At 68.0% G+C, this 57,671-nt stretch carries 52 protein-coding genes and 5 pseudogenes (1 of these 57 running past the window's edge); 47 read left to right on the top strand and 10 right to left on the bottom strand.

Going from position 1 to position 57,671, the window contains the following annotated elements:
• The 14 genes from ACIBJB_RS03190 to ACIBJB_RS03125 all read left to right on the top strand — a co-directional run.
• Window positions 1-181, top strand: the 3' portion of a protein-coding gene (locus ACIBJB_RS03190) for a hypothetical protein (RefSeq protein WP_398925933.1). Its footprint begins 164 nt before the window's first position; only the last 181 of its 345 coding nucleotides appear in the window; the start codon falls outside the window, past its left edge; it ends in the stop codon at window positions 179-181.
• 4 nt (window positions 182-185) lie between these two features.
• A complete protein-coding gene (locus ACIBJB_RS03185; RefSeq protein WP_398925931.1) occupies window positions 186-623 on the top strand; it encodes an HK97 gp10 family phage protein in 438 nt (145 codons plus the stop codon).
• Window positions 624-680: 57 nt separating this feature from the next.
• Window positions 681-1,115, top strand: a complete 435-nt coding sequence (locus ACIBJB_RS03180; protein WP_334556187.1) for a hypothetical protein — start codon at window positions 681-683, stop codon at window positions 1,113-1,115.
• 131 nt (window positions 1,116-1,246) lie between these two features.
• The gene (locus ACIBJB_RS03175) at window positions 1,247-1,741 is read left to right on the top strand and encodes a hypothetical protein (RefSeq protein ID WP_190197184.1); all 495 of its coding nucleotides are present in this window, start codon (window positions 1,247-1,249) and stop codon (window positions 1,739-1,741) included.
• Between the two features lie 17 nt (window positions 1,742-1,758).
• A complete protein-coding gene (locus ACIBJB_RS03170) occupies window positions 1,759-2,340 on the top strand; it encodes a hypothetical protein (RefSeq protein ID WP_398925928.1) in 582 nt (193 codons plus the stop codon).
• Between the two features lie 26 nt (window positions 2,341-2,366).
• Window positions 2,367-2,672 (top strand): hypothetical protein, encoded by a 306-nt coding sequence (locus ACIBJB_RS03165; protein ID WP_229864150.1) that lies wholly within the window; start codon window positions 2,367-2,369, stop codon window positions 2,670-2,672.
• A 106-nt stretch (window positions 2,673-2,778) separates the two neighbouring features.
• Window positions 2,779-7,497, top strand: a complete 4,719-nt coding sequence (locus tag ACIBJB_RS03160) for a phage tail tape measure protein (RefSeq protein ID WP_398925925.1) — start codon at window positions 2,779-2,781, stop codon at window positions 7,495-7,497.
• Window positions 7,497-8,393 carry a phage distal tail protein gene (locus tag ACIBJB_RS03155; RefSeq protein WP_398925923.1) on the top strand — a complete coding sequence of 299 codons (897 nt, stop codon included), beginning with the start codon at window positions 7,497-7,499 and terminating at the stop codon, window positions 8,391-8,393. Before ACIBJB_RS03160 ends, ACIBJB_RS03155 begins: the two co-directional genes overlap by 1 nt.
• Before the next feature lie 15 nt (window positions 8,394-8,408).
• Entirely contained in the window at window positions 8,409-9,338 is a 930-nt protein-coding gene (locus ACIBJB_RS03150; protein ID WP_398925920.1) for a hypothetical protein, read from the top strand.
• A 57-nt stretch (window positions 9,339-9,395) separates the two neighbouring features.
• On the top strand, window positions 9,396-10,499 hold the full coding sequence (locus ACIBJB_RS03145; RefSeq protein ID WP_398925918.1) for a hypothetical protein: 1,104 nt from the start codon (window positions 9,396-9,398) through the stop codon (window positions 10,497-10,499).
• Window positions 10,496-13,654 carry a hypothetical protein gene (locus ACIBJB_RS03140; protein ID WP_398925916.1) on the top strand — a complete coding sequence of 1,053 codons (3,159 nt, stop codon included), beginning with the start codon at window positions 10,496-10,498 and terminating at the stop codon, window positions 13,652-13,654. Before ACIBJB_RS03145 ends, ACIBJB_RS03140 begins: the two co-directional genes overlap by 4 nt.
• 82 nt (window positions 13,655-13,736) lie before the next feature.
• The gene (locus tag ACIBJB_RS03135; RefSeq protein WP_398765657.1) at window positions 13,737-14,060 is read left to right on the top strand and encodes a hypothetical protein; all 324 of its coding nucleotides are present in this window, start codon (window positions 13,737-13,739) and stop codon (window positions 14,058-14,060) included.
• A gap of 40 nt (window positions 14,061-14,100) precedes the next feature.
• Window positions 14,101-14,946, top strand: coding sequence for a peptidoglycan-binding protein (locus ACIBJB_RS03130; protein ID WP_398925914.1), 846 nt, complete (start codon window positions 14,101-14,103; stop codon window positions 14,944-14,946).
• 30 nt (window positions 14,947-14,976) lie between these two features.
• Window positions 14,977-15,231, top strand: a complete 255-nt coding sequence (locus ACIBJB_RS03125) for a hypothetical protein (protein WP_398925912.1) — start codon at window positions 14,977-14,979, stop codon at window positions 15,229-15,231.
• A 1,039-nt stretch (window positions 15,232-16,270) separates the two neighbouring features.
• Here ACIBJB_RS03125 and ACIBJB_RS03120 read toward each other — a convergent pair.
• The gene (locus tag ACIBJB_RS03120; RefSeq protein ID WP_398925910.1) at window positions 16,271-19,999 is read right to left on the bottom strand and encodes a CHAT domain-containing protein; all 3,729 of its coding nucleotides are present in this window, start codon (window positions 19,997-19,999) and stop codon (window positions 16,271-16,273) included.
• A gap of 341 nt (window positions 20,000-20,340) precedes the next feature.
• Between ACIBJB_RS03120 and ACIBJB_RS03115 the strand changes: the two genes are divergently transcribed.
• The 14 genes from ACIBJB_RS03115 (at window position 20,341) to ACIBJB_RS03050 (ending at window position 30,040) form a co-directional block, all read left to right on the top strand.
• Window positions 20,341-20,526 (top strand): hypothetical protein, encoded by a 186-nt coding sequence (locus ACIBJB_RS03115; RefSeq protein ID WP_398925908.1) that lies wholly within the window; start codon window positions 20,341-20,343, stop codon window positions 20,524-20,526.
• 97 nt (window positions 20,527-20,623) lie between these two features.
• Entirely contained in the window at window positions 20,624-21,187 is a 564-nt protein-coding gene (locus ACIBJB_RS03110; protein ID WP_398925906.1) for a hypothetical protein, read from the top strand.
• A 216-nt stretch (window positions 21,188-21,403) separates the two neighbouring features.
• A complete protein-coding gene (locus tag ACIBJB_RS03105; protein WP_398925904.1) occupies window positions 21,404-21,748 on the top strand; it encodes a hypothetical protein in 345 nt (114 codons plus the stop codon).
• Window positions 21,749-21,771: 23 nt separating this feature from the next.
• The gene (locus ACIBJB_RS03100; protein ID WP_398925902.1) at window positions 21,772-22,863 is read left to right on the top strand and encodes an AAA family ATPase; all 1,092 of its coding nucleotides are present in this window, start codon (window positions 21,772-21,774) and stop codon (window positions 22,861-22,863) included.
• Between the two features lie 30 nt (window positions 22,864-22,893).
• Window positions 22,894-24,024 (top strand): PD-(D/E)XK nuclease family protein, encoded by a 1,131-nt coding sequence (locus ACIBJB_RS03095; protein WP_398925900.1) that lies wholly within the window; start codon window positions 22,894-22,896, stop codon window positions 24,022-24,024.
• Between the two features lie 103 nt (window positions 24,025-24,127).
• Entirely contained in the window at window positions 24,128-25,096 is a 969-nt protein-coding gene (locus ACIBJB_RS03090; protein ID WP_398926821.1) for a helix-turn-helix domain-containing protein, read from the top strand.
• Between the two features lie 106 nt (window positions 25,097-25,202).
• Entirely contained in the window at window positions 25,203-25,670 is a 468-nt protein-coding gene (locus tag ACIBJB_RS03085) for a hypothetical protein (protein ID WP_398925898.1), read from the top strand.
• Window positions 25,671-25,720: 50 nt separating this feature from the next.
• Entirely contained in the window at window positions 25,721-26,374 is a 654-nt protein-coding gene (locus ACIBJB_RS03080) for a hypothetical protein (RefSeq protein ID WP_398925896.1), read from the top strand.
• Complete coding sequence (locus ACIBJB_RS03075; protein ID WP_055713174.1) at window positions 26,374-26,586, top strand: hypothetical protein; 213 nt, start codon at window positions 26,374-26,376, stop codon at window positions 26,584-26,586. The genes ACIBJB_RS03080 and ACIBJB_RS03075 overlap by 1 nt, the downstream gene beginning before the upstream one ends.
• On the top strand, window positions 26,583-26,747 hold the full coding sequence (locus ACIBJB_RS03070; RefSeq protein ID WP_398925894.1) for a hypothetical protein: 165 nt from the start codon (window positions 26,583-26,585) through the stop codon (window positions 26,745-26,747). Before ACIBJB_RS03075 ends, ACIBJB_RS03070 begins: the two co-directional genes overlap by 4 nt.
• A gap of 58 nt (window positions 26,748-26,805) precedes the next feature.
• Window positions 26,806-27,288, top strand: a complete 483-nt coding sequence (locus tag ACIBJB_RS03065) for a hypothetical protein (protein WP_398925892.1) — start codon at window positions 26,806-26,808, stop codon at window positions 27,286-27,288.
• Between the two features lie 69 nt (window positions 27,289-27,357).
• Window positions 27,358-28,860, top strand: coding sequence for a DNA cytosine methyltransferase (locus ACIBJB_RS03060; RefSeq protein WP_398925890.1), 1,503 nt, complete (start codon window positions 27,358-27,360; stop codon window positions 28,858-28,860).
• A complete protein-coding gene (locus ACIBJB_RS03055; RefSeq protein WP_055713177.1) occupies window positions 28,857-29,315 on the top strand; it encodes a hypothetical protein in 459 nt (152 codons plus the stop codon). Before ACIBJB_RS03060 ends, ACIBJB_RS03055 begins: the two co-directional genes overlap by 4 nt.
• A 20-nt stretch (window positions 29,316-29,335) precedes the next feature.
• On the top strand, window positions 29,336-30,040 hold the full coding sequence (locus ACIBJB_RS03050) for a hypothetical protein (protein WP_398925887.1): 705 nt from the start codon (window positions 29,336-29,338) through the stop codon (window positions 30,038-30,040).
• Window positions 30,041-30,635: 595 nt separating this feature from the next.
• Here ACIBJB_RS03050 and ACIBJB_RS03045 read toward each other — a convergent pair.
• Window positions 30,636-30,803: a hypothetical protein gene (locus ACIBJB_RS03045; protein WP_157878044.1), complete on the bottom strand. Its 168-nt coding sequence runs from the start codon at window positions 30,801-30,803 to the stop codon at window positions 30,636-30,638.
• A gap of 120 nt (window positions 30,804-30,923) precedes the next feature.
• Here ACIBJB_RS03045 and ACIBJB_RS03040 point away from each other — a divergent pair, with 120 nt between their 5' ends.
• The 12 genes and pseudogenes from ACIBJB_RS03040 to ACIBJB_RS02985 all read left to right on the top strand — a co-directional run bounded on the left by ACIBJB_RS03040 (window position 30,924) and on the right by ACIBJB_RS02985 (window position 39,907).
• Window positions 30,924-31,226, top strand: coding sequence for a hypothetical protein (locus ACIBJB_RS03040; protein WP_398925885.1), 303 nt, complete (start codon window positions 30,924-30,926; stop codon window positions 31,224-31,226).
• Window positions 31,227-31,391: 165 nt separating this feature from the next.
• Window positions 31,392-31,751 carry a hypothetical protein gene (locus ACIBJB_RS03035; protein WP_398925883.1) on the top strand — a complete coding sequence of 120 codons (360 nt, stop codon included), beginning with the start codon at window positions 31,392-31,394 and terminating at the stop codon, window positions 31,749-31,751.
• 37 nt (window positions 31,752-31,788) lie between these two features.
• Window positions 31,789-32,376: a hypothetical protein gene (locus tag ACIBJB_RS03030; RefSeq protein ID WP_398925881.1), complete on the top strand. Its 588-nt coding sequence runs from the start codon at window positions 31,789-31,791 to the stop codon at window positions 32,374-32,376.
• Between the two features lie 79 nt (window positions 32,377-32,455).
• The gene (locus ACIBJB_RS03025) at window positions 32,456-33,514 is read left to right on the top strand and encodes a hypothetical protein (RefSeq protein ID WP_398925879.1); all 1,059 of its coding nucleotides are present in this window, start codon (window positions 32,456-32,458) and stop codon (window positions 33,512-33,514) included.
• A 70-nt stretch (window positions 33,515-33,584) separates the two neighbouring features.
• On the top strand, window positions 33,585-33,743 hold the full coding sequence (locus tag ACIBJB_RS03020) for a hypothetical protein (RefSeq protein ID WP_398925877.1): 159 nt from the start codon (window positions 33,585-33,587) through the stop codon (window positions 33,741-33,743).
• 62 nt (window positions 33,744-33,805) lie between these two features.
• Window positions 33,806-33,994, top strand: coding sequence for a DUF4314 domain-containing protein (locus ACIBJB_RS03015; protein WP_055717851.1), 189 nt, complete (start codon window positions 33,806-33,808; stop codon window positions 33,992-33,994).
• A 69-nt stretch (window positions 33,995-34,063) separates the two neighbouring features.
• A complete protein-coding gene (locus ACIBJB_RS03010) occupies window positions 34,064-34,744 on the top strand; it encodes a hypothetical protein (RefSeq protein WP_398925875.1) in 681 nt (226 codons plus the stop codon).
• 137 nt (window positions 34,745-34,881) lie between these two features.
• Window positions 34,882-35,070 (top strand): hypothetical protein, encoded by a 189-nt coding sequence (locus tag ACIBJB_RS03005; protein WP_398925873.1) that lies wholly within the window; start codon window positions 34,882-34,884, stop codon window positions 35,068-35,070.
• Between the two features lie 755 nt (window positions 35,071-35,825).
• Window positions 35,826-35,996 (top strand): annotated as a pseudogene (locus ACIBJB_RS03000) (ABC transporter ATP-binding protein); the annotation flags it as partial.
• Between the two features lie 277 nt (window positions 35,997-36,273).
• Window positions 36,274-37,623 (top strand): flavin-containing monooxygenase, encoded by a 1,350-nt coding sequence (locus ACIBJB_RS02995; RefSeq protein WP_398925871.1) that lies wholly within the window; start codon window positions 36,274-36,276, stop codon window positions 37,621-37,623.
• Window positions 37,620-38,498, top strand: a complete 879-nt coding sequence (locus ACIBJB_RS02990; protein WP_398925869.1) for an SDR family NAD(P)-dependent oxidoreductase — start codon at window positions 37,620-37,622, stop codon at window positions 38,496-38,498. Before ACIBJB_RS02995 ends, ACIBJB_RS02990 begins: the two co-directional genes overlap by 4 nt.
• A complete protein-coding gene (locus tag ACIBJB_RS02985; protein WP_398925867.1) occupies window positions 38,495-39,907 on the top strand; it encodes an aldehyde dehydrogenase family protein in 1,413 nt (470 codons plus the stop codon). Before ACIBJB_RS02990 ends, ACIBJB_RS02985 begins: the two co-directional genes overlap by 4 nt.
• An 8-nt stretch (window positions 39,908-39,915) precedes the next feature.
• Here ACIBJB_RS02985 and ACIBJB_RS02980 read toward each other — a convergent pair.
• Window positions 39,916-40,988, bottom strand: a pseudogene (locus ACIBJB_RS02980) (AraC family transcriptional regulator).
• A 206-nt stretch (window positions 40,989-41,194) separates the two neighbouring features.
• On the opposite strand from ACIBJB_RS02980, the gene ACIBJB_RS02975 reads away from it, so the two are divergent.
• Complete coding sequence (locus ACIBJB_RS02975; RefSeq protein WP_398925865.1) at window positions 41,195-42,445, top strand: MFS transporter; 1,251 nt, start codon at window positions 41,195-41,197, stop codon at window positions 42,443-42,445.
• A 1,041-nt stretch (window positions 42,446-43,486) separates the two neighbouring features.
• Here ACIBJB_RS02975 and ACIBJB_RS02970 read toward each other — a convergent pair.
• Window positions 43,487-43,789: an ester cyclase gene (locus ACIBJB_RS02970; RefSeq protein WP_398926819.1), complete on the bottom strand. Its 303-nt coding sequence runs from the start codon at window positions 43,787-43,789 to the stop codon at window positions 43,487-43,489.
• Between ACIBJB_RS02970 and ACIBJB_RS02965 the strand changes: the two genes are divergently transcribed.
• From ACIBJB_RS02965 to ACIBJB_RS02955, 3 genes are all read left to right on the top strand, one after another.
• The gene (locus ACIBJB_RS02965) at window positions 43,734-44,210 is read left to right on the top strand and encodes a TetR family transcriptional regulator C-terminal domain-containing protein (protein WP_398925863.1); all 477 of its coding nucleotides are present in this window, start codon (window positions 43,734-43,736) and stop codon (window positions 44,208-44,210) included. The genes ACIBJB_RS02970 and ACIBJB_RS02965 overlap by 56 nt on opposite strands.
• A 144-nt stretch (window positions 44,211-44,354) precedes the next feature.
• A complete protein-coding gene (locus ACIBJB_RS02960; protein WP_398925861.1) occupies window positions 44,355-44,588 on the top strand; it encodes a type II toxin-antitoxin system VapB family antitoxin in 234 nt (77 codons plus the stop codon).
• Window positions 44,585-44,992 carry a PIN domain nuclease gene (locus tag ACIBJB_RS02955; protein WP_398925859.1) on the top strand — a complete coding sequence of 136 codons (408 nt, stop codon included), beginning with the start codon at window positions 44,585-44,587 and terminating at the stop codon, window positions 44,990-44,992. Before ACIBJB_RS02960 ends, ACIBJB_RS02955 begins: the two co-directional genes overlap by 4 nt.
• Before the next feature lie 276 nt (window positions 44,993-45,268).
• Here ACIBJB_RS02955 and ACIBJB_RS02950 read toward each other — a convergent pair whose 3' ends face one another.
• The 3 genes from ACIBJB_RS02950 to ACIBJB_RS02940 all read right to left on the bottom strand — a co-directional run bounded on the left by ACIBJB_RS02950 (window position 45,269) and on the right by ACIBJB_RS02940 (window position 52,204).
• On the bottom strand, window positions 45,269-45,919 hold the full coding sequence (locus tag ACIBJB_RS02950; protein WP_398925857.1) for a TetR/AcrR family transcriptional regulator: 651 nt from the start codon (window positions 45,917-45,919) through the stop codon (window positions 45,269-45,271).
• A 472-nt stretch (window positions 45,920-46,391) separates the two neighbouring features.
• Window positions 46,392-49,604: an NPCBM/NEW2 domain-containing protein gene (locus ACIBJB_RS02945; protein WP_398925855.1), complete on the bottom strand. Its 3,213-nt coding sequence runs from the start codon at window positions 49,602-49,604 to the stop codon at window positions 46,392-46,394.
• Between the two features lie 158 nt (window positions 49,605-49,762).
• Complete coding sequence (locus tag ACIBJB_RS02940) at window positions 49,763-52,204, bottom strand: SpoIIE family protein phosphatase (protein ID WP_398925853.1); 2,442 nt, start codon at window positions 52,202-52,204, stop codon at window positions 49,763-49,765.
• Between the two features lie 136 nt (window positions 52,205-52,340).
• Between ACIBJB_RS02940 and ACIBJB_RS02935 the strand changes: the two genes are divergently transcribed.
• Window positions 52,341-53,804: an aldehyde dehydrogenase family protein gene (locus ACIBJB_RS02935; RefSeq protein WP_398925851.1), complete on the top strand. Its 1,464-nt coding sequence runs from the start codon at window positions 52,341-52,343 to the stop codon at window positions 53,802-53,804.
• A 278-nt stretch (window positions 53,805-54,082) separates the two neighbouring features.
• On the opposite strand, the pseudogene ACIBJB_RS02930 reads toward ACIBJB_RS02935, so the two are convergent.
• Together ACIBJB_RS02930 and ACIBJB_RS02925 are read right to left on the bottom strand one after the other, a co-directional pair.
• Window positions 54,083-54,358: pseudogene (locus tag ACIBJB_RS02930) on the bottom strand (cupin domain-containing protein); the annotation flags it as partial.
• 170 nt (window positions 54,359-54,528) lie between these two features.
• Window positions 54,529-55,014, bottom strand: a pseudogene (locus ACIBJB_RS02925) (NmrA family NAD(P)-binding protein); the annotation flags it as partial.
• 392 nt (window positions 55,015-55,406) lie between these two features.
• On the opposite strand from ACIBJB_RS02925, the gene ACIBJB_RS02920 reads away from it, so the two are divergent.
• Window positions 55,407-55,901: a hypothetical protein gene (locus ACIBJB_RS02920; RefSeq protein WP_398925849.1), complete on the top strand. Its 495-nt coding sequence runs from the start codon at window positions 55,407-55,409 to the stop codon at window positions 55,899-55,901.
• Window positions 55,902-55,950: 49 nt separating this feature from the next.
• Here the strand turns inward: ACIBJB_RS02920 and ACIBJB_RS02915 are convergent.
• Window positions 55,951-56,570 (bottom strand): annotated as a pseudogene (locus tag ACIBJB_RS02915) (response regulator).
• 415 nt (window positions 56,571-56,985) lie between these two features.
• On the opposite strand from ACIBJB_RS02915, the gene ACIBJB_RS02910 reads away from it, so the two are divergent.
• Window positions 56,986-57,471, top strand: coding sequence for a class I SAM-dependent methyltransferase (locus tag ACIBJB_RS02910; RefSeq protein WP_398925847.1), 486 nt, complete (start codon window positions 56,986-56,988; stop codon window positions 57,469-57,471).
• The last annotated feature ends 200 nt before the right edge of the window (window positions 57,472-57,671 follow it).

Below are 57,671 nucleotides of genomic sequence, written 5' to 3'. Positions count from 1 at the left end.
TGGCCCGGCAGCGGCTGCCTTCCTGTCCGCGATCAGTCCCGCCGAGCTGGAGAAGGCTGCGCTCGACCGTCACGACCTCATGGACGGCCGACCGCACGAGCTGACCCGCGCCATGCTCGCCCTGCTGCGGGAATGGGCCCTCGGCCAGTGGGGTGAGCCGGAACCGGAAGACGGGCAGTGAGTCAGTGGCGTCCTCGCTGAATCCGCACCCCAACGTCCACCCTCTTGCGGGCGCCTACTCCAACGCGTTCCAGATCGCCGCGCAGCTCGACGCCAGGGCGGCGCGCACTCTGCCCGAGGTCACCGCCACCGTCCAGCACTACGCGATGCTGCTGGAGACGAGGATCAAGGCCAAGGCCAGCGGCAGGCCGGGCCCCAACGCGCCCACGGGGGACTACCGGCGCTCCTGGACGCACGAGGTGTCCACGGACGGGTTCACCGTCACGGCGGTCGTCGGCACGAACAAGCCCCAGGCACGACGCCTGGAGTACGGCTTCGTCGGCGCAGACAGTCTGGGGCGCATCTACAATCAGCCGCCCTACCCGCACGTCGGGCCAGCTGTCGAGGAGATCCGGCCGCTGTTCATCGCCGCGCTCGGCGACACGATCGATGACGACCTGTGAGTGACCGCCACGCCACCGGGCGACAGATCACCACCCCGCAGAAGAAGAGGAGGAGTAGTGCCCGTCTCCGGCAGAGAAGTGTCGCTCGCGATCCAGAAGACACTGGCCACAGCAACCGCCCGAAGCTGCGGGTACGGGACTGCCCCCACGGCATCAAGTACGCCCACCGGCGCCACGATCCCCTACAGCGTCCTCTACCCGCTGGGCGTGACGACGAGCGGCCCGCCCTACGGTGACGGCGACGCTGACGCCCGCGTGCTCGTCCAGGTCACCTCGGTCGCCTCAACCGCCGAACAGGTCGAGTGGATGGCCGACAAGGTCCGCACCGCGCTCCTCGCGCGCCTGAGCGGGGCCTACGTCAACACCATCACCATCACCGGCTACGTCGTGATCGACCGTGAGCTGGACAAGGAGGAAGGGATGTCCGTCAGTGGTGGCGTATACAGTTATGTGCAGCGGTACGTCCTCACTGTGACCACTCTCGGGTCCTGACGTTCCAGCTACCTCACCGCGGAGGCCTCCTCGCGGACGCCCGGCCACCCGGCACGGGCCGATTCCCCCCTTCATGGGGACCGGCCCGGCGTGTGCGCTCCGGAACACCGGTTCCCGGAGAGCGAGAATCAGTGTCACAGCAGCGGTTCACCCGTCGCGGCACCACGAAGTTCTACTTCCTGAAGGACATCGCCGCGAAGGACCTGATACCGACCCGATCGGAGCTCGGCGGCACCAACGGAACCGACCTCTCACCGGCGATCAGCGACATCGAGGGCTTCGCCGTCGAGAACACCCCGATCGACACCCCCGACCTGGCGACCGAGTTCACCGGCAACATCCCCGGCGAGGACAAGGCGGACAACTCCAGCCTCACGTTCTACGAGGACAAGGTCAGCAACGACCTGGAGGTGCTCCTGGCCAAGGGCACCGAGGGCTACGTGGTGATCCTCCGCAAGGGCGACACCCCGGGGTCGAAGTCCATGGACATCTTCCCGGTGCGCGTGGGCTCCCGGTCGAGCACCTACACGACGGCCGCCGAACCGGCCAAGTTCAAGGTCAGCTTCAACGTAACCGACAAGCCCATCCAGGACGCGCCCGTCCCGGCCGCGGCGACGAGCGTCTGATCGGGCGGGGTTGCCGTATGACCACGTCGTTTGTTGAGCCGCCCGCCGAGGCCGTTGCCCGCGATCCGCACTGGGCCGCCAAGATGGCTCGGCTGCGGGCGCGTCGCCTTCCCGAACGTACCGTCTCCTTCCTCGACGACCAGGACCTGAAGCAGCGAGTGACCGATGCGGCGCTCGACCTCGCCAAGGCCCGTACCAGCGCACTGGGCCGAGCCTCTGAGTTGGAGGTGCCGGCCGACCAGCGGGAGACATGGGCGGACGCTCAGCCGGATGTGCTGGCCGCTCAGTCCACGCTGGACGACGCGCGGCGGGCTCTGGTGTCCGGAACCCTCACGCTCACTTTCCGGGCCTTGCCGCGTCCCGTCTGGGAGCAACTGCTGCGCGAGCACGCGCCCACCGAGGATCAGGCCGACCTCGGGCACGAGTACAACGTCGAGACGTTCCCGGCCGCGCTCATCGCCGCGTCCTCGGTGGACGGCATGAGCGAGGCAGAGGCCCAGGAACTCCTGGACAGCTGGAGCGATGCGGACGCCAAGGCCCTGTTCACGGCGGCACTGCTGGTCAACCAGACCATGAGGGCCGACCTGGGAAAAGGCTGATCGCCGACGACCAATTCCGGGCCGAGATGGAGCTGTGCCACGCCTACGGGATCCCGCACTCGCAGTTCACGGGTGCGGGAGACGGCAGGTGGACGGCCCTGGATCGGGCGAAGGCGATCGCCTACCTGGCGTACCGGCGCAGCGTGTGCGAGACCTGCGGGACACGGGCGGCGGAGTGGGACGAGGACCAGGGCGGCGACCGCTTCGCGTACGTGGCCGAGCCCTACCGCTGCGTGGGCTGCGAGGTCATCGAGATGGAGCGCGAACACATTCCTGATGGACCAGAGGGGCGGGGGCTCAAGATCGGGCTGAGACCCAGAGAGGCGTCCTGACGTGGCCGGTGCCTACACCCTGTACGTCAACCTGCTCGCGTCGACCGGTGGGCTGTCTACCGGACTCCGACAGGGAGCAGCCCAACTGCGCGCATTCGATGGTCAGTTGGACGGGACAGCCACACGGCTGAACCAGGTACGCGTCGCCAGCGACAACCTGGCCCGTGCTCAGGCCGCCGCGTCGGCGCAGATGGTGCGCTCCCAAGCCCAAGTGGCCCAGGCGGTCCAGCGGACGACCGCAGCACAGGAGCGCGCTCGGCGCGCCCAAGCGGTGGTGGCGGCGACAGCACGCCGTGCCGCGGCCGAACAGGCTGCGGTGACGGCCGCCGCAGAGCGCGCAGCGCGCGCCCAGGCGCTGGCGCAGACGATGACCGCCCGCGCCCAGGCCACGGTCGGCGCCGGAGCGGCGGCCGCCGCTCGCACAGCCGCAGCAGCCCAGACGGCCGCCGCTCGCGCCACCCAGGAGCACGCGAACGCTCAGCGGCGGGCGACGGCCGCGCAGACCACAGCCACGCGTGCCGCGACTGTCGCCGCGTCGGCCGAGGCCCGCGCGACCTCAGCGGTGCGGATGCGTGACGAGGCACAGGCCGCCGCAGCCCGCAGTGCGCAACGGCAGGCGCAGCAAGTCGCGCGGGCGGAAGCCCAATTGGCGGCAGCACGCAACGCCCAAGCCGCGCGAGCTGCTCAGAACGGACTGCTGATCGGGGCGGCGCTCGGCGTCGGCGTGGCGCAGGCCATCGCACTGGAGCGGGCGATGGCCAACGTACTGACGATCTCCCGGCAGATCACGTCCGAGAACGTCGGTGCCTTCACCGACCAGATCGTCGAGCTGTCCACCCGTCTGCCGCAGACCGCCGAACAACTCGCCGAGGGCCTCTACCAGGTGGTCTCGTCCGGCTTCGACGGCGCGGACGCCATGAAGATCCTGGAAGTCGCAGCCCAGGGCGCCGCAGCGGGCCTGACCACGTCGGAGACGTCCGCACGAGCCCTGCTTGGCGTGCTCAACGCGTACGGGATGACCGCGGCCGACGCCAGCGACGTCATGGACGTGATGTTCCAGACCGTCAACTACGGCGTCATCTCCTTCGAAGAGCTCGCGCAGCAGCTCGGCGACGTCGTACCTATGGCCGCGGCGGCCGGCGTGGAGTTCGACGACATGAGCGCCGCGCTCGCCGCGATCACCCTCACTGGCATCCCTGCGGCCGAGGCCGTGACCGCCCTGAACATGCTCCTCACCCGGGTGATGAAGCCGACGCAGGACCTCAAGCAGGCGATCAAGGACCTCGGATACGAGTCGGCAGCCTCCGCCGTCGAACAAGACGGCCTGTACGTGGTCGTGAACAAGCTCAACGGTGCGGCGGGCAACACCGCCGAGGGCATCGCGAACATGTGGAAGGACATCCGCGCCACTCGCGCGGCTCTCGCCCTGGCCACCGCTGGCGGACAGAACTACGCCAACACCTACGCGGGCATCGCCAGCGAAGTGGCGCGCGCTGAAGCCACGCAGAAGGCGTATGCCCTTCAGACCGACACCGTCACAGGCCAATGGCAGCTGGCTGCCAACCAAGCCCGTGCCCTCGCCATCGACCTCGGCCGCGCCCTGCTGCCTGTGCTCAAGACGATCGGGACCGCAGTCCACACCTTCGTCGGCACCATCGAGGACCTGCCCGGTCCGATGAAGTCCGTCCTCGCGATCGTTGCTGCGTCCGTTGCGGGACTGCTGCTGCTTCGCGGCGCTTACCTGAAGGTCACCGCGCAAGTTGCCGCGTTCCGGTCGGCCCTGGCCGCCGCCCAGACGGGAGGCGCTGTAATGCCTGCCGTGCTGGCCGGCACGAGTCTCGCCGTCACCGGCCTCGCCACCGTCCTCACCCTCGGCATCGCCGGCTACGCCGCCTACACCGCCTCCAAGCAGAAAGCGAAGGACGCCACCAACGAACTGGTCCAGGCGCTGCAGCAGGAACGCGAGGAGGCGGCGACCGGCGTCAGCATCAACAAGCTGTACGACCAGCTCACCTCCGACGGCGCGTTGAAAGACCTCGAGAAGGTCGGAATCGGCACCACTGAGGCCATCGACGCGATCACATCCGGCGGAGCGAAGCTGGCCGCACTCCAAGACCGGCTCCAGCAGGACTCCTACGAGTACGCCCGGAAGGCCAGGGCAGGAGAGGAGCCCGGCGACTACGAGAGCATCACCCAGTTCTCGCGGGCGAAGAAGGTGCTCGAAGAGCGCCACAAGATGTGGTCCAACGCGGTAAAGAAGGAAGCCGAGATCGCGGAACAGAAGGCGATCGTAGAAGCGAAGATCAAGCAGCAGGCCAAGTCCAGCGGCGGCATCTTCGACCTGTTCTCCCTCGCGGACATCGACCGCACAGGCGCCCCGCAGATCACCGACGAGATGAAGGCACTCGCCGAGGCCGTCGGCGATGCCGTCGACCCGTCCCGCGCCTTCAAGGACGCCCAGAACGACGCAGCCGAGGCGATGCGGAAGGCGGGCAAGGACGCCGACACCGCGAAGGTGAAGCTGTCCGACTACGTGAAGGAGCTGCGCGAGCAGCTCCAGGCCCAGCGGGACTTCCAGAGCAACCTGTCTGAACTGGCCGTATTCGGCTACGACGACCTCGCGGACCACTTCGCTGAACTCGGGGTGGACGCCGCGCCCATGCTCGACGAACTCGTCGGTCAGCTGAAGAAGGGCAAGACGAGGGTCGCCGACGAGCTGCGCGACATCGTCACCGAGGACGCCGAGCGATCCACAGAGGCATACCGGCTCGGCCTGCAGAAGACCGCCGAGATCACTGAGAAGTACGGCAAGGAGATCGGCCGCGCTTGGGCCGAAGCATCAGAGCGGAACGACCCTGCCGCATTCCAGAAGGTCACCGAGCAGATGGCCATGATCGATCTGCGGAAGGCCGTGAAGAAGTCCGTCGGCGACGCACGCGGTGAGTTCGACCGCGGCATGGACCTTCTCGCTGAAGTCGCCAAGCGGAAGGGGAAGGACGCCGCCGGTGCCTTCCAGGACGCCCTTCTGTCGGGTGACACCGAGCGTGCCATGGACTCCCTGAAGAGCATCTGGGGAGCGGACGTACCGATCGATGCCCCCGACTTGTCGAAGGTGGTGGCCGCGTTCTCCAAGGCCGGGAAAGATGCGAACGCCGAATGGTCCGGCGCTCTCGATCTCATCCGGCAGGTCGCTGCCACGAAGGGCACCGAGGCCGCCGCCGCGCTGACGTCAGCTCTGCTGTCCGGCGACATGGCTGCGGTACAGGCACAGCTCGAGGCCATCGGTCTGTCGGTCCAGAACATCCCGGGCACCAAGTCAGTCACGGTCAACGTGACCGCGAATCAACCGCCGCCCGTGGTGGTCCCCCTGTTGATCAAGCGGCAGGCCACGTCTTGGGACCGTGATGCCAACGGTGTTCCCGACTCGATCCAGGCGCCGAGCCAACAGGCCAACGGCTCCATCCTGGAGTTCTATGCCGGCGGAGGCCTCCGCGAGAACCACGTCGCGCAGATCGCCCGGCAAGGGACGTGGCGAGTGTGGGCCGAAGAGGCGGCAGGGCCCGAGGCGTACATACCTCTCGCCCACAACAAGCGCCGTCGATCACGCGCGATCACTGAAGAGGTCGTACGGCGCCTCGGCGGCAAGGGCGTCGAGTGGTACGCCGACGGGGGCCTGACCGGCTTCTCCTACAGCCCTTCCGGCTCCACAGAACTGGTCTCCATCTCGTCGATCCGCTCGGACTCCATGCGCACCGTGAAGAAGGGCAAGAAGGAGACCGAGGTCTTCGACCTGAAGCTGTTCGAGAAGAACCTCGACAAGGCGGTGAAGCGAGCCCAGCGGTGGCGCAAGGACCTCGCCACCGTCGCACGGCGCGCCGGACAGGACGTCGCCGACGCCTTGGAGGCCATGGGCGAGGACGGAGTCGAGCTGACCCACAAGATGGCCACCGGCAGCTCCAAATACGTGAAGGAGATGACCAAGGACCTGGAGAAGCTGGGCGTTGTCGTACGAGCCACCCTGTCCGACTACACGGCCCAGCTCAAGCAGGCCGTCAAGGACCAGGCTGCCTTCGAGAAGAACCTGTCCAAGCTCACGGCCATGGGCTACGGCGACCTGGCGAAGATGCTCGCCGGACAGGGCGACGAGGACGCGGAAGACATCGCCGCAGAAGCCGCCAAGTCCCCGAGCAAGGCCAAGAAGGCCAACACCCAGGCCAAGGCCGCCTCCAAGGCTGTACCTGACGAGGACCTGCCTGACCTCGTGGCGATCATCTCCGCCGTCACCTCCAGCAAGAGCGGGATCCACGACGTCGCCGAGAAGACGCAGCTGGACGAGGACCGCATCATCGAGGTCGCCACCCTCGGCCGGACTCGCATCAAGGATGCCCTGGGGAAGAAGGCCACCCGCTTCCTGGCCGATCTGGACAAGGCCAACAAGCAGATGGCATACGAGAACGGCGGCATCCGTGCCGGCCTGTACGCCACCAGCAACGGGATCATCCGCTTCGCTGAGCCTTCCACGGGCGGAGAGGCCTATCTGCCGCTGGGCCTGAACAAGCGGCGCTCGGCGACCGCCGTCCTCAAAGAGGTGGCCGACAGATTCGGCTACCGGCTCAGCCCGAATGGCGACAGCGGCTTGGTGCGGCTTGTCGACGCTCGTCCGGCCCCGGTCCAAGTCGTCATCGTCCGCGAGGAGCGGCCCGCTGCGCTCGTCGGCTCCATGCCGGTCACCGTCAACGGCGGGGGCGACGCCAAGTCAGCGGACCGTGTCGGCACCGAGATCATGCGGCGACTGCGAAACGCCCAGCGAGGAGGCCGTATCTGATGGCGACGATCACTCAGGCGTGGCAGGTCGACTTCGCGGGCGTCCTCATGGGCCCCGGAACGCCCTATCCGATCAGCGAGATCACTGGTCTAGGCACGCCTGAAGTCCGCTCTCAGGACGTCGACTTGCCTACGGAGGATGGCTCGTTCCCTGGCGTGGACTACTACAACGCCCGCACGGTGACGATAGAGGCCGGCATCCGTACTCCGGGCGACCCAGAGGCTGCCGCCGACGCGCTCGCCGCACTCGACCAGGCAGCCGCCGACCCAGCCGCACGGAAATCTGCGGGCGCCTTGCAGACTCTGCGGCTCTGGTGGCCCGGCCGCGACAGCACCAAGCGGCTCTACGGTCGCGTCCGCCGAGTCGAAGCCGTGTCCATGGCCCGAGCGATCTTCGGCTGGATTCCCGTAAGCCTCGAATTCGTGGCTACCGACCCGCGCTGGCACGGGGAGCCCGAAGAACAGGTCACGCTGCCGCTTGCTCTGACAGGAGGGTCCGGCTTCAAGGCTCCGGTCACCGCGCCGGTCACCACCGGTGTGGCGGACCCAACCGAACGCAAGGGCTGGGTCAGGAACGACGGTGACCTGCCCGCCTGGCCGTCCCTGAAGATCAAGGGCCCCGTCGTGAACCCCCGCATCTGGATAACCGAGACCGGGCGGGTCCTCGACCTCTCGCTGACTCTCGGTGAGAGCGACACCCTCCAAATCGGCACCCGCCCCGGCACTCGCTGGGTGCTGCGCAACGGCAGCAACGCCGCGTACGCCCTGTCCGCCGCATCCCGTCTGGACCTGTTCCAGATCCCGCCGGGAACCAGCGAAGTCCGGTGGACCGGCGCGGACTACACCAACTCCACCCGCCTCACGGTGTCTTGGCGTGACGCCTACACCGCCCTGTAAGGAGAGCACCCCCAGATGGCACTGATCCAGCCACCCATGCTGACCCACGGCGGTACTCATCCCGCCCGGGCCTTCCGGATGATGGTCCGCGACCTGGCGCGTGGGAACCAGGGCGTGACCGAAGGGAACGACCTGAAGGTCAGAGAGTTGTCCACGCCCGGTGCCGGCGTCCGTGTCGGCGACGGCTCCGCCGTGGTGCGAGGAGCAGCCTGGGGACAGGGCTCCTACACCCAGTACAACGTGGGCGACGCCAGCGTGCCGATCGCACCCACCGGCTCTGCTGGCCGATCCGACCTCATCTGCCTGCGCGTCGAGGACCCCGAGTACGAAGGCAACCGTGACCCGGCTGCCGATGACATCGGCTACCTCCACGTCATCTCGGGCGTCTCCGCCTCGACGAAGACGGTCCCCTCCGGCATGACGGCGATCCCCCTGGCCCGCCTCGACATTCCGGCGAACACCGCCACCATCACCAATGCCATGATCACGGATCTACGGCAGATCGCGAACCCACGCCGCGAACGGACTCTGTACACGGCCTATCCCGGCTCCCTGAGCCGACTCACCGCACAGAACGGCCAGTGGTACAACTGGCCAGCTGCGGCCCGCTGGAAGGTGCCGATCCCCACGTGGGCGACCACGGCGAAGGTCGTGGTGACCCTCGCAGGCCTGCGGCTGTCGGAATCCGACGTGTTCGCCTACATGCAGACCGTCCTGGGCACCGACTATGGCCAGACAACCTCCATCGACGACGACCAGGGCAACAACATCCGCCGCAACACAGTCGTCCTTGCCGACACCATCACCCTGACTGCGGCGCTGCGCGGCACCACCCAGGATCTGTACGTACGCACCCAGCCCTCCAAGAGCGAGTGGGGCAACCTCGGCGTCGATGCGGCCACCTCGCTGATCGCCGACGTCGAGTTCACTGAAGGCGTTCTCTGACACGACACCGGCAGCACCACCACACCATGGCGCGGGGGAGAAGCAGGAACGCGCCCGATGGCGTCGCCGTCGTACCGCTATCTCACCACCGACGCACTTACCAACAAGGTCCTCGCTTGGGATCTCCCCCTTACTGGCGTCGAGTTCGGCCCCGCACTCTCCGCGACCGGCAGTCTGACCGGAGCTGTCGAACCCCGCCTCGCCCACCTGGTCCGCTCCCAGCTCGACCCCGGCAACACCAAGATCTACGCCGAGCGTGACGGACGACTGCTGTGGGGCGGTCTCATCTGGAGAGCCGACCCCGAAGGCCAGCAGTTGAACATCGAGGCCTCTGGCTGGGGCTCCTACCCCTACCGGCGCTACGACCTCCATGGCCAGCTCAACGGCCGAGGGCCCTACACCTACGCCGACCCCTGCAAGGTCATCCGCGACGTGTGGGCGTACTGCCAGGAACAGCCGGACGGTCAGCTCGGTATCCAGGTCGACGACACCACCTCCAAGGCCACCATCGGCACGCCGGAGGACCCCTACCGAATCGACTGGTGGGACACCCCCTCTCTCGGCGCCGTCATCGAGGACATGGTCGCTGTCGAAGGCGGCCCCGAGTGGACCGAGGAAGTCACCTGGAAGAACGGCACCCCGCAGGGCCGCGTACGTATCGGCTGGCCCCGGCTCGGCCGCCGCCGCACGGACATCCACTTCGAGTCCGGCGTCAACATCATCAAGGCCGTCCCAGTCGAGTACGACGCCGACAACCTCGCCCAGGTCGTCATTGCCCTCGGCGCTGGTGAAGGCCGCAACCGGCGCCGCGCCGTGGACGCCGTGCGCGACGGACGGCTGCGACTGGAGCACCTCCTCGAGGTGCCGGCGGAGAAGGCCAATGACCGGTTGGCCGCCCGCGCCCGCAAGGAACGCATCTCCCGCCAGGTCATCGGCGAGGTCACCGAGATCACCATCCGGGACCACCCCTCCGCCCGCTTCGGCGCCTGGCAGATCGGCGACGACGTGCGGGCACGGGTCCACGACCAGTGGACCGACTTCGACGCCTGGTGTCGGATCGTCGGCTGGCAGATCCGGCCAGCCTCTGGCGAGGATCCTGAGCAGGCCGTCATCCAGCTGCAGAGAGCGGACCGCTTCACCTACGGGGGAGGCACCGCGTGAGCAGCGAAATCGCCCGCCTGGCCGCCCGCGTCGCCGCTCTGGAGCGGCAGCTTGCCCGCACCACCCGCACTGCGCGCATGGCGTACTCGTCGATCGAGGACGGTGCGATCGAGGTCTACGACCAGGACGGCAACCTGCGCGGCAGCATCGGCATGCAGGACGACGGCAGCGTCGGCTTGATCGCTCATAACGGCCCACCGCCTCCCACGCCCACAGCGCCGACGGTCGAGGCAGCCCTGTCCGGGTTCACCATCACCTGGCCAGGAACCTGGACGGACGCGGCGACGGCACCTCTGGACCTGGCCGAAGTCCAGATCCACATTTCAGCGACCGCAGACGCCGAGCCGGACACGAGTCGCCCAGTGGCCGCCTTCTACACGGCGGTCGGCGGCACCGTCACCATCGCCACCGACACCTACGACACGGTGTGGGTGCGCCTGATCGCGGTCAACACTTCTGGCGCGGCCGGAGAACCCTCGAACGCCGTACAGGGACAGGCCCGCAAGGCAGTACCGGACGATCTCGGCAACGCGATCATCGACGAGACCAAGCTCGCGCGAGGCGCGGTGACTGACGCCGCGCTCGCGCTGGGGGCCGTCAACTCAACTGCTCTCGCTGACGGCGCGGTGCTCGCCGAAAAACTCGCCGCCAATTCCGTCACGCTGGGGAAGCTCGCCAACGGCGCGGTCACCCTTGGCGCGTTGGGTGGCGCACTGGCAGACACCGCCAGTCAGCGCCTCGTCGACGGGATGGGCGAGGCTGCGGCCTGGCAGACCACTGACCAGAGCACCGGAGCAGCCTGGACGCATCTCTCTGGCGTCCCAGACGCACCCACCGGCCAGACCGTCGGCGAGGCCCGCGGGTTCATCCGGCTGCGCGGCACGACTCTCGTGCCGTACGAACCCGGTGTCCTGTACCGGATCAGCGCCCGCATTCGCGCCACCGCCCAACCCGCCTCCGGCCCTGACTCGGTGTACGTCGGCGTGCTCGGCATCGGCGCGGACAAGACCACCCTCGTCAACCGCACTGGCGCCGACTCCTCCAACAGCCACTACTACGTGGGGGCCTCCGCACGTTCGCTTCCAACGGCGGACGGCTGGGTGACGATCGTCGGCTACCTCAAGGATCGGGCGGCGTCCGGCGCCAGCGGATCAGCCGGCCCCAACAACGACCCCCGCTCACCTGGAAACGTCCACGAAGCCGTCCGCTACATCACGCCCTACCTGTGGCTGAACTACAGCTCGATGAATGTCTCCGGCTCGGCGGCCGTGATGCAGGTCGACGCCGTCGCCATCGAGGCGCTCAAGACCGGCGTAGTCGATGCCACCAACCTGGTGAGCGGCTCAGTCACCGCCGCTGCTCTCGCCGCTGATTCAGTGATCGCTGGAAAGGTCGCGGCCGACGCCATCACAGGCCGCGAGATAGCGGCGAACTCGGTTACGGCCTCCGAAATTGCGGCCGCATCGATCTCCACAGACAAGCTGGTCGTCGCAGGTGGCACAAACACGTTGAGCGACCCGTCGTTCGAAGGCGCTTACACCGCGGCGATCGCCAAGAACGAATGGTCTGTCGTCTCCGGCGGCAACGGCTCCGCGAAAGCCCTCCGGGTCGACGCGACCGCCGCTACTGCCATCACACGGTCCCTCTGTCTCACCACCCTGCCGATCTTGAGCGGAGAGCAGCTCTACCTCGCTATCGACGTCAACGCGTCCGCCGACTGGGCTGGAGCGGCGCTCAAGTTCTACGCCCGGTGGTTGGACGGCACGGGTGCCACAGTCGGCTTCGGCGTCGCGCAGGTCGACGTTCCAACCCGCGGTTCATGGCAGCGACTTTCCGCGATGGTCACTGCGCCGGCGAACACCACCGCGGCCACCGTCTGGGTGGAGTCGTACCAGTCGACAGCTGGCACAGTGCTATGGGACAACGCGGTCGTTCGCCCGGTCGTACCGGGAGTACAGATCGCCGACGGTGCGATCAGCACGCCCAAGCTCCTCGCCGGAGCGGTGACAGCAGAGAAGATCACGGCCTTGGCTGTCACGGCCGAGAAGATCGCGGCCCTTGCCGTCACCACCGACAAGCTGAACGCGCTGGCCGTGACCGCAGACAAGATCGCGGTCAACGCTGTCACGGCAACGAAGATTGCCGCAGGGGCGATCGAGGCCACCCACATCAAGGCTGGGGCGATCACAGCGGACAAGCTCGATGCCGACGCAATCAACGGCAAGAGGATCAGCGGCGCTGTCATCACCGGCAGTACCCTGCAAACCGCAGCAAGCGGACAGCGCGTTGTCATCAGTCCGGGAAACACCAACCCGGAGACTGGATCTGTCGAGTTCTATTCGGGCAGCGCGAATGAAGCAGCTCCGGCTGAGCTCAACACGGCCATTGCCTACGGCTCAGAAGGCTCCGTTTCGTACGAAATTCCCAGCGTCTCCCTCAGTGCCCCCAGGGTGAGCGGCACCAGCCAGGAGACGGGACTGTTCCTGCAAGGGCTCGTACCGGGCTATTCGGGGTCCGTCTTCAACCTCTACGCCAACGAGCTGAGTGGCAACGGAGTTGCGTACATCAATGGCTACGGAGCCGACACGTCCGCTGTCGGGTCATCCATCGAGCTGTATGTCCGCGACGCACCACCGGACTCGGCCCGGTCCTCCGCCAGGCTCACATCCAGCGGATTCGCCGTCGACCGCGATCTCAGCGTCTACGGAAGAGCGCAGGGCCGAGGGTTTGTCACCCAGCGGACCCTGACCACGAACGTCACCTTCTCCAGCGCGGAGACGGCCGTCATCACCACCGGCAGCATCACATTCAAGGCTGGCCGCGCATACCGGATATCGATTTGGGCTTTGCACAGTGCGGCGAGTACCAGCTATGCGCTGTACCGGATCCGGAAGAACACCGTGTCGGGAACGATCTACAAGGACCAGATACGGGTCAACAATCTGCAAGGGTCCTCAGCGAATACCGCTATTTCCATCCAGACCATTCTGACCAACACCACCGGCGGCGATGTCACAGCCGCTCTGTGCTGGACGGGAGTTCAGGGAGGAGTCGCGCAGACGTGGACGGTTGCCGCCAGCAGCAGCAACACGGCCTACCTCCTGGTGGAGGACTGCGGCTCAGCCGACGACTACACCGGCCAGGCCATTACCTGACCGGCCCGAGCACGGCGATCCGGGTCTGCCCCGCGTCTCATAGACTGATCTCCAGCGGCGCGGGGCTGCCGAAGGGAGCACCGTGTCCGAGCCGCAAGGGCAGGACCCCACGCCGTGGGAACTGCTGCGGGCCATGCAGCAGATGCGCGACGACTTGCGCTCTGACTTCGCTGCCCTCGGTGCGCGGCTCGCCGAGATGGTGACGAAGATCCAGTACGAGGCCGATCGCAGGACAGATGAGCTGCGGATCAAGGCCGTTGAGGATGACATCGCTCAGATTCAGCGCGAGCGGGATGCCGAGCGCCAAGACGCCCGCGGGGTACGCCGGTTGGCACTGACCGCTCTGATCGCCCCTGTCGTGGTGGGGGTGATCGTCGCGGCCGTGACCGGCAAGCTCGGACTGTAGGCTCAGCACAGCAGGCGCGGGGGAGAACTAGGAACGCGCCATGCCTGATCTGTGGCTGCCGGGAGCCGAACGGCACCCGCTCAGCGACACCGCACCCACCGACACCCAGTACGACCCCCGCGTGATCTGGCACATCACGTGGGACAAGAACGCCTCCGCCTCCAAGCCCGCCGCCCTCGTACCGTTCGACAAGCTGGTTGCGTATTTCACTGGCGGGGGCAAGGGAGTCGCCCCGCACCTCCTGTGGGATCCGTTCACGGGGCGGATCGCCCAGTTCTATCCGGCGAACAGTCGGGCCAAGGCACTCGTCGACGCCGCTGGCGGTACTCGCACCAACCGGACCGGGCGGGTCTGCCTGCAAGTCGAGACGCTCTTCTTCCCCTACTGCCGGGTGAACTCGAAGACGTACGCCACTGTCCGGGACACCCCTGCCAAGGGGCTCGACAAGATCCTCACCTGGGCACGGAGCTGGGGTGTGCCCGACGTCTGGCCGATGGGCACACCGACTTGGAAGGCGAACCGCAACGAGCACATCTGGGAGACACAGGGCGGGCACTACGGCCACGGCCAGACTCCCGAGAACCGGCACACCGACCCCGGTCCGATGCCGAAGTGGCCCGGTACCACGTCGACGCCCAAGCCGGGGCCGCCGGCATTCCCCGGCCGGAGCGCGTTCGGCCCCGGCAAGTCGAACGCCTCGATCCTCCTGCTGGGCCAGCAGCTAATCCGACGAGGCTTCGGCAAGCACTACCGCGTCGGCCCGTCCCGCGACTGGGGCGAGGCAGACCGCCTCAACGTCGCCGACTTCCAGCGCGCCCAGGGCTGGACCGGCACCGACACCGACGGCTACCCCGGACCCCAGACCTGGCGCCGACTGTTCTCCTGACTCTGCCCTCAGCCCAAGGAGCAAGACTCCATGAACTTCTACACCTCGCTGGTGCGCACCGGCGTCCCTGCCGCAGTCGGCTGGCTCGTCGCTGTGGCACTGCGCTACGGTCTCGACCTCAACGCCACCGCAGTCACGGGCGTTCTGACGCCGGTCGCCACCTTCGCGTACTACGGTGTGTTCCGACTCGCCGAGGAGCACCTGTCGCCGCGCTTCGGCTGGCTGCTCGGCTACGCCCGCCCGCCGAAGTACGAGCGGACGCCGCTCACACTGCCGCGCGCCTGACCCACAATGCGGGGCCGTCGAGCGGCCCAAGAGTCAGTAAGGAAGAAGGCCCTCGCCCGCGGGGGCCTTCGACTTCTTGGAACCTCACATTGACGCGCTCCCGAGCCGTAGCACGCGTGTCTGACTACCGTCGAGACCTTCAGCGTCGGCGGATAGACCATGCGCCAGTGATTCTCGCCAGACACCCAGGGTGACATCTTGAGCGATCCGACGGCCGGGTACCTGCCTCTCGTCGATCCCACCGGAGGCGTGTCGCCTCCCCACTCCGATCTCCACGGCCGAACCCTGACTTGAGGCCGACACCCCCCAGCACGCATGCGGACGGGCCCGCGGAATGCCATGGCCTAGGAGCTGATGAGTGGTATGACGCTGAGGGGTGGGGTAAGTCGCGCTCGGTATCGGCGGATCCCGAAGCGGCGGTAACGGATCTCGGCGGCGAGAAGGACTTCGGCTGTGTTGTCTAGGCTATGGCTTGTTTCCACCAGGGCGTGTAGGGGGTGGTCTCCGATGAGCGGGTATCGCGAAGTCCCGCGGAAATTCCAGGAGGGTGTGGACTGGGATTCTCCGTGGCCTTGGACGATCCATGGATCTGAGTCCTGTGGCAACTGACCGGTGTATCCCAGCTCGGCAAGTCCCCCTGGAAGGCGAGCCGTCAGATTGATGGTGCTGGTACTGGGACCGTTGTGCAGTGGTCGCATGCGCCTGCCGGGGTCGATTTTACGGGCCTTCGGAGGAGTCTCCGAGGCGTTGGCGGCCTTGAGGGACAAACCGAGTGACGCTGAGGTGATCACGCCTGGGCTGCTCTCTGTTTCCGGGTGGAACGTGCAGACCAAGATGAGGTGCCGGTATGTCCGTTCAGGCGCGCTCGCGGTGGCATAGCTGTACCAACTGTCGGGCACCAGGCTCTCAGTGACGGGCAATACGTCCCATCCAAAGGAGAGCCGACCCTCCACGTGTCCGGTCGCGGGAGGGCTGCCGAGAGTGCGGTCGGGAAGCAACGCGACATCGTGGAGAGGGATGGGGCGCAGAGGTGACTCGGTCATGAAGATCCTCCGTGCGGGGGGCGAGAGCGTCCCTGAATGAAGGTGAAGGCGCCCCAATCGCGGTAGTGGGGGTAAACGGACCTGCAATTTGCTTGAGCCCGGTGAAATGCCTGCTCAAGCTCATTGCCTTCAGCTATAAGGCTGTGCAACGTGCTGAAGAAGTGCGTCGCTGGCTCTGGATGAACAGGCCAGAGACAAGCGACGATGGCTTCGGCTCCCGCGAGCAGAAAGCCGGCTGTGAGACCGCGTGGGTTGTCGTTGACGTCGAAGCTGCCCAGGGCGGACTCGCAAGCGGCGAGGGTGACCAGGCGCACCCCGCGCAGATCAGCAGTGAGAATGTCATGGGCAAAAACTCGACCGTCATCTTCGTCGTCGGCAGAGAGATACAAGCAGCCGAACCAGGGCGCGGCCACGTCCTGGACTCCGTGGGCGGCAATATGGATCACATCCGCAGTTGCCAGCTCGGCAAGCAGACGTTCGCGTGTGGCGGCGGGTCCCGTGATAGCAGTCGTGCCGGTTGCTGATGCGACGTCAGCGGCATGTTCATTCAGAATTTCCTCGCGAGGGAGGCCGAAGGGTTCTCCGCCTTCGGCGGAGGCCAGCACAGCAAATCGGGGAGGCCGGAGTGCTGCGTCAGAGGGACGGAGAGCGGCCAGTGTCGGGATGGTGGTGACGATGAAATCGTCCGCGATAAGGCGTCCACCGATGCTGTAAAGGTGGAAAGGCAGGTGATGCAGCGGCCCGTGCGGCCACAGGACCAGGCGGGTCTTGCCCGTGGCGCGCCACTGCGGTAGCTGCTCTGCGAGGTTGGCGAAGACCGCATTGCGGGCCAGCAGTTGCGCTCCTTCGGGGGTTACGTCGTGAAAGAGAGGGTCGTCTGTGACTGCCTGCCGCACCTGGGTGACCGTATTGGTGAGATAGTGGCGCAGGCCCTCAGGTGGCACTGCGCTGGCGACGTGGTCGTCCACGAGTACGAGCGCCGAGGTGAACTGCTCCCGGGTGATGGCCATTACGGTGTAGGTTTGCTCCGCCCCGGGCGTGGCCGGCATGAACCAGCTGATCAAGATGGTTTGGTCGTCAACTCGGTTCTGGATTTCGTCCCACACCATCTCGGTGGAACTGGTGTCCAGTTCGGGCGATGCCAATGAATTGTTGATCATTTGGTCGATGTGGCGGCGCAGATTCTGTTCTATGGCCGTAGCCATGCTGGCCGTTGACGTCTCGCCTGGCATGGTGAAGCTCATGGAGCCATCGGGGTCGCCAGCCGATGGCCACGACTCGTCTTCGGCAGTGAACGGGTTGGTGTCCTGGCCGGATGAGTCGGAGATGTTTCTCAGCAAGGTCATCTCATGGGCCACGGCGGCCGGGAAGGCGAGTTGGCCGCGTTCAGCGTAGGAGTAGAAGTCAGCTCCCTTGGCGGCGTGATGCAGGGCTAGTTCGATGTCGGGGTGAGTCAGGGGGTAGTCGGCGATGCGAAGCAGCGCCGTGTGCGTAAGGTCACGGGCTGCCACCGTCAGCCCCAAGTCACGCATGGTGTGAAGGCTCGGCATCCCGATCGCGATCGCGCCGACGATATGCATCAGAATCTCATGGTCGCAGGCTGCCAAGCGAACCCTGAGCTCGTCCAGACACAGGCGGGACACACTGAACTGTCCAATGGTGGCGTAACTGACGGCGGCCTGCAGCAGATGAAAGGGGGCTGCCGGATAAGGAGGAACGACGATGCCGGTTTCTCCGGCCTGGTAGTGCAGATCCGCACTGAGCAGGGTCCAGCAGCCCACGCGCTCCTCGGTGAGCTGCGTCTGTGTGAGGAGAATGATGCCGAGGTCTGGTCGTCCCTCGGCGAGGGCATGCGCAGCAAGATGAAGTTGAGCTTCCTCCAACTGAGAGTCGGTCCACCGCTCATTCCGAGCCTGCTTGCCATACTGCACGACCAGAGCGTCGAGTGAAGCATCCCGGCCGGGACATGAGGTGCGGTCGTCAGGCAGACAATGCAGGCTCGCCTCCAATGCCTGACGGGCGTGGGCATCGGCTACTGGTTCGGGCATCTCGTTGGACCAGGCCAATACGCGCTTCAGAAGTGGGCGATCGCCCAACAACTTGGCTGCTTCAATGCCTTGAGAAATCACGGCACGTGTAGTTGCCTCGCCGAAAGCGTCGAGGGTTTCCTGGCAGGACCGTTCGAAAGGCAGCTGGACGATGTCGGATGGCAGCGGCTGTCGGAGGTGAATGAGGCGGAGTAGATGGAGCCAGGCCGGCAGGTCCGACTCCAGGTCGATGTGCTCGTAGGCGTCTCTCAGCATGTCCCAGATGCTGTCCGGGGGCAGGGCCGCATCGATGTTGTTAAGCCAGTACTGGGTCTGGGTCCGACTTGCCAAGGCGCGCCCGCGGAGGCCACTCTCTCCCAAGTCAGCAGCCTCCGCGAGCCAGCCATCAGCTTCCGAGATAAGGGATGGCCACGCACGAAGGGGTGACGAGTGCTCGGACTGTGCTTCACAGTAATACTCCGCCAAGCACTCAGCCTGTCGACAGCTCATCAGGCTGGGGTTCAAGGCGGCGTACATGTCGCCGGCTAGTTCCAGATGCCCCAGCAGCGCCAGTCGCAACCGGGCCGCGTCGATGAGTGCGGAGGCGAGTTGTTCGGGTCGGCCGTGTCGGCGCTGATAATCCACTACATGAACAGCAAGTTCGTCCGCATCGCGGAAGATGTCCGAATCGTGGCGAGCGGACAACACCGCGGTGGCGGCAAGGACGTTCTGGCTGGCCGCGGGCAACCACAGAGCGGAGTGTTCCGGCCCGCCCCGTGAGTCTCCGACAGCGGTCACCAGCCTCGTGTACCAGTAGATGTGCTCTGCCGCATTCTCCAAGTCGAGAGGATTCCTGCCGCCGAAGAGCTGCACCAACAAGGCCTCGTCGCTGAGCCACTCACCCAGCTCCGGCACATCCCTCAGAGCATTCATGTTCCCGCACACACGATCACTGGCCTGGGCGAAGGTGAGCACACCGTCCTTCACGAGCATCGCCAGCTCGGAGAATCCACTCACGGGATCATGGAAGACGGTGAATCGGCCGCGGGTCTCACTTGCCTCGCGTGGCGCCGCGTCCCGGCTTGCACTCCGCCGCGGAGCGGTACCCGCTTGAACGAACTGAATCATCCCTCCGGCCAGCCGACCATGCGCTGCCCTTGCCGCCGTCGTCTCTTCGAAGTCACTGGTCAGCCGATCATCGAAGACATCGGTCACTAGAAGGAGAACGCGACCGGTGCTCTCAAGGGCGGCGAACCATCCCGGGGGCGCGTCAAGCTTGAGCCCGTAGACCCACGCTGGGTCTGCGGGCGAGGCGATGCGAACTGTCAGCGGTTCGCGCTCATCCAGCTCTGCCACCCAGCCATCCAGCGTGTCCTGCTCCCATACCTCCTCCGAGAAAGTCGACACAGACGGCAATCCCGCCCTCATCGCCTTGGCGAGCAGGCTAGGAGAGTGACCGGTGAGCCACCCCATCGGCCACAGCACCGTTGTGCCCAAGATGATGCCGGCCTGGATGACTCCGTCCCACTGCTCTGTGAAAGCAGCCCACTTAACCTCATCTACGTCCCGCACGATCCCCCCGGTTCGTATGACGGGCAGCCAGAGGACGACTCCCCAGCTGTGCACGAAGAGTACGCCGGACGGGGAAGCATGGGGGTCGAAATACACCCTTTCGGGGAGGAAATCCGAGTTCCTCATGCAACCGCAGGCTTTGCTGTGTCAGTCGTCACCGCCCACTTCGGAGAGAAGCGCGTCTGTGCGACATGATCGCGCAGCCGGGATCCGCAGGCCGTGGCGATCAACGGGCCGTTGGATTCCGGCAAGCTCGGGCGACCCGCAAGGGCAGCCCGTCGAACCGCTACACGCTGGGCGGGACATTACCCGCCATTGGAGGGCGGTCGGTCAGGCGCGCAGCTAGGGCAGACTGGACGACCAGACCAGGTGAATACCGTGGTGGGAGGTGCTCGACATGCTTGCGTGGAGGCTGCGCCTGGACGCGTTCAAGCGTGCACCATAACTGCCCCAAAAGATAACCGCCCATGCCTCTCGCAGAGTTGCTTGCTGGGTCACGGTTGGCTGAGACGGTCGCCGGTGCCGTCGGCCGCCTGAGCGACGCGGACGATCTTTCTGATCGCTTCTTTGAGCTGGTGGAAAAGGAAGAAGGCCCTCGCCTCGCGGCGGGGGCCTTCGACCTCTTGGAAACACCCACCCTACCAACCTTGTGAAGGCGTGCGAATCGCCCGGCACCCCTCCGGTTACAATCTATATGCACATGGGTTCTGATGGGGAGGCGATGGGGTGGCAAGCGAGGAGAGGCCCACCATGAGGAAGCCGTATCTGGTCGGCGGGGCCGAGTTTGCGGCACTGTATGACGTGAGGCGGCTCCAGGTCAGCCAGTGGATCAGTCGTGACCACACCCTCGACTACCGGTACGCGAAGATCATCAGTGGTTCGCCGTACTGGCTTCTCCAGTTCGCCAAACGATTTGGGGAGACGACGCCGCGTCCACGGCAGCTCAACGAGTCCGAGCTTGCGCGCATCGTCAAAGAGCAGTCGCCCGGGTATTGGGTGGGGGAGATCGAGCAGCTGCCCCCGCTCGTGGGGCAAGCCGAGCTGGTGGCCCTGTTCCAGCTGACATCCGGCGCACTGCTGCGCAAGGCGATGGGTACGGGCCGGTTCCGGCCTGCCGACTACACGCTGTCCGGATCCCCGATCTGGCTCTTGGAGTCGGTCATTGAGGATGCCCCCGCGCTTCAGGCCGGTGCGCGTGGGGTGGACTGGGCGATCGACGAGAAGGTCCTCGCCGCCCTGCGGGAGGGCACCTACGACGGGCCTGGCTCCAAGATCATTCCGCGCGGTCGGGCGGCCAATCAGCAGGCTACATAGCCCCAGGCCGAGGTGCGGGATCTTGATCCGCACCCTGTTTGCATATAGAATAGAAGCGCACTCAAGGGGGTGCGCTTCTATCTGCTTGAGGGGGTGTTGTGGGGCGTTCCAGGGGGCCGCCGTGGATGGCTCGGTGGTGTTGTCGATCGACATTCTCTCCGGGCAAAGATAGATTCCAACACTCCAGGGTGTCCGTACTATCACTGAGGGGGAGCCTTGCGGATCGAACAGCCACCGTTGTTCGGCACCATCCAGCCCGTTCGCCACCCCGCCGCCGACAGCAGCCTGTCCATCCAGCAGCGATTCGAGGCGTTCCACGCACTCAACCCCTGGGTCCTCAGGGCGCTGGCCCGGATGACCGCCGACTGCGCGGAGAAGGGGTTCACCCGCATCGGCATCGGGATGCTCTTCGAGCTCCTGCGCTACCAGTACGGCGCGGCGACCAAGGGTGACGAGTTCGCGCTGAACAACGACTACCGCTCCCGGTACGTGCGGCTCTTGCTGGCCGAACACCCGGAGTGGACATCCCTTTTCGAGGTCCGGGCCTTGCGCACGGACTGACCACGACCTCTTGGAGCCAGATCGTGAACGCACCAGCGGGCAATGCAAAGCCGCCCGCCGTCAAGCTCAAGACCCGCAAACCGACTGGGGTCGTCCCCTGGCCCCTCCTGCTGATCGAGGGAGAGGAGGGCGCCGGCAAGACGTACTCGGCTGCCCAGTTCTCCGGCAGTCAGCTCATCGGGCAGATGTACTGGATTGACCTCGACGAGGGATCCGCCGACGAGTACGCGGCGATCGAGGGCGCGAACTACGAGATCATCGACCATGACGGCACCTACCGAGACATCCTCGAACAGGTCGAAGCCGTACACGCCGAGGCCCGGCGCGCAGCCACCGCCGGTGAGCCGCCGGTCGTTCTGACCATCGACTCGGGGTCGGCACTGTGGCGGATGCTCACCAACTGGACATATGAGCGAGGACGCCGGAGCCGGAAGAACCGGGCCCTGCTCCAGGAAGATCCGGACGCTGCATACGACATCGGCCGGAACCTGTGGAACGACGCCAACGAGCGGTGGAACAGGATCATCTACCTGCTCCGGACCTTGCCCGGCATCGCCATCGTGCTCGCCCGCGGCAAGCAGGTCAGCGCGACCGACGACAACGGCCAGCCGATCCCGAATCGGAACGAGTGGAAGGTGTCAGCCCAGAAGGACCTGGGCTTCGACTCGACGTGCTGGATCCGCATGAAGCGCAACGCTGACCCACAGGTCATCAAGGTCCGCTCGCTACGGATGCGCGTCGAGGAGCGCAAGCCCCTGACGCTGCGGGACTTCAGCATCGAGGACTTGGTCTTCAACAAGCTGGGCTGCTCGGTCCAGTCCCAGCCGCGCATCATGCCCGCACTCGTCGGCGACCTCGTTCAGCCCTGGCTCAATCGGATCGCGGGACTCAACGACAAGGAGCAGCTGGGGGCGCTTTGGCGCAGTGTTCCGGACCCTGCCAACCGGCTCAGCCGCGAGGAGATCGCCACCGTACGGGCCGCCGCCGAGCAGAGAGCCGCTGAACTCGACAACCCTCGCCGGGAGATGGGAGAGGGCCCGCTGTCGGATGCCGAGAAGCTCCGCGCCGCCGCCAGCCGGAAGGCCGCCGAGCAGGACGCCGACGCCGAGCAGTGACCAGGCCCAACGACCTCATGGAGGACTCCCATGTCCGTAGCCACCATCGTTGACGGCGTCGCCCCCTCCCTCTGGGACGCGGCGCACGACGTCGACGCCCGCCGCCCCCGCTCCCTTCAGACACAGCTCGGAGCGTCCGACACAGTGTGCGGTCGCCGGGCCGCTTACATCCTGCACGGCGTCACACCAACCGACCGCCCTGACAAGCGAGCGGCGATCCTCGGCACGTTCATCCACCACGGCCTGCTGGAGTCCGCGCGCACGGAGTACCGATGGCTGGTGGAGCGCAGTGTCCAGGACGACTTGATCCGGGGGCACGTCGACGTCGTTCAGCTCGATGCGGCGACCGCCGCTCGAGTACCGACCCGCCACAGACCGGCGATACCCGCCGAAGTGCTCACCGTCGAAGACGTGAAGACCAAGTCCACATACCTGTGGGACCGGGTGCTTCGCTACGGTGCCACGGCCGCCGAGCTTCGGCAGGTCCACCTGTACGCAGGCGCGTTGTTCGAGGTCGGGTTCGAGGACGTTCCAGGTCAGCGATATCTGGCCCGCCTGGGACCGCTGGAAGTCGGGCGCATCCGCTTCCGCTTCATCAACCGCGACAGCGGCGCCGAGCACCTCCAGGAGATCGAGTTTGATCCCCAGCGCGCGGCAGAAGCACAGTGGTGGGTGGAGCGCGTACGCGAGACGAAGGACCCCGAGGAGATGCCCCGGGACTTCCACGGACCCGGTCTGGACGCCATCTGCGACTACTGCCCGTTCCGGTCCCTGTGCTGGCCGGGCACGGCTCCAGGCGTTCCCGAGCAGACTGCACTCATCCACAACGACGCCGACCGTGAGCAGGCGCTCATCGACTACGTCAGAGGACACGAACTCGCCAGCGAAGGCGAGCGGATCAAGAAGTTCGCGCGCAAGAAGCTCGACCTGTCACCAGCCGGGATCTATGGCCCCAACAAGCTGTCTTGGCGTGGCGGCAACGACGAGGAGAAGGACGACGTGGAGGCGATGGTCGACCTTCACGAAGTCGCTGGCATCCCGGTTCCGATGACGCCGGACACCAACCGCATGGTCAAGAACCTCAAGGCGGCAGGACTGGCCATCCCCCGAAAGAAGACCGGCAAGAAGACGCCCACGGTCATCAACATCGCGCCGGCCTGACCCGAGCCCATGCAACCGCAGCCCCGCCCGGCGACGACCGGGCGGGGCAACCCGTCCTGCCGCCGTGCTGCACTGCCCAAGAGGAACCGTGTCCATCCAACTGATGATCGCAGCAGCGTACTTGCCGCCCGACGTGCTCACCCAGAGCCAGAAACTCGCTCTCATGAAGATCGCGGACAGCGCCGACGACGAGACCCGTCTCGCCCGGCCTGGTCTGACCCGCCTCGCGGCGTGGGTCGGCGTGACCGACAAGCGGGCCATCACCATCGTCACGGAGCTGATCGCCAAAGGCCTCGTCGAGCGTGTGGAGACCGGCAAGGCCGGACGCGCGGCGGTGTACCGGGTCTTCCCTCTCGGCGTACCGTCCACGCCGACCACAGCGGAACTCAAGGAGGCCGCTGAGGTTCGCAAGGCCGCTCCGAAGAATCCCCGGAAGGCCCGTCCCGGCGTAGTTCGTTCAGCGCCAGCGAAGCCAGCCATGACCTATCAAGACGTCGAAGCACGGGAGGCCGCACGTCAACACTCCGACGGATCACCACAGGTGGAGGCTGGGTTCCATGCGGGGAACCCAGGGGATGGGGCAGGGTTCCACGGGGGGAACCCGGGCGCTTCAGAGAAGCGGGTTCCACCTGTGGAACCCGACGAGTTTCACGCGGGGAACCCACTGGGTTCCAACGATGAAACCCCTTCCTTGCCTTGTTCTTCCTCTGTCCTTCCTTCCCCCCCTACCCCCACGGCTGACGCCGCAGGGGAGCCCGCGCCCGCGCCGACGGACACTCCTGCCCCGGCGGACCGCGCGGAACCGAAGAAGGGCTGCGCGAGGCACAGGGAGCGTCCTTCTGCCAACTGCCGTGCATGCGGCACCAATCCGCGTGCGGGCCGCCAACGAGAGCAGGAGGAGGCCAAGGAGGAGGAGCGCCGAACGCACGGACAGTTTTGGGATCAGTGGCGCCGGGACGCGGCCAGCCGTCGGCGCAGGGTCGAGGAGCGTCCGGAGGAGACGGAGGCCGCACGCCGGGCGACAAGGGAAGCCGTGCGCGCCGCCAAGAGCCGTAGACAGCAGAAAACTTAGGCCACCGAAAGAAAATTCGGGGAAAATCTAGACATCCCCACTAATGCATATAGAATAGAACCAGGAAGAGGGGGAGTTGGAACCTCCTCGGGACCGGAAGGACGCCATGAACGACAGCAGGTATCTGCCCACCCTCCGTTATGAGCGCAGGGGCGGGATCGTGCTCGACGGCTCGCTTGCCGCCCGCGAGCAGATCCAGGTGCTCGCCGACCTCTACCGCCATGACGCCGAGGGTGTCGGTGGCGCGCTCATCGAGATCGCCGACCTCAAGGAGCGGGTCGACCGCGAGCGCGAGCTCGGCGGGATCGGGAACGCCGCCGTCGTGCGGGATGAACTCGTCGGTGAACTCCTCGACGACATCGGCGGCGCGGAGATCCACCTCGACCACCGCGTGAACCACCGTGCTCTGATGCAGGCCCGCAGCCTTGCCGAGGAGGCGCGTGGCCTCTACGAGGCGGCCCAGCAGCGCGTAGCGGAGCTGGAGACCGCCATTGCCATCACTCGCGGGGAGCGCGAGGCGAGGCGCAGGTGCCCCGCCTGCACACTCGCTCTGCTCATCTCCCTCCCCAGATAGATCCCAACTCTGTACTGTTGGCGAACATAGGACCTCTTGGAGACAGAACCGTGAGCACCAACACCGCGCCCATGGCCCCGATGCCCAAGCACGGCAACACCGACGACCCGCTGTGGCGGACCCTGTGGAACGCCTACGAGCCCGTCATCACCGCATTGCGTCGCATCCCGCTCATCACCGATGTGGAGATCAGCGGCGGCGAGTTCGCGATCCACGCCCAGCTCACCGACGGTTCGCACCTGTGGATCACCTCGACCCACTGCCTGCCCGTCGACCCGGCCGCGCTGGAGGGCTTCCACGTCCGGCGCGCTCATCACGACAACCCCACCATCGACGAGCGGGTCTACGACTCCACCGAGGGCGCAGACCAGGCCGAGCACGGCAACAATGTCGTGCCCCTCATCCAGGCGGTCACCGCCTTCGTCACCGCGCGCAAGCTCGCGCCACCCATCGTCGACCTCTTCCAGGTTCAGATGCAGGGCGTCACCGCCAAGCACACTCCGGTATCCGCCGAGGTACAGGGCCCCTTCACGGACCGTCGGGCCGCCGTCAAGGAGTACGGCTACACCACCCACGACCTCATGGAGAAGGGCTGGGAGCGCATCCATGAGCAGGGCGGAACGGACTGGCCGCTGACGATCTGGAGGCAGGACAACGCGATCCTCACCGTCTTCGTCGGGCACGCCGGACAGGCGATCGGGTGATGCCGGGCACCGATGTGACTCCGCCGAACGCGGAGCCGAAGACGCGCCGCTGCCACTGCGTGATCGCCCACCCCCAGGACGAGAACGAGCAGGCCAGGGCCCAGGCCGCGCTGGACAACGCACTGGCGACCAACGACGCCCAAGGGGTGCTGCTCGCCTGCATGCAGCTCATGCAGCCCTGTCCCACCCGTGACGAGCAGGCCGCGCGATGAGCGAGCCGACCGTGATGTACGCGCTGCTCGCGCTCGCGCTCGGAGTCGGCGCCGGCCTGGTCGTGCTCGTGATCGGCGAGCTCCGGTGGGAGGCCCGCAACCGACTCCCGCGCTGCACGACCTGCGGTGAGCGCCACCACCGTCACGCCGCCCACCGCTGAACACGCTGCCCGGCCCGGCTTCGGGCCGGGCAGCCGTAGACCTCTTGGAGAACACCCCGTGGGATACGACATCTACATCCAGACCGCAGACGGCAGACGCGCCGACGGCGAGGAGAACTACTTCCGTTTCGAACTCACTGCGAGAATCCGCGCGTTGGACACGATGCGTAACTTCGGAATGCTCGCTGAGCTGCCCTACCCGGCCGTTCCCCTCCTGTCCGCCTACGGATTGACGGAGGGCGACCTCAAGACGGGGGTCCGGCACGCCCTGGACAAGGCCAACCTCGTGGCGGAGTACCGGAGCGCATACCGCGCCGTCATGGACGCTGCGGAGCCCGAGCCCACCGGGATCCCGACGTACAAGCTCGCTTACAACGACGGCGCCCTCGTCACGGTCGCCGAGATCACGGCAGCCCTGGCCGCGTACGAAGCCCACCCGAACATCGACGTCTCCGAGATGCCGCTGGGCGACCCGATATGGCCGCACTGGATCGCCTTCCTGCGCCGTGCCAAGGAGCACGGCGGCCTGCGCGCTCACTGAACTCGGGCGCTGCCCGGCCCCGCGCGGCGAGGCCGGGCACGCAAGACCTCTTGGAGAACGACAACCAGCATGGCCACATGGATCGACCTGCTGTGCGGCGCGGGCGGCAGTAGCACCGGACTCGTAGAAGCAGGACACGAACTGCTCCTCGGGATCAACCACTGGGACCTGGCAATCGAGACGCACGCCGCCAACCATCCCAACTGCGAGCACGCCGTCATGACCCTCAGCGACGGCTTCCCCATGCGCTACCTGCCCAAGGCCGACGCCCTCTGGGCATCGGTCATCTGCACCGAGATCAGCCCCGCCGGAGGACGCCCCCGAGAAACGAACCAACTCGACCTGCTCGATCTGCTCCAGGAGGAGCGCGACGAGTGGGAGTCCCTGACCAAGGACGCCTTCGAGGCGACCCGAGTCACCGCCTGGTGCGTCGTACGCGCTGCCGAGGCGAAACGGTTCAAGGCCGTCGTCGTAGAGAACGTCGTCGAATTCGGCCTCGACTGGATCCTGTTCCAGAAGTGGCTCGAAGCCATGGAACTGCTCGGCTACCGCTACCAGATCGTGTGCGTCAGCAGCGCCCACATCGGTGACGACACCAACCTCCGCGCCCCACAGTGGCGCGACCGGATGTACGTGGTCTTCACGCTCAAGACCATGCGCAAGCCCGACTTGGAGCCCCGGCCCCTGGCCCCGTGCATGGACTGCGGCGAGGACGTGCACGCCGTTCAGTCCTGGAACGTCGACGGCGTCCGCATCGGCAAGTACCGGCGTGACTACATCTACCGCTGCCCGAACACACGTTGCCGCCACGCCATGGTCGAGCCGTACGTACGACCGGCCAGCGACATCATCAACTGGAACGACCTCGGGACCCAGATCGGCAAACGCAAGAAGCCGCTCGCGGAGACCACGATGAACCGCATTCGCGCGGGCCTCATCAAGTTCCCCTACCGCCCCAGCTCGATCACCCTCACCCACGGCAAAGACGGCGGAGACCGGGCGTACGCCGTCGAGGACCGCCCCTTGCCGACCCGGACGGCCAAACAGGGAGACGCCCTCCTGGTGCCGACTGGCGGATCCTGGAACACCGACGCAGTCCCCGTCGATGTTCCGCTTCGCACCCGAACCACCCGCGAGAGCGAAGCCCTCCTGACGGTGGACCCGTTCCTCATCGAATACCGCAACCACGCCACCGCCAGCCTCGCGAGCGACCCGCTCAGCGTGGTCACCGCCCAGGGCAACCACCACGGTCTGGTGACGCACGCCGGCACCGTCCCTGAGCAGGCGCGGAACACGCTCGTCGTGCCGTACCGCAAGGCCGCGGTGAAGACCGCAGCCGAACCCGTCCACACCCTCTCCACCCGCGACTCCGCCGCCCTGGTGCGCAGCGCCCCGGACATCAACGACTGCTACTTCCGGATGCTCAAGCCCCGCGAACAGCTCGAAGGGCAGCGGTTCCCGGCGAAATACGTCGTCTACGGCAACCAGGCCGAACAGACCATGCAGGCAGGTAACGCGGTCTCCGTGAACGTCGCCCGGTGGATAGGCCAGCGATTGGAGCCCGTCCTGTGACCGGACCGAGAAGCCGACTGCCCGGCACCCACGTCACCGACCACGCCCCATGCTTCGGCGACCCAGACTTCGCTGTCGCCGACGACCGGTGGAAGACCGGTCAGGAACTGGTCGCCATCTGTGAACCAGTCCTCTACGTCTGCGGCGGCTGCCCCTACCGAGCTGCGTGCATCAGGCAGGTCCTCCCGGCGAAGAGCGGCTTCACCGGGATCTGCGGCGGCCGAATCTGGCTCAACGGCGAGATTGTTCACGCCCTGCCGGAGGCCGACTCCAGCGAGCTGCCGCGCCCGGTCATCCGAAAGTCGTGCGGCACTGCCGCCGGATCGCGCGCCCACCGCCGAGCTGTCGAGCAGCAGTGCCCGCGCTGCCAGCCCTTCTACCGTCCCGGCCCCAACCCGCTCGAGGACGAGGACCAAGAGATCGCACAGCAGCTCGAACTCCCCGAAGTCCCCTGACCAGTAGAAAGGAAGTCTCAGTGCTGCACCTGACCGCAACATGCACCACCGTGCCGGAGGGATACCGGCTTCGAGTCCTTGCCCAGGGCAACGACGAGCCGATATTGGACCTCCCCTTTGCATGGGACAGCTTCCGCCCGGCCAGCGCCGGCCACCGGCTGATCGAGCACGGCTACATGATTCGGCCCGATGCCCGAACGCCAGAGGCAGTGAACGGCTGGCGACAGGTACCAGGTCAGCCCGGCACTTGGTCCGCGCCCGTCATACCGACGGAACACGGCAGACCGGCGACGGGCACGATGGTCGCCGGACGTCTCGCCGAAGCCGTTGCTCACTGGACGGACGGGCGCCACGACGAGGCCCGCCAGATCCTGGCCGATCTCGCGCGGACCGGAACACCGTCGCTGATGTACGGCGTGGCCACGGGTCTCGCGGTCATGGCAAAGGCCGCGCTGGAGAAGCTGCAAGGACTGAGCGGCGGGGCGGCGTCGTGGATCCTGCTGACCCCTGACGGCAGCATCCCCGAGGACATCCTCCCGCCTCCGCACCTGTTCGCAGCCCGCTTCATCACCGCGCACGCCAACGGAGACACTCAGACCACGCTCGCCCTCTACGGGGCCGCGTTCACGGCACCCGACCCCGAACTGCTTCCCGCCTGCATGGACATGCTGCTGGCAGCCACCGGAGAAGCAGTGCGCGCGGCAACGCCGGGAGCCGACCGATGACCAGCTCAGCCACATACACCTCTGACGGGCTGCGCCACGACGTCGCTGACCCCGTGACGTGGAGCGTTCGTATCTGCGCGGGGCGATGCGGGACATGCATCTTCCGGCCCGGCAACCTCATGCACCTGGAACCCGGGCGCGTGGCGGAGATGATCGCGAGTGCCATCGCGGAGGAGGGGCACATCGTCTGCCACGCCACGCTCGGCACCAAGGCCCCGGCCATCTGCGCCGGTTTCGCCGCCCACCGGAACGGCAGTGCGCGCTCCCTTGCCCTACGCCTCGCCCGAGCACGTGTTCTTCGAATCGTATGGGTCCCGGTGGACACCGGAGAGGCGGACCGCTCATGACCCGTGTGGAACATGACTGGTTCGAAGGGCTGCCCGGCCGTCGATTCAGGGTCGCTCTACCCCCGCGGTTGGAGCTTCTGAACGCCAACCAGCGACCGCACTTCCACCGGCGTGCCGAGATCACCAGAGTGCTGCGACGTGCCGCATGGGCTGCGTCACGCGGGCTCCCACACCTGGAGCGTGTGCACATCATCGGCGTTCTGCATCCCGACAGCAGGCAGAGGAGGGATCCGGCCAACTGGTACCCCTCATTCAAGGCGTGCGTCGACGGGCTCGTGGATCAGGGAGTCCTGGATGACGACGACCACACGCGTGTCGTCGGCCCGGACATGCGTATCGGTGACGTGGTCGACGGCGGTCGGCTCGTACTCCACATCCGCGACCTCAGCGATGTGGAAGAGCCCGCTGACCTGCATAAATAGAGTCCCTCGCCGGTAAGATTTCCCGCTCGAAAATCTTGCCCCCCTCCCTAATGCATATAGAATAGAACTATCAGGGAGGGGGGAGTCCTCTTCCGTTGCCCTTCAGGAGTGTTCGTGAGTAACCCCTTCGGTCTCGAAGCCATCCTTCGGCGCCTGATCTCCGAACCGATCGGCCCTGAACAAGTCAGGCGGCTGGCTCGGGCGATCTCGGACCTCCTCCAGGAGGTCTGGGAGCAGCGGTTTCCTGGGGTCGACTACGACGACTGGTGTGGGTCGCTCCCGGAGCCGCTGCTCGACGTCATCATCCAGCTGCTGACCTGGAGTGAGGACGGTCGGATCGTGGTGGATCGCCTGCCCGCGGCGGCCGTGGGTCACATCTTCACCGACCTGAAGTCCTTCTCTGCGCCTGTCGGCTGACGCTGCAGGCCTCGTCCGGCGGTCGGTGGCCACCGTGTCCCGGCCGCCGGGCGGACCTACAGCCCCGTCCCATACCCCTGCTCTTCGATGGCAGGGCCGCATTGCGCCCCGAATGCATATAGAAAAGGAGCATTGGGCGCTCTCATCCACACCCCGGAGACATACATGCCCGCCCATCCCTCGATACCGGCCATCAACACCCCAGAGCACCACCGGGGCGCCATGATCCTCATCCTGCTGACCTTCGCACCCGACGAAGAGGCCCTCCGCGCTGCCCTGCACCTGGCAGAAAACGCCGCCATCGCCGCCTGGGCGCTCCGCCCGGAGGACCTCGCGAACCTCACCGTCGAGCAGTACCGGCAGCTCCTCGACTACGCAGCCGCCCCGCAGGTTCTCGACCTCGCCCTGTACCTGGGCGGCGACAGGAAGCAAATCCGCACCCTCATGGACTTCATCACCGGCGTGATGGCGGACGTCCAAGCGCGCTACCCCACGCCGCGCCTTCGGACCAACGACCAGTCCTGACAACCCCCTTGCTCCTCCTGACCGACTGGAGAACCACATGAACCCCGTGACGCAGATCGTGCTGACGGATCTGGTGTGCCGCCTGGGAGTCAGCGACGCGGCGATAGAGCGCGCGCTCGTGACAACCCTTCAGCACTTCACCGCGGAATCACGTAACCCCATCGTCGCGCTCACCGGACGCACACCGGCCCAGTACCTCGACACGTCGCTCACGACCCCGCGCTTCCACGCCATGCTGGCGTCCATCGCCCTCAAGATCGAAGGGCGAGAGGCTGATGCCCGTCTGGCCTGGGAGGCGTACGTACAACGCGAGATCGCGACTGCGACGCGCGCCCATGAGGCACTGCCGGAATCGGCGCTCCTCGGCGACGTCGAGGCCGTACGCCGAATCGGTCGCGGACTCGGTTTCGGCGACGACCAGACTGACCAACTCATCCCCGGCATCGTGCTCACGCTGGCCATGGGCTACTACTACCGCCCCGTCGGCGACCGGCACCTCACTCTGACCGAGGCCCTCTCCCGAGTCACCGCCGACGAGCTGGCCGAAATGCTCAGACACGCCTCGCTCTCGGCCGCCGGCCGAACCGACGACGCCCTGCGGCGCTTCCAGCAGGGATCCCACTGACCCGCGGCCCGTGTCGACCATCCTCCTCTGGCCGACACGGGCCGCCTTCACCTTGAGAATCGAACGGCCAGGAGACCGCATGGATCAGCTCGACCTGTTCGCCGACGCTGACAAGCCCGACGAGCCAACCACCCCGCCCGCCCCGGTGGCGCCACCCCGCCGATACCTCACCGACCTGCCGCCCGCTCCCACCCCCGTAACCATCTCCGCCCAACCCGCACGCGCCCTCACTGTCGTCGAGCGCAAGCTGGGTCACTATCGGCCGACCCAGCGCAACCCACATGCCCACGCCTTCGAGATCGCTGAAGCCGTCAGCTACGCCTGGCACCACGCACACGGAGGCAGCGCCATCGAGGTCCCGATCGGCGTGGTCGCCACGCTCGCTCTCTGGCCCCTTCGTGGCCCGGACGCCTACCTCGCCGCCGACTGGTGGCTCAGCCTCGACGACACCGACCTGCTCGCCGCATTCCGTGAATGCTGGGCCCGCTGGTGGATCATGCGGCCCGACCTCATCGACCGCGCCACCCCACTGCACAAATGGATCGACGACGAGAATCCCGACCCGCGTCGGGCCGGGGCCGTCCGCGCTGTCGTGGAAGCCTCACTCACCAACGGGCTGCTGCACTTGACCAGCAGTGATGACGCTGACCTCCGCTCCACGACGGACGTGATGGGGACCGTGTTGGCCGTCATGCGCTCGGAGGGCGCCCACGACGCGCTCGCGGAGATACATACGCCGCCGGAGGTGGCCTACCTGATGGCCAGGATGCTGCTCGACGGCATGCCGCTCACCCCCGGTATGACGTTCGACGAACCCGCCGGCGGAACCGGCGGCATGTACCGTGCCGCCGTGCAGGTCATGCGTGAACGCGGCATCGACCCACACGAGTTCGGCTGGTCACTGACGGACGTCGACCCGCTTGCGGCCGCGGGGGCCGCCGTCAACGCGATCCTCTGGGATCTAGGTCCGCACGTGCTCATCGGGTGCGGTGACACCCTGCACGAGGGCAACGTCCCCGCGAGGGCCGCCCAGGAGGCGCGCGACTCTCTGGAGCGTCGCGATCGGCTGCACTCGCAGGCCGTCTTCCTGGCGGCGCTTCAGAAGGTGGAAGCCCTCATACGCGACGTGGCCGCCTGACCTGCGGAATCTCTTCGAAATCTCTCACGGGAGATCTTGATTCACCCAGGAATGCATATAGAATAGAACCATGATGAAAGGGGGAGCCATGGAAGAGCTGCCGTTCACCTTCCCGTACTGCCGCAACCACGAAATCCGCTGCCAGGAACCCGGCTGCGAAGCCTGTGCCTGCGACCACTGCTTCGACTGTGGCGCCTGCCCCACCCAGATCTGCGACCACGACGCCTAGCGACCTGCAACGCAGACCGGCAGCCCAACCACAACTCCCCACACGAAACGAATGGAGAGCAGATGACCTACAAGCAGGGCGACCGCATCGCCCTCGTCCACACCACCGACCCGCACACCGACCTCAAGCCCGGCGACGAAGGCACCGTCTACCGGTTCGACGCCGCACTCGCCCAGCTCTCCGTGAACTGGGACAGCGGTTCGAGACTCTCGATGCTCCTCGACGACGGCGACGAAGTGCGCCCCGCATAGCAGCCCCCGGGGCCGCCTCCTTGGAGGCGGCCCCGCCGCTCAACCAACAGACCTCTTGGAGAAGCGCACATGCTCATCACCGACGCCGCGGTCCGGGAAACCGCGGCCACCATCGCCCAAAGTCTCGGCGGAGACTGGGTGATCGACCCGGAAGCACCCGCCGACGGCGCCGCCCACCTCATAAGCACCGACGGAAAAGGAATCAGCTTCCGCCCCATCTTCGGCGGAACCACCGTCCAACTCTGGATCACCGGAAGTGCCCCGCCGCCGCCCCCGATCGACGCCACCCCCACCGAACAAAGCACCTACGAGGCCCAGAACGCCGTACGCCTTCCCCAGGGGCACAGATACAACAAAGCGGCAACCCTCGTCACCGAGAACGACGAGGAACCCGAGACCATCATCATGCGCACCCTCGAAGACGACCTCATCCCAGCTTTCGAATACAAACCCAGGTACGTCGGCCACCGCCCCTGGGTCGACCTGTTCGACAACGCGCTGTCCGAAGTGATGGATGAAGCCGCACCAGCAACGGACACCACCCTCCAGAACCGCGACCCCGAGTCGGACGGCACCGTCGAATCCACCGAGAAGCCCGCCGACACCGAACCCGGCCCCGCCGTAGAGGGGCACCCACAGCCGGCCGCGGCCCAAGAAGCTCCACACGAGCCCGCGAACCCACCGGTTCAGGCAAGCTCGCCGACTCGACGGAAACGCCCCCGACGGACCTCTGGGAAGGCGGCGAAGTGACCGCGGACGTCGACCAGCTCTGCCCCTCCTGCGGCGTCGCCCCCGGGAACCTTCACGACAAACGGTGCGACGTGGCGCGATGTGCCGCCACGGGAAGGCAGCGGAGCGGCTGCCACCACGGGGAGGGCTGCAACACCATGTGGACCGGTCAATACCCGGGGTTCGCCGAGGCCATCGAGTACGGGTACTTCGCGCGCCTGGTCCCCGGCACGGGCTGGCAAGAGTGTGCCGCCGACGCCCCGGATGCGATTCCGGACCTCAACCGGCTGTACCGCGACTGCCACTGGGATCCCAAGACGCAGCGCATGGTTCGCCCCGCTCGATGACACGCCTCGGTCGGCCCCGGTACTTCGCCGGAGGCCCGCTGCGGTACCTCCGGCCGCATCACTGGTCGTGGGCTACCTAACCGGGTATCTTCTACGAAGACGTTTGGCCTGTGGTTATGGCCATAGAGGCTCCGCCCTAGTAACTGGGGCGGAGCCTCTGCGCGTTGGAATGGAAATCCGCTGCTCTCAGATTTTGAGCCCGTCTCTCAACTGCAAGGACGGACGCTGGGGCAGCTGAAATCCCCCATCCGGGACGCGTTCTGGACGCAGGTTGGACACAAGGATCGGAAAAGACTGACAAGGGCCGGGAAGGACCGAGGCGCCAAACCTCGTCTGACCTGGGAAAACGGCCAAGATGAGCATGGATCGACAAGGGTCGCCAAGATCCTCAAAGGACTCATAATCCGTCGGCCGTGGGTTCGAGTCCCACCCGCCCCACTGTGCACGCCTCTGAACTGCGGAAACGTCCCTTCTGAGGTGCCGGAACCCCAACCCGGGCTCAACGGATTGAATCCGCTGCTCATGAGTTCAGGGTCCCTGCGTCGGCGATGGTTCCACACTGCGCTGACCTACGTGAATGTGTCGGACCGTGGTGTGGTCGAGTCGCGCCAACGGCCTCCGCGAGGGAGCCGCAGGCGAATGTGAGGACGCCGTGAGGACGCAGGTAGTGCGAAGGGTGGCCGCGCGGCCCTCTTCACCAGACTGCGGCCGGTCGGAGTGAGGAGCCCTGCGGTGGACCTCGGGCATGCCCGCTAGAGAGCATCACTCTTCCTAAGGCCATCGCTGGACGAAAGCCCGACCAGGCGTGGCTGGACCGGGTGGTGGCGACCGTCGGTCTGGCCGACTGCCTCGGCCACCGACCCTCCCAGCTCTCGGGCGGCCAGCAGCAGCGGGTGGTCTGCGCCATGAGCGCGGCTCGGTGTCCGGTTCGCCGGCCCGCTCTGCAGCGAGGCACTGCTGCTGTCACTGGCCGCACCAATCGAAGACGCCCGCCTGGGCACATCGGGAACTGCCGCTCGACGAGGACCGATAGCCCGCGGCCACCAGGACGTCCGCGACGGCCGGCAACGTCAGCAGCAGCTTGGCCGGCGTGTGCGGCCGCTGAGGTCCGGTCCGTGGCCGCGTGGGTCAGTTTCCGTGGAGCGGCGGGTGCATACGTTTCCTCCAACACCCGTGAAGAGGGATGAACGAGGAGGCGGGCCCGTGAAGGAAAACCAGTTCGACACGTGCGTGATCGGGGCGGGACCTGCTGGGCTGGCAGTCGCCAGGGCCCTGGCGGAGCGGAATCTGCCGTACACGCACCTTGAGCGACACACCGGGCCCGGCGGCATCTGGGACATCGACAACCCCGGCAGCCCTATGTACGAGTCGGCCCACTTCATTTCCAGCAGGACGCTGTCGGGCTTCGGTGGCTTTCCGATGCCCGACCACTTCGCGGACTACCCGCCCCACCATCAGATCCTGTCGTACCTGCGGTCCTTCGCCGACGCCTACGGGTTGACGGACCGCGTCGAGTTCGGCGTCGAGGTGGAGAACGTCGAGAAGAACGCGGACGGAACGTGGACGGTCACCCGGGCCGACGGGCGGGAAAGCGTGCACGGGCAGGTCGTCGTGTGCACGGGCTCGCAGTGGCACCCCAACGTCCCCGAACTGCCGGGGGATTTCAGCGGGGAGATCCGGCACACCGTCGGCTATCGCAGCGCGGAGGAGCTGCGGGGCAAGCGGGTCCTGGTCGTGGGTGCGGGGAACTCCGGCTGCGACATCGCGTGCGACGCGGCCCGGACCGCGCACCACGCGGTGATCAGCATGCGGCGCGGGTACTGGTTCATCCCCAAGCACCTGTTCGGCCGGCCGGTGGACACCATCGCCAACAGTGGGCCGCACCTGCCGATGTGGCTGGCGCAGCGCGTCTTCGGCTCCCTCCTGCGGATCATCAACGGCGACCCGACGCGGCTGGGACTGCCGAAGCCGGATCACAAGCTGTTCGAGACCCACCCGGCCATCAACTCGATGCTGATCCACCACCTCCAGCACGGGGACATCACCGCCAAACCCGGGATCGCCCGCACCGAGGGCAGGACCGTGCACTTCACCGACGGCACGAGCGACGACTTCGATCTCGTCCTCCTGGCCACGGGCTATGTCCACAAAGTGCCGGTCGCGCAGCGGTACTTCGGCGACGAGCAGCACCCGGACCTGTACCTGTCGTCGTTCTCGCGCGAGCACGAGGGCTTGTTCGGCATCGGCTTCGTCGAGACCAACTCCGGTGCGTACCAGCTCTTCGACTCCCAGGCGCAATTGATCGCCGGGTACGTCCATGACGCGCGGCACCGGTTGCCGAAAGCGGAGCGTTTCGCCCGCCTGATCCGCTCCGACCGCCCGGATCTCTCCGGTGGGCTGCGGTTCGTCGACTCGCCCCGCCACACCGGCTATGTCGACAGCGGGGCCTTCGTGAAGTACCTGGGCAAGGTCGCGGGAGACATGGGCTGGCGTACCGAGGGCCAGCCGCCGCCCCCGGCACGGTTCCTGCGACGCGCGGAGGCTGCGGCATGAGCGGGTTCGACTTCACCGACAAGGTCATGCTGGTGACCGGCGGCGCGGGCGGCATCGGGAGTGCTCTGTGCCGTCGCTTCGCCTCCGGCGGCGCCCGCTGCGTCGTCGTCGACATCGACGAGGCCCGGGCCGAGAAGGTCGCCGCCGGGCTTCCAGGCGCCGGGCACACCGGTATCGGATGCGACCTGATGGACCGCGTCCAGGTGGAGCGCCTCTTCGAACGGGTCTCCGATGCCCACGGTCGCCTCGACGTTCTCGTCAACAACGTCGGTATGACGAGCGCGGAACGCTTCGACGTCCGCAGCGTCGAGAGCATCGAGCGCGAGATCACCCTCAACCTGACCTCACCGCTGGTCGCGACCCGGATCGCCATTCCTCTTCTCATGGCTTCACGGGACGCCCGGGTGGTCACCACGGTCTCCCTCGGCGGGATCTTCCCGCTGGGCGAGACCCCGATCTACACCGCTTCCAAGTTCGGGCTCCGTGGCGCGATGCTCGCCATCGGGCTCGACCTGAGGAGCAAGGGCATTCTGGCCGGGTCGGTGCTCCCGTCGGCGACCGACACCAGGATGCTGCGCCAAGAGGCCGTGGACGGCGGGAACTCCATGCAGTTCCAGGACCGGCCCCAGCAGCCCGCCGACGTCGTCGCGGCCGTGGTGAGCCTGCTGGACAAGCCCCGGCTGGAGGCTTACCCCCGGCCCGGTGAGTCCCGTCTGGTGCGGTTCGCGATGCTCATGCCGAACCTGCTGCCCCGGGTCTTCCCGCTGTTCCGCAAGCGCGGTGACCGTGGCATGGCCCGCTATATGGAGGAACTCCGCCGACGCGGACTGGTCCGCCGGACAGAGGGGCGCTGGGAGCTGGTGGAGGAGGCATGACCCCGAACGAGACGCTGCTGGTCGTCAACCCCGCCACCGGTGAGCCGATCACCACCCTGCCCGCCGCGAGCGCCGACGACGTCGCCAAGGCCGCCGAGCAGGCCCGGCAGGCCCACGACACCGGGGTGTGGTCGCGGCGGCCGGTCCGGGAGCGCGCCGCGGTGCTGCTGCGGCTGGCCGACCTCATGGAACGCGACGCGGAGATCCTCGCCCGGCTGGACAGCGAGGACGCCGGCAAGCCGATCACGGAGTGCCGTACGGGCGACGTACCGGGCGCGATCGAGTCGATCCGCTGGTTCGCTGAGGCGGCCGACAAGGTCTTCGGCCGCATCACGCCGAGCGGGCCCGACGGTCTCGGTCTCATGAGCCGCGAACCGGTCGGGGTCGGCGCGGCGATCCTGCCGTGGAACTACCCGCTGGCCATGACCGCCTGGAAGGTCGGACCGGCCCTGGCCGCAGGCAACTGTCTGCTGGTCAAGCCCGCCGAGGCGACCCCACGCTCCGCCCTGCACCTGGCCGCGCTCGCAGCCGAGGCCGGCCTGCCCGACGGGGTGCTCACGGTGTTGCCCGGGTACGGTTCCGAAGCCGGGGCAGCCCTCGCCCGTGATCCCCTCGTGGGGGCGCTGTCCTTCACCGGCTCCACCGCGACCGGCCGCCGTATTCTCAAGGACGCGGCCGACAGCAACTTCAAGCGCGTCTCACTGGAGATGGGCGGCAAGAGCCCCCAGGTACTGATGGCCGATGCGCTCGCCTACGGGGACGAGCTGATCGACAACATGATCGAGGCCGCGTTCCTGACCATGGGGCAGAACTGCACGGCCGGCTCCCGGGTTCTGGTTCACCGCAGTATCGCCGAGGAGGTCCTGGAGCGGTTCACGGCCGCGGCGAGAGACCTCGTCATCGGCCATCCGGCCGACCCGCGCACGCAGATCGGGCCGCTCATCAACCACGCCGCCTTCGACCGGGTCGCGGGAGCCGTGGAGGCCGCCCGTGACGGGGGAGCCCAGATCCACACCGGGGGACTGCCCCATGGACTGCCCCCGCGCGGCGCCTACTACCCGCCCACCGTGATCACCCGGGCCCCCGTCAGCAGTGACGTCCTCACCAGGGAGCTGTTCGGCCCCGTCGTCACCGTCCAGACCTTCACCACCGAGGACGAGGCGGTACGTATGGCCAATGCCACGGAGTACGGGCTCGCCGCGTCCGTATGGACACGCGACCTCGACAGCGCCTTCCGGCTGGCACGCGACATCGAGGCCGGTGTGATCTCCGTGAACGCCTACAGCGAGGGCGACATCACCACCCCCTTCGGCGGCTGGAAGCAGTCCGGATTCGGGGGCGTGGAGAAGTCCACCAACGCCTTCGAGCAGTGGACCCGGGAGAAGGCGGTCTGGATCCGCACCCGCTGACCCCGGCCTCAGAGGCGAGGCGTACGCATCCGCTCCCGCAGCTGGACCGGGGAAGTGCCGTGCCAGCGGCGTACCGCGCGGCGCAGCGCCCGTTCGTCGGAGAACCCCGCCCGGCGGGAGATGTCGCGCAGGGTCAGTTGCGGGCGGAGCAACAGCTGCTCGACATTTCCCGGCGCACTCCCTCGACGAGTGCCTCGTACGTCGTGCCGCACTCGGCCAGCCGACGGCGCAGCGTCCGCTCACTCGTCGCATGCCGCCGCGCCTGCTCACTGAACGAAGGCACCAACGGCAGGCCCTGCGCGACGGAGATCTCCAGCACCTCCAGCAGATCCTGCTGGTCACGGCGGGAAGCCAGCTGCGCGTCGAGCATCTCCAGCGTCGACGCGTAGCTCACGGGATCCCGGCCGGGCATCCGGGTACGCGCCCACGCGGGATCGATGACCAGGCGGTTGACGGCGGCGCCGAAACGGACCGGACAGCCGAACAATGCCTCGTACATGTCCAGTTGGCGCGGGGGCGGAAACGAGAACTCCGCCGCGCTCGGCGCGAAGAGCGGACCGACGGACAGCCGGGACAGAGTGACCACGGAGGCGAACGCCTCCTCGCTCAGGAAGCAGGCCACGGCCGGGTCCATGGCGGGATCGGGAAGGTCGGCGCGCAGCACGAAGGCGTCGTCCTCCTCACTCACAGCGGCTGACCACACCACCATCGCGCCGGACAGGTTCTGATACTTCACCCCGGTCTCGATGGCGTGGTGGAGCGTGTCGTCGGCCATCAGGGCGAAGCCGAGCAGGCCCCACGCGGTCAGGTGCTGCGCCGCGCCGACCTTCAGCCCCAGGTGCTCGTCCCCTGTCAGGTCCAACGCACGACGGATCACCGCGCTGCCCTGCCGGTACGACACCCGCAGCGCAGCGGAGCGCATGACCGTCTCGTCCAGTCCCATCCGCTTCAGCAAAGGCCGCAGATCAACGCCGTGCTCGTCGGCGACCACGACCAGGTAGCGCAGGATGTTCGGCTGGATCGTCGCCGATGTGCTGCGGCTGGTCCCGGGCAGATCTGCCGGGTCGGGGGCAGAGGACATCGCACTCACCTTCTCCTCGGCGACCACCGTAGGCAGCCGACGTCACCGGTCGCGCGCTGTGGCCCCCGAAGTCCCCTGTACGGCCCCTCGCGTCCTGAGGCTGCCTTCCGCGCCTGGCTACGGTTTCCGCAACCCGCACGGCGTTCGCCTCGCTGGTCCTTGACTGCTCAGTCCGGCCCCCACAGGAACGAAGGCGAGACCGCATCATGTCCTGCACTGCTCCGATCCGGGTGAGGGCCGGGCACCCGGTCTCCAAGTCCGGCGCCAGAAGGGGCGCGACCTTCGCGTTCGCCGCGCAAGGTGTGTCCGTCGCTGCCGTCTACACGACCGTCCCCGCCGTCACCGAACACCTGAAACTGGCTCCGCTCGTGACGACCACCCTGATGGTCGCAGTGGCGCTGACGGCTGGAGGCGGCAGCTTCCTGGGGCTGGCCGCGATCCGCCACGCCGGTCCCGTCGCCACGATGCGCGGGGCCGTGCTGACGGCCGGCGCCACGCTGGTTCTGATCGGGTGCGCCCCCGACGAGGCGACCGTCGTCTGCGCGTACGTCATCTTCGGTCTTGCGGTCGGTGCCCTGGACGTCGGGGCCAACTCCCGTGCAGCGGCGATCGAGCGCGCCTACGGCCGCAGCATCTTCGGCTCCTTCTACACGGCATGGAGCGTGGGCGGCGTGGTCGCGGCCCTGCTCACGGCCGGGGCTGCCCGGCTGGAGTGGCCCGTAGCCGTCGGCCTGAGCGCGCAGGCCGGCATCGTGCTGCTCCTTGCCGTCTGTGTGCGCACGCATGCCCTGCCCTCTTCCTCCGCGGGGCCGTCGGACAGCCCCGCGCAGCCGCCGCTGGGGCGCCGCCTGTGGATCCGGCTCATCCCGTTCGGCCTGGTCCTTCTCGTCGTCTACGTCGTCGACTCCACCGTCTCGGCCTGGTCGGCGGTCTACCTACGCCAGACCCTCGCCGCGTCCCTCGCAGTCGCTCCGCTGGCGTATGCGGCCTACCAGGCCGGCACAGTCATCGGTCGCGTCGCCACGGACAGACTCGTGCAACGGTTCGGAGGGGTGGCCGTCGTACGCATCGCTGCCTTGCTCGTCGCAGGTGCCCTGGCAGGCATGGCCACGGCACCGAGCTGGCCGTTCGCCGTTCTCGCGGCCGGGGTGGTGGGCCTAGGGGCGTCCGTGCTGGCTCCGCTGTGCCTGGCCTCCGCCGCGTGGCTGCGTCCTGCGGCCTCGGCGGCGGTCCTGGCACGCCTGAACCTCTTCAACTACGCCGGTGTCATCACAGGTGGCGCAGTGAGTGGGCTCCTCGGCTCCACCGGCCGGTTCCGTCTCGCCTACGCGGCACCGGCCGCCCTGGCGGTTCTTGTCCTGGCCGCGGCCCGGCACTTCACCCAGCAGCCTCCACGCCCGGCCCGAGCGGAGAACGTCCCTCCCTTCGACCGGGCGGATCCTCAGCCACTGGGCTGAGCGGTCCCACACCGGGTCCCCGATGAGAAGCTTGGCGCCGTCCGTCCGGACGCGCCGGCGCGCGGATGCTTCCCTCGGGCAGTTCGATCTCGGTCACCTCGAAGGCAGGCCGCCCAGCCCCAGCGGCGGACCCGCAGGTATGTCGGCGAACACGACGGCGCCGCCCGGGGTGGCCGGCGCGGCAACAGGGGAACCGCCCCTGGGGCCGTCTGCCCAACGGCCTGCCAGCCTGCAGGTACCGGCAGGTGGCTCGGACCTGCCATCCCCGCGCGCAGCCGACGGAGAGGCCTGCCGAGCAAGGCGTCTGGAACGGCTGGCTGCTCCGGATGCGCTGCTTGCAGACGCGTGGCTCGTGACTGTCGGTACAGAGGCTCTGCCCCTCATCTCCGAGGCAGAGCCTCTGCCCGTCGGAAGAGCGATCCGCTGTGCGGGGGTTCTATCCCCTTGGCGGGACTGGGCGGACGCGGCTGTTGCTGTAGAAGCCGTCTAACTCATCGCCCCCCAGGGGCCATTGAGGGGCCACAAGCATAGGAACAGACCGACAAGCACTGCACAGGGCTGACCCGGATCAGCACGTCTGACCTGCAAGAACGGCGTGAATCGGCAATGATCGGCAAGGGCCGCCAAGATCCCCAATGGACCCATAATCCGTCGGCCGTGGGCTCGAGTCCCACCCGCCCCACTGTGCAGGCTTCTGACCTGCGGAAACGTTCTTTTTTTCGGTGTCGGAGTGTCAACTTTGCCTGGACGGACTGAATCCGCTGCTCGTGGGTTCGGAGTCCGGCGGTGGTCGGGGGAGCTCCAACCCATCTGACCTGCGGCTGAGTAGATGATCGAGGGTCTCGCTCGCGGTCTGGGCGGCTGCCCTCAGGGCCGATGTCAGGACCTAGGCGCCGTACAGGGGCCGGGGCGGCGCGGGCGTGTCCGGTACCGAGCGCCTCCGGTATGTCGTCAGACGGCCGGCCTTCAGGAGCCGACGGGGCAACAGCGTGAGCCTTGTGTGGTCAGCTCACGCCGCGCTGATGCGTCTTTGCTGCTGCCTCAATCGGTGAGCTGCATCTGCATTTGCAGTTGCAGCAGTTCCTCGACGTGCCGGATCTCGACGATCCGGCCGTCAACCACGCGCGCGAGATCGATGCCGGAGCAGGTCACGTCACGGCCGGTCGCGGGCAGTCCGAACCAAGGGCCGGTGTGGGTCGCTGTGATCACCCACTGGGAGACGACCCAGCCGTCGTCCGTCTCGGTCTGGTAGACGATCTCGTGGTGAGGGTTGGTGAACCCGTCGCGCATGGCAGCGACCATTCCCTTCATCCCCTCGATCGCCGAGGGAGCGCCCGGGGGCAGGTTGTGGTCGATGACATCGGGCGAGACCAGGGTGTCCAGCGCAGTGGTCCCGGCTCTTGAGGTGCCCACCGCCCGGCAGGTGGCCGAGGCGATGCTGCACGGAGCCGTGGACGCCCACACCGCGCCCGGCTGCCCGCGCGGCTGCCTGCTGGTGCAGTCCGCGCTTGCCGCCGGTCCGGACAGCGAACCGGTCCGCCGCGACCTGGCCGAACGCCGGGAGGCCGGAGTAGGGGCCCTGCGGGCACGGTTCGAAAAAGCCCAGGCCGAGGGCGACCTGCCACTCACCGCCGACCCGGAAACCCTCGCCCGCTATGTGAACACCGTCGGGCAGGGCCTCGCCGTACAGGCCGCCGGCGGCGCCAGCCGAGAAGACATGCACCGCGTCGCCGACCAGGCACTCAGCACGTGGCCGAGCTCGTGAATCAGCAAGTTGAAGTTTCGTTGCCGAGTCGGGCGATGAGACGTACGTCCTCGGCTGACCCGATTGGCACGCTGCGGCCCAGACCCGTGCTCAATGTTGGTGATGTATCCTGGGCGCATACATCGTGGATGTTGGAGGTGTCCGATGTCCGTCACGCAGATTGATCTCGACGACGAGGCGCTGGCCGAGGCCATGCGGCTCATGGGCGTCACGACGAAGAAGGAGACCGTCAACGCGGCCCTTCGGGACTACGTGGCGCGGATCAAGCGGCTTGAGGCTGCGGAGAAGCTGGCCGCGCGAGGTGCGCGTGGAGAGTTCGAGCAAGCCGCGGCGGCGCATGACGCGGAGAAGCGCGCGCGACGCGAGGCCTTCGGGTGATCACGTATCTGGTGGACACCTCGGCTCTGTGGCACCTGTTTCGCACCCCAGGTGCGTTGCGGCCCTGGGAGGGGCACATTGCCGCCGGGGTGTTCCACCTCTGCGAGCCGACACGTGCCGAATTTCTCTACTCGGCAACCAGCCCTGCCCACCGGGACGAGCTGGCGGAGGAGTTGGACGCGCTCTGCGTGCTCTCGCCCGTTCCGAAGAATGCCTGGCGTTGGGTCGACACCGCCCAGTACAAGCTGACTCAGCAAGGCCAACATCGTGCGGCGGGACCGACCGATCTGTTGGTGTGCGCGACAGCTGCGCACCATGGGCACACCGTCCTCCATGTGGACAATGACTTCGTGACGCTGGCCGGAGTCCTCAAGGAAGTGCAGCAGCGAGACGCACGAGCCTGATCTCCGGAGGCAGGATCACGTCTGTCGGCTTCTGACCTCGGTGATCGATGTCTCCGGGGCGCATCAGCGGTCCTTCCCCTGCACCGGCAATGAAACGCGGAGCCATCCCACCCGTGCGGAGCCGACGGATCGCAGCGCCTGTCGCGAAGGCCCCTGTGTGGGCCAGGTCATCCGCGGGAGCCGATGCCGGGCGGGTGGCGCAGGTCGATACAGCCGATGGCGGAACCACCGCCGACGGGAGCATGCCGGACACGTCACGAGGGGGTGATGGTGGGGCTACTTCCTGTCGTCGGCGGCACGGGCGCCGACTCGGGGTTGGTTGAAGTTCTTGATGGCGGTGTACGCGGCGGTGGTGACGTCGGCGAGGGTGCCGGCGTCGGGGTCACCGGCCCAGTATTCGAGGGCGGTGGTCGCGACGTTGACGATCATGCCGGCGGTGGCCGATGCGGCAAGGGCGTCGGCACTCGGGCCGAGCCGCTCGGCGATGACGGGGGTCAGCAGGTCCTGGGCGCGGCGGCCGGCGGCGAGCCAGCGGGCCTTGAGGGCGGGTTCGCCGAGCATCAGCCGTGCGATACGGCGCAGGTCGCCTGTGGAGGTGCTGGTACTGCTGGCCAGGAGTGCGGCCTGGGCGGCGTCGCGCAGGGGCTCGTCCGCGGGGCGTTCCGCGAGGACCTCCACAAGGGTGTTGACGCCCTCGACGAGCAGGGGGGTCAGGGCCTCCTCCTTGACCGCGCAGTGCCGGTAGAAGGTGCGCAGGGAGATGCCGGCGGCAGCCGCGATCTGCTCGACGGTGGTCTCCGCGAAGCCTTGGCGTTCGAAGAGGTCGACAGCAGACAGGGCGAGGTCGCGCTGCATGGATGCACGGCGCCGACGGCGGAGATCCTGCTGGGGCTTCGCACCGGTGCTGTCCTGGGCGGTCTGAGGCATTCAGGCCTTCTCCTCGCACTCGTCGGTCACTGCCGCCTATTGTGACACGTCAGCCCTACTTGGCACGTTGTGCCAAGTAGGCATACAGTGGTAGGCGGGGCGGGCCTTCCGGCCTCAGAACCACGCCACAGCGCAGAAGGAAGTCGTCGCCACGACCCGCATCTCGTTCGATGGACGCGTCGCGATCGTCACCGGGGCAGGAGGGGGTCTGGGACGTGCCCATGCCCTCGATCTGGCCGCCCGCGGAGCCAAGGTCGTCGTCAACGACCTCGGCGGCAGCATGGCAGGCGACGGCGGCGGCAGCGCCATGGCCGACCAGGTCGCCAAGGAGATCACCTCGGCCGGCGGGCAGGCCGTCGCCAACTACGACTCGGTCGCCACCCCCGAGGGCGGCAAGGCCATCGTCCAGACTGCCCTGGGCGCCTTCGGCACGGACGGGGTGCCGTACGAGAGGACACCGTGCTGCCCCGCCCTACCCCGCGCAGTCGAGCCGGGCGTCGGCCCAGTCCGCGTGGTCGTGGGCGTTGCCGTCGCCGCCGTCCGCGATCACGAGGTGCAGTTGCTGGGCGCCGGTGATGTCGAGGTCCAGGGGCAGGGGCTGTGAGGTGCCGGTGAGGACGGGGGTCGTGGTCAGCGTCCGGCCGTCGGCGGTCACGGAGAAGGTGACCGAGCCGTACGGGGCGACCTCGTCGTCGATGCCGACGGTGGCGGTGAACCGGTTGCAGTTGCCGCCGAGGAAGAACGCCACGTCGCTGTCGGTGTGGGTGCCCAGCCCCTTGGCGTGGACGGTGCCGCGGATCGTGATCGGCAGACCGTCGCCCGCCGCCTGCTCGCCGTTGGAGGTGTCGCGTTCCACCGGGCCCCAGCCGTTGCTGCTGGAGACGAACGACAGGTCGCTCAGGTAGGGGCTCCCGGTGGGCGGCGGGATCGGCACCTCGGTCTTCGCGGTGCCGTACGTCCAGTGCTGCACGCCGCCGCGGACATAGGTGGCGAGCGGCGAGAAGGTGACGGAGACGGGGGTCGCGGCGGCCGTGGGGGCGGTCACGGTCCAGCTTGCCGTGACCGAGTGGCCCGGGCTGACCTTCGAGAAGGTCGTCGGTGTGGTGGCGGCGACCGTCCAGCCGTTCGGGGCACCGGGCCGCAGGGTGATGTCGTTGGCCGCGTCGCCCGTCGCCGGGACGGTGAAGGTGGTCTTGAGGGTGGCCGACTCGCCCCGGTGGATGGTCGCCGGGACGTCCGCGGTGAGTGTGGCCGGGGCTTCTGCGGCCTGCTTCACGGGGGTGACGCTGAGGTTGTCGAACTCGTCGGTCCGGTAGCCGACCACGCCGATGCCGACCTGCCCGGAGGTGTACGCGGAGTCGTCCACCGCGCCGACCGGCTTGCCGTCGACGCTCGCGGTGATCGTGGTGCCGCTGAAGCCCAGGGCCAGTTTGTGCCAGCTGCGGGTGCCCAGTGTCCGGGTGGTGCCGTCGGCGAGTGTGGTCAGCCGGCCGCTGGTGTCGCTCTTGACCACCGACCACTTACCGGTGTCGGCGACCCGCAGGAAGTAACCCGCCTGGTGGGACTGCGGCCGCTGCTGGTCACCCGCCCGGCCGATGAGTTCGACCGTGCCGGACTGCTCCAGGTAGACGTCCGAACTGACCGTGTAGTTCTTCCAGTCGGTGTCGCCGAGGAGGGCGAACGCGTCACTGTCGTCCTGCCACTCGATGGGCTGCTGCGCCGCCATCTGCCGGACACACTGGCCGGAGCGCCCGCCCTTGCACGGCGCGGTCTCGAAGGAACCCTGCATGTCGGAGAGGTACTTGGCCTCCCGGCCTGGGGTCTTCTGCTCAAAGGAGTCGTTGTAGGGGAGCGCGAGGTGGCTCTGCGGCGGACTGACGGCCTTGCCCTTGCCCTGGCCGGTGGTGGTGGTCAGGGAGTAGACGTAACCGGGCTTGAGGGTGACGGAGAAGTGCCCGTCCGCCGGGGTCACGTCACCGGTGTGCACGAAACCGCCGGAGGTGCTGCCGGACTTGAGGTCCGTGGCCCAGATGTGCACCGCGCCGGTCGGCAGTCCGCCGGTGACCGTGAAGTCGGCGGTCTGTGAGGTGCTCGCTGTGGAGGTCTCCAGGATGGTGCTGTACGCCGAGTTGTCCGGCGACTTCAGGGTGACGTAGCTGCCGTTGACCCGGTCCCCGCCGAGGTAGCCGCTCGCCTTGTCGACGAACTTCCAGCCGGGCTGCGTGACTTGGGTGACCTGGGCGGTCGTCCAGAGGCTGGTGCCGAGGTCGTACGCACCCGACCACGGCTGGTTCGCCACGGCGAGGCCGACCGTGTCGTAGGGCAGATTGGGGTAGATCGCGGCCAGCAGTGGCCAGTTGAGATATGCGGTGAACTTGCCGTCGAGGTAGCCGCGGGTGATGGAGCGGATCAGGGCGCCGGCGCCGGTGTTCTCGTCGAGGGAGCCGTTCTCGCTGGCCCACAGGGGTTTGCCGGTGGCCTGGGCGGTGGCCGAGCTGGTGCAGGTGTTCGCGGTGCCGCCGTCGCCGCCCTCGCAGGGGTAGTGGACGCCTACGACGTCGACGGACTTGGCGAAGTCGGGGTCGGAGGCGATGTCGTCCGCGACGTCCAGGCCCGAGTCGGCTCCGACGATCTGTATCGGGAGGTGCTTGGCGGCGAGCGTCGCGTGCAGCTTCTCGTACCAGCCGATGTCGTAGCCGCGCTCGTTCCAGCCGCCCAGGTAGTCGATATCCAGGCCGTGTTGGCGGGCGCAACCCAGCCAGCTGGTCAGGTAGTCGATCATGTCCTGGGACCAGAAGTCGCCGCCGCCGGGGGAGTTGTCCGTGTTGCCGATCCAACCGGGTGCGCCCCAGGCGAGGCCGTACAGCTTGATGTGCGGGTTGCGCTTCCTGGCCTGCTCCATCAGCCACCACTCGTAGCCGCTGTCGCAGTGCACGGTTCCCTTGGTGTGCTCGATGCTGGGCTCGGACCCGTCGGTGGAGTTGGTGTCGCCGCCGATCTCCACCTTGAGCATCTGCAGGGCGGCGCCGTAGCCCGGCTTGAAAAGGTAGTCCAGGATCCGGCTGCGCTGCGGCTCGGGGTAGTTGATGAGCAGCCGTGAGTTGCCTCCGCCGCCGCTGATGGCGCCGATGCCGTCGAAGGTGCGGCCGGTGCCGGCTCCGTCCACGGTGACGTCGGTCCTGCCCGGAACGGGTGCCTCACCGACGAAGTCGATCCGGTCGACGGCCAACGCGGTGCCGCTGGAAGCGGCGTTCTTCCGTCCGGTCGACGTGAGCGTGAAGGTGTGCGGGCCGTCGGGCAGCGTGGGGCTGGTCCACACGGGGACGTCGCCGGTGCGGGCGGCGCTGTAGAGGTCGACGTCGACGGGGGTGCCGCCGTCGACGGAGACGGCGCCGATGCCATGGCCCGGGTCGGTGATCGCGTGCAAGGTGAGCTGGGTGCCGGTGAAGGCGAAGTCGACCGACTCGCCGGTGGTCTCGGTCCAACTGTTGGTGCCCTCGTAGGGGTTGGAGGGTGCGCCCTCTCCGCTCGCGTGGCCCCAGCCGGAGCCGTGGTAGTCGAACTGGTCCCGGCCGCTTCCCTGGACGGAGTCGTCCACCGTGACGGTGGTGGCGGTGCCGGCCGTGTCGGCGGCCCCGGCCTTCGCCGTCGGGGACATCAGCAGCGCAAGTGCGGTGAGGACCACGGCGCCCAGTCTGGGTGCACGGCTCCGTGTGGACTGGGACATACGTGCTCCCGGTGTTACAGGGGTGGCGGAGGGGACAACTCCGCACACCGTGCTACAGGAGCCCACGCGGTCGGGCAACGTTCGCGACAGAATTCAACAGAAGATTGCACGGAGCTTCAGGCCGTGGGGAGGGTCTGTTCGGCCCAGATCGTCTTGCCGTCGTTCGTCTGGCGGGTGCCCCAGCCCTGGGTGAGCTGGGCGACGAGGAGCAGGCCGCGGCCGCCTTCGTCGAAGGTGCGGGCACGGCGCAGGTGGGGGGCGGTGCTGCTGGCGTCGGAGACTTCGCAGATGAGGTTGCGGTCCCGGATGAGCCGGAGCTGGATGGGGGCGCTGCCGTAGCGGATGGCGTTGGTGACGAGTTCGCTGACGACCAGTTCGGTGACGAAGGCCGCCTCGTCCAGGCCCCAAGCGGCCAGCTGCCGACGGGTGTTCTTACGGGTCTCGGCGACCGCTGCGGGATCGGCCGGCACGTCCCAGGTGGCGACATGTGCCGCGTCCAGGGCGCGGGTGCGGGCTATCAGCAGCGCCACATCGTCGGCGGGGCGGTCGGGGAGAAGCGTCTGGATCACGGTGTCGCAGGTGGTCTCCAAGGACGCGGCCGGCCGGGCCAGCACCTCGCGCAGCGCGTCGAGGCCTTCGTCGATGTCGCGGCCACGGTCCTCGACGAGACCGTCGGTGTACAACGCGAGGAGGCTGCCTTCGGGCAGTTCGATCTCGGTGGCTTCGAAGGGCAGGCCGCCGAGTCCCAGCGGCGGACCCGCGGGGATGTCGGGAAACTCCACGGCGCCGTCCGGGGTCGCCACCGCGGGTACGGGGTGGCCCGCGCGAGCCAGGGTGCAGCGCCGGGAGACCGGGTCGTAGACGGCGTACAGACAGGTCGCGCCGATGTCGCCGACGGTGTCGGCGGTGGTTTCGGCCTCGGCGGACAGGTGGATGACCAGGTCGTCCAGGTGGGTCAGCAGCTCGTCGGGCGGCAGGTCGACATCGGCGAGGGTGCGTACGGCGGTGCGCAGCCGTCCCATGGCGGCCGAGGCCTGGATGCCGTGGCCGACGACGTCGCCGACGACGAGCGCGACCCGGGCGCCGGACAACGGGATCACGTCGAACCAGTCGCCGCCGACGCCGGCCTGTGCACTGGTGGGCAGATAGCGGGAGGCGACGTCGACGGCGGCCTGCGGGGGCAGCCGTTGCGGCAGGAGACTGCTCTGCAGGGTGAGGGAGGTGCGGCGCTCACGGTCGTAGCGGCGGGCGTTGTCGATGCAGACGGCGGCCCTGGCGGTGATCTCCTCGCCGAGGAGCAGGTCGTCCCGCTCGAAGGGTTCCGGGCGCCGGTGGCGGGAGAACGTCGCCACGCCGAGGGTGATGCCGCGGGCGCGCATCGGCACGGCCAGCACCGAGTGGAAGCCGTAGCGCCGCATCCGTTCGGCCCGGTCCGGGGCCTGGGTCGCCACGTGGTCCATCGCGGGCGCGGTCACGTTCTCGATCAGCGGTCGGCCGGTGCTCAGGCACCTGGCCGCGGTCGACTCGTCCGGGTAGGCGGCCACTGTTCCGCGCTCCACCACGACCTCGGGGCAGCCCTCCAGGACCGACTGGTAGGCGACACGGCGCAGCATGACCGGGCTGGGCGGCGAGCTGGCGGGGTCGTCGCCGCCTTCGATGGCGGGCAGCAGGTCGACGGTGACGAAGTCCGCGAGGTGCGGGATGGCGACGTCGGCCAGTTCCTGCGCGGTCCGGGCCAGGTCCAGGGTGCTGCCGATGCGGATACTGGCCTCGTTGAGCAGCGCCAGACGCTGTCGGGCCAGGTGTTCCTCGGTCACGTTGTGGGCGGAAAGGAGCACGCCCCGTACCGTTCCCCCGGCGTCCTTCACGGGGGTGAGCGATGTCGACCAGATGCTCTCGCTCGCGTGGCCCGCCAGGCGCAGGACCTGCTGCAGATGCTGCTGTTCTCCGGTCTCCAGCGCCCGCCGCATGCACTGTTCCGTCCGGTCGCCCTCCGAGTCCACCACGATCTCCGACACCCGCAGCCCCTGCATCGCCGCTTCGGGCAGGCCGATCACCCGCTCCATGTCCGCGTTCGCCAGCCGCAGCCGCAGACCGGTGTCGTAGAGCGCCGACGTGGCCGGGGACTGGGTGAACGCCCACCTCAGCAGCGCGTCGTCCTGGAGGGGCGACGACGGCTGGGCCAGGGGGGAGACCAGGAGCCACTCGCGGCCCCCGTCGTCCTCGGAGTGGGGTTCCCGGCGGTGGGCCAGCAGATTCACTGTGAGGTGGTGGCCGTCCGAGTGCAGGAGAGTCGCCGCCCCGTTCCACCTCGGCAGCGTGTGCAGGGAGCGCAGTGCCTCGAAGGGCGGCTCCCCGGCGAGCAACGGCGCCGCGAGCCGGCCGATGACCTCCGCGGACGGGTATCCGAGCAGTCGCTGTGCACCCTCGCTCCACCCGGTCACGATGCCGTGGGGATCCACCGTGGCTCTGGCCGTGGCCGACTCGTCGACGGGGTCCTCCGGCCGCAGGGCCGCCCGGTCGTCGCCGGCGGCTTCGGAACCCGTCATCACGTTCATCCGCCCTCACCTCGGTCTTTCCACCGTGCGTCCCGGCCGGGCCGCGAGCAACCGACGGGGAAGTGGTTGAACATATAAGCTTAACGAGGCATAAGTCCCAAAAGGCTACCAATATATCGATGACGGGGGTCCTGTCATGACTGCCACCGGCGAGGGGACGTGGCCGGACGCGGCCGATTGGACCGGGAAGATCTACAGCGGCGGCTGGCGGCGGTCCGGGGGCGGGACTCAGCCGGTGACCGAACCCGCCACCGGAGAGCGGCTGGCTGAGGTGGGGGTGGCGGCGCCCGCGGATGTCGCCCGGGCCGGTGCCGTGGCCGCCCGGGCTCAGCGGGCCTGGGCCGAGACGGCACCCCAGGAGCGCGCCGAGGTCCTGCTCCGTGCCGCCCGGGCACTGCGTGACCACAGCGAGACCGTCCGCGAGTGGATCGTCAGGGAGTCCGGAGGCGTCCCGGCGAAGGGCGACTACGAGATCGCGGCCGGGCTCAGTCAGCTGTCGCAGGCCGCCGGGCTCGCCTCGCTGCCTCGCGGCGAGATCCTGAGCCCGTCGGCACCGGGCCAGACCAGTTACGCGTGGCGGGTACCGCTGGGTGTGGTCGGCGTCATCAACCCCTGGAACGCCCCTCTGCTGTTCGCCATGCGGGCCCTCGCGCCCGCGCTCGTGCTGGGCAACGCCGTCCTGCTCAAGCCCGATCCCCACACACCGGTGTCCGGCGGCGTCCTCGTGGCGCGGCTGTTCGAGGAGGCCGGACTGCCCGAGGGGCTGCTGCACGTCCTGCCCGGAGGCCCCGGCACCGGTGAGGCGGTCGTGGCCGATCCGCACGTTGCCATGGTCGTGTTCACCGGGTCCACCCGGGCGGGACGGGCGGTGGCCCGGGCCGCGGGCGACGGGCTCAAGCGGGTGGCCCTGGAACTGGGCGGCAAGAACTCGATCGTCGTGCTCGACGACGCGGACATCGACGCCGCTGCGGCGGCCGGGGCGATGAGTTCCTTCGGCTACCAGGGGCAGGCCTGCGTCGCCGCCGGACGGCATCTGGTGCACGCCGACATCGTCGAGCCGTACACCGAGGCACTGATCGGACAGGCCGACGCGCTGCGGGTCGGCGATCCCCGCGAGGAGGGTGTGGCCCTCGGTCCCGTGATCAGCGAGCGCCAGGCCGCGAACATCGAACGCATCGTGGACGAGAGTGTGGCCGCCGGGGCACGGGTGCTGGCCGGCGGACGCCGCGACGGGCTGTTCTACCCGCCCACCGTCCTGGACCACGTCGCGCGGACCATGCCCGCCTTCACCGAGGAGATCTTCGGGCCGGTCGCCCCTGTCGTCGCCTTCCGTACCGACACGGAGGCCGTCGAGATCGCCAACGACACCGGGTACGGCCTGACGGCGGCCGTGCACTCCCGTTCGGTGCCGCGGGCCGCGGTCATCGCCGAGCAGTTGCGCACCGGCATGGTGCACCTCAACGACGTCTCCGCCAAGGACGCCGCGAACGCCCCCTTCGGCGGGATGGGGGCATCGGGCAACGGCTCCCGCATCGGCGGCACCGCCAATCTGGAGCAGTTCACCCAGTGGCGCTGGATGACGGTCGCCGAGGGGGTCTGACGGGCCGCTCGTTCGGCGGTCGGTGACGGCAGGGCTCGTGCTTGTCCCACGCGTGCATCGCGGTGGTGATGTACCTCAGCAGGCAGGCCGCCATGACGAGTGTGACCGGTACGCCCACGAGGAGGCGGGTCAGCAGGATCAAGGTCCTGACCCAGGGTTGTCCCGGCCCCACGGCGAAGTCGGGCCTGGCAGGGCCGTAGGGCCGCGATCTCGGCTTGGTCCGGCGGCCCCGAGGCGCTCAGAAGGTCGGTGAGCTCCTGGAGGTAGGTCTCGTGTCCGGCCGGGGACACGAGGAAGAGCATCCGGGCGGGTTCGGCGCCGGGGTTGGAGAATGCGTGAGGGCATCCGGCGGGTACGGACATGAAGCTCCCGGGACCACCTCGCATCACCTTCGCACCGGTCTCGGACTCCCAGGAGCGCCAGTCACCGGTGGCCTGGGGGGTGGGGCGGAAGGCGAGGAGGGCGAGTTCGCCTGCGAGGACGTAGAACACCCCTTCGGCCCGGTGGTGCAGATACGCTCCGACATCGAACGCCGCCCTGCTGGGCGGTGGCACCGATGACCAGCAGGGCGGCGCCCTCCGGAGGCGTCAGGACGTCCCCGGCGATCTCGAGGGTCCGGCCGAAGAAGTGCTCGGGTTGGTCGAACGCGGTTGCGGCGAACGCACCGATGTCGCGTACCGCGATCAGTGGCATCGGGATCTGCGGTCGTACGGCGAGGCCGAGCACCAGTTCCCCGTTGTCCAGGACCGGGCGGTTGTAGGTGGCTGTCCATGAAGGAAACGGGACGCAGGATCGTCGCCGGGAGTCCGAGCGAGCGAAGGTGTTCCTCGATCCGTCGCTTGCTTTCGTAGTACGGGATTCCGGAGTGAGCGTCCGCGCCGTTGAGCGAGCTGTAGACCAGGTGGTCGATGCCCAACTCCCCGGCAAGGTCCGCCACTGCCTTTCCCCGCCGCTCTTCGGCCACCACGCCTTCGGGGCTGATCCGGGGGCCGACCATCATGGTCAGCACCAGGAACACGCCGTACGCGTCCCTCATCGCCTTGCGAAGCGACGCCGGATCGTGCAGGTCGCCGACGACAAGGTCGGCTTCTGTCGCACGCAGTGCCCTGGCGGGCGGTGAACCCCGGTCGCGCACCAGGGCCCTGACCGGCCGGCCACGCCCGAGCAGTTGCCGTGCGGTCGCGCCGCCCTGCTGGGCGGTGGCACCGATGACCAGCAGGGCGGCGCCCTGTGATCTGCCATACGAAGCTCCTCACGCTGAAGTTCTGCGGGAGTACGGCGGCCCGGTCTCCGCCTGACTCCCGGACCGCGACGGGAAGAGGTCGCCGAGCATCCCGGGTGCGCCCGTCATACCGAGGGAGGACGGGCACTTTCCGCTCAACCCACAGGGCGCGGTGCCAACTCCCTGCAGGTTTCCCTCACATGAGGATCAGTCAGCTCCCCGATCCACTCACCTTGCATAGCCACAGCGCTTCAGTGACCTTCTAGGGGGTGAAGATGGAACCGCAGATCGAGTGGCCGACGTGACAGACGCGCGGCGAGGTCGATACCCGCGCCACCTACGTCAAGGCGTTCGAGCCGAGCGGTGACACACTGCCGATCGTGGATTACAGCGAACTTGAGGCGGACGTTCTCCGGCTGATCGTCGGGGCCACCGAGGGCAGCGTTCGTGCCTTCGGCGAGGAGACGGTCACCCGTCTGGTGCGGCCGGAGCTGCTCGGTGCGGCCGAGGACGAACTCACGGAGGAGGCCCGGGCGGCGCTGACCACCGCGGGCGCGAACGTCCTGACGATCAGCGCCGCCGAGCTGCACGACCGGCTTGCGACGATCTATGACGGCATCCTGGTCGAGGACGGTCTGGACCCCGGAGTCCTCACCGCCATCAGCGCGTTGGCGCACTGGAAGAGCTACCTGGAGCAGAACCGGCGCGGCGAGCTCTACGAACTCGCCATCCGTTCCATCGAGGACATCGACCACGAGGTGTCCGCGGATCTCGACGACTTCCTTGCCACACCGGAGATGGCGGCCGAGTACGAGCGCATCCGGCGGCTGCTGGACCCCGGCGCAGGGCAGGAACGCGGGGCTCAACGCGGGTAGTCGTGGAACCACGGCGATGCGTTCAGCCTGGCGCCGTGCCCGTCGCTGTTCAGTCCCCAGCCCTTGTCAGCCCGTTTTCGTAGGCGAAGATCACTGCGTGGACGCGGTCGCGGAGGCCGAGTTTGGCCGGGATCCGGCCGAGGTGGGTCTTGACGGTCGTCTCCCCGACGAAGAGCCGGTCGGCGATCTCGCCGTTGGCCAGTCCCCGGGCGACCAGAGCGAGGACTTCACGCTCCCGGTCGGTGAGCGCGGCCAGTCGGCTGCGCTGGGCGGGCGCGGACGCGGGGGGGCGTTCAGGACGAAGCGTTCGACGAGGCGCCGGGTGAGCGAGGGCGCCACCATGACCTCGTCCCGCAGTACCGCCCGGACGGTCACCAGGATCTCCTCGGCGGGGGCGTCCTTGACGAGGAAGCCGTTCGCGCCGGCGCGCAGGGCCGCGTAGGCGTACTCGTCGAGGTCGAAGGTGGTGACGACGAGGATCCTGGGCGCACCGGGCTGCGCGCAGAGGTGTTCGGTCGCCGCGAGCCCGTCCCGACCGGGCATGCGTACGTCCACCAGGACGAGGTCCGGCTCCAGGGCGGCCACGCCTGCGATCGCCGCGGCGCCGTCGGCGGCCTCGCCCACCACGGTGAGATCGGGCCGGCTGTCGATGACCATGCGCAGCCCCATCGGCCGCGACGAGGACCGGCCGGCGGCGGCGCCACAGCAGGGGCAGCACCAGGGCGGCGTACCCGACCGCCTGCACCCAGACCGGCCGTCAGCCCGGCTGCGGGCGGATCACCGGGGGCACGGCCACCAGCACGACCAGCAGGACGTCCGCCAGCCACGGATGTCCGCGCCGTAAGCGGGGCAGGGTCTCGATCAGCCGATGCACCGCCTCACGCTACGGCCGGGCCCCGCTCCCGCACATCGTCCTGCCGGGCGTCCGGGGTCCTCCCCGGGTCGTACCCGCACCGGCCGGGGATACGACGTGCGGTTACCCGGCGCGCTCCCAGCATGGCGGCATGTCGATCACCACCGAGTTCCTCAGACGGCGCCTCATGACCGGCGCAGTAGCCGCCAGTTCACGAGGGCTGGGCGCGCGATGACCGAGGGCATCGGCCTGGAGCGGGCCCGGCTCGTTGCCGAACTCGGCCCGGGAACCGGGGTGTTCACCGACGCGATCCTCGCCCGGCTGGCGCCCGGCGCGCGACTCGTCGCCGTCGAGCCCAACGCGGTGCTCGCCTCCCGGCTGGCGGCCACCCGGCACGACACCCGGCTGACCGTGGTCCAGGGCACGGCCGCCGGGCTGGCCGCCGCGGTGGGCGAACCGGTCGACGCGATGGTCTCCGGGCTGCCGTGGACGGTCATGCCGCGGAGCCGGCGCGGGTACATCCTGGACGCCGTGACCGAAGTCCTCGTGCCCGGCGGCCGGTTCACCACCTTCGCCTATCTGCACGCGGCCTGGACCCCGCCCGCCCGTCACTTCGCCGCCGAACTGGCCCGCCGTTTCGACCGGTTGGAATGCTCGAGGACGGTGTGGGCGAACCTCCCGCCCGCCTTCGTGCACCGGGCCACCCGGAGGGCATGACGGCGAGCGGACCGGCGAGAGCGAGGACAACACCAGCGCGAGGGGGGTGCGGGCGAACCTCCTGCCCGCCTTGGCGCATCGGGCACCCGGAGGTCATGACGGTGAGCGGACCGGCGAGAGCGAGGACAACACCAGCGCGAGGGGGGTGCGGGCGAACCTCCTGCCCGCCTTGGCGCATCGGGCACCCGGAGGTCATGACG

Source organism: Streptomyces sp. NPDC050759, from assembly GCF_044456945.1.
GTDB lineage: Bacteria > Actinomycetota > Actinomycetes > Streptomycetales > Streptomycetaceae > Streptomyces.
This window is presented reverse-complemented; position numbering and strand designations above follow the sequence as displayed.

Excerpts from the sequence above, each read along its gene's own strand:
- ACIBJB_RS03170 (WP_398925928.1), top strand. The coding sequence starts at position 1,759 with ATGACCACGTCGTTTGTTGAGCCGCCCGCCGAGGCCGTTGCCCGCGAT.
- ACIBJB_RS03165 (WP_229864150.1), top strand. The coding sequence starts at position 2,367 with ATGGAGCTGTGCCACGCCTACGGGATCCCGCACTCGCAGTTCACGGGT.
- ACIBJB_RS03155 (WP_398925923.1), top strand. The coding sequence starts at position 7,497 with ATGGCGACGATCACTCAGGCGTGGCAGGTCGACTTCGCGGGCGTCCTC.
- ACIBJB_RS03150 (WP_398925920.1), top strand. The coding sequence starts at position 8,409 with ATGGCACTGATCCAGCCACCCATGCTGACCCACGGCGGTACTCATCCC.
- ACIBJB_RS03145 (WP_398925918.1), top strand. The coding sequence starts at position 9,396 with ATGGCGTCGCCGTCGTACCGCTATCTCACCACCGACGCACTTACCAAC.
- ACIBJB_RS03130 (WP_398925914.1), top strand. The coding sequence starts at position 14,101 with ATGCCTGATCTGTGGCTGCCGGGAGCCGAACGGCACCCGCTCAGCGAC.
- ACIBJB_RS03125 (WP_398925912.1), top strand. The coding sequence starts at position 14,977 with ATGAACTTCTACACCTCGCTGGTGCGCACCGGCGTCCCTGCCGCAGTC.
- ACIBJB_RS03120 (WP_398925910.1), bottom strand. The coding sequence starts at position 19,999 with ATGAGGAACTCGGATTTCCTCCCCGAAAGGGTGTATTTCGACCCCCAT.
- ACIBJB_RS03115 (WP_398925908.1), top strand. The coding sequence starts at position 20,341 with ATGCCTCTCGCAGAGTTGCTTGCTGGGTCACGGTTGGCTGAGACGGTC.
- ACIBJB_RS03110 (WP_398925906.1), top strand. The coding sequence starts at position 20,624 with ATGAGGAAGCCGTATCTGGTCGGCGGGGCCGAGTTTGCGGCACTGTAT.
- ACIBJB_RS03095 (WP_398925900.1), top strand. The coding sequence starts at position 22,894 with ATGTCCGTAGCCACCATCGTTGACGGCGTCGCCCCCTCCCTCTGGGAC.
- ACIBJB_RS03090 (WP_398926821.1), top strand. The coding sequence starts at position 24,128 with ATGATCGCAGCAGCGTACTTGCCGCCCGACGTGCTCACCCAGAGCCAG.
- ACIBJB_RS03085 (WP_398925898.1), top strand. The coding sequence starts at position 25,203 with ATGAACGACAGCAGGTATCTGCCCACCCTCCGTTATGAGCGCAGGGGC.
- ACIBJB_RS03075 (WP_055713174.1), top strand. The coding sequence starts at position 26,374 with ATGCCGGGCACCGATGTGACTCCGCCGAACGCGGAGCCGAAGACGCGC.
- ACIBJB_RS03070 (WP_398925894.1), top strand. The coding sequence starts at position 26,583 with ATGAGCGAGCCGACCGTGATGTACGCGCTGCTCGCGCTCGCGCTCGGA.
- ACIBJB_RS03060 (WP_398925890.1), top strand. The coding sequence starts at position 27,358 with ATGGCCACATGGATCGACCTGCTGTGCGGCGCGGGCGGCAGTAGCACC.
- ACIBJB_RS03045 (WP_157878044.1), bottom strand. The coding sequence starts at position 30,803 with ATGCAGGTCAGCGGGCTCTTCCACATCGCTGAGGTCGCGGATGTGGAG.
- ACIBJB_RS03035 (WP_398925883.1), top strand. The coding sequence starts at position 31,392 with ATGCCCGCCCATCCCTCGATACCGGCCATCAACACCCCAGAGCACCAC.
- ACIBJB_RS03030 (WP_398925881.1), top strand. The coding sequence starts at position 31,789 with ATGAACCCCGTGACGCAGATCGTGCTGACGGATCTGGTGTGCCGCCTG.
- ACIBJB_RS03025 (WP_398925879.1), top strand. The coding sequence starts at position 32,456 with ATGGATCAGCTCGACCTGTTCGCCGACGCTGACAAGCCCGACGAGCCA.
- ACIBJB_RS03020 (WP_398925877.1), top strand. The coding sequence starts at position 33,585 with ATGATGAAAGGGGGAGCCATGGAAGAGCTGCCGTTCACCTTCCCGTAC.
- ACIBJB_RS03015 (WP_055717851.1), top strand. The coding sequence starts at position 33,806 with ATGACCTACAAGCAGGGCGACCGCATCGCCCTCGTCCACACCACCGAC.
- ACIBJB_RS03010 (WP_398925875.1), top strand. The coding sequence starts at position 34,064 with ATGCTCATCACCGACGCCGCGGTCCGGGAAACCGCGGCCACCATCGCC.
- ACIBJB_RS03005 (WP_398925873.1), top strand. The coding sequence starts at position 34,882 with ATGTGGACCGGTCAATACCCGGGGTTCGCCGAGGCCATCGAGTACGGG.
- ACIBJB_RS02990 (WP_398925869.1), top strand. The coding sequence starts at position 37,620 with ATGAGCGGGTTCGACTTCACCGACAAGGTCATGCTGGTGACCGGCGGC.
- ACIBJB_RS02985 (WP_398925867.1), top strand. The coding sequence starts at position 38,495 with ATGACCCCGAACGAGACGCTGCTGGTCGTCAACCCCGCCACCGGTGAG.
- ACIBJB_RS02975 (WP_398925865.1), top strand. The coding sequence starts at position 41,195 with ATGTCCTGCACTGCTCCGATCCGGGTGAGGGCCGGGCACCCGGTCTCC.
- ACIBJB_RS02965 (WP_398925863.1), top strand. The coding sequence starts at position 43,734 with ATGGCAGCGACCATTCCCTTCATCCCCTCGATCGCCGAGGGAGCGCCC.
- ACIBJB_RS02960 (WP_398925861.1), top strand. The coding sequence starts at position 44,355 with ATGTCCGTCACGCAGATTGATCTCGACGACGAGGCGCTGGCCGAGGCC.
- ACIBJB_RS02950 (WP_398925857.1), bottom strand. The coding sequence starts at position 45,919 with ATGCCTCAGACCGCCCAGGACAGCACCGGTGCGAAGCCCCAGCAGGAT.
- ACIBJB_RS02940 (WP_398925853.1), bottom strand. The coding sequence starts at position 52,204 with ATGAACGTGATGACGGGTTCCGAAGCCGCCGGCGACGACCGGGCGGCC.
- ACIBJB_RS02935 (WP_398925851.1), top strand. The coding sequence starts at position 52,341 with ATGACTGCCACCGGCGAGGGGACGTGGCCGGACGCGGCCGATTGGACC.
- ACIBJB_RS02910 (WP_398925847.1), top strand. The coding sequence starts at position 56,986 with ATGACCGAGGGCATCGGCCTGGAGCGGGCCCGGCTCGTTGCCGAACTC.